This window comes from Amycolatopsis sp. NPDC050768, from assembly GCF_040654155.1.
Lineage (GTDB): Bacteria > Actinomycetota > Actinomycetes > Mycobacteriales > Pseudonocardiaceae > Amycolatopsis.
The window spans coordinates 115,344-173,014 of the sequence record NZ_JBFAHL010000006.1 but is presented as its reverse complement, the minus strand read 5'-3'; the positions used below and the strand labels follow the sequence as shown (position 1 = coordinate 173,014).

46 protein-coding genes, 1 tRNA gene and 1 pseudogene (2 of these 48 cut by a window edge) are annotated in these 57,671 nt (G+C 70.7%); 24 read left to right on the top strand and 24 right to left on the bottom strand.

Features of this window, described 5'->3' with window-relative positions; translation table 11 throughout:
* Positions 1-729 carry the 3' portion of an SDR family oxidoreductase gene (locus AB0H62_RS19350; protein WP_360587235.1) on the top strand. The gene continues 36 nt to the left of window position 1, outside the view, so the window shows 729 of its 765 coding nt (coding positions 37-765); the start codon falls outside the window, past its left edge; the stop codon is at positions 727-729.
* 68 nt (positions 730-797) lie between these two features.
* On the opposite strand, the gene AB0H62_RS19345 is transcribed toward AB0H62_RS19350, so the two are convergent.
* Genes AB0H62_RS19345 through AB0H62_RS19320 form a run of 6 tightly spaced genes read right to left on the bottom strand, consistent with a single transcriptional unit; the run spans position 798 to position 8,719 of the window.
* Positions 798-1,958, bottom strand: coding sequence for a serine hydrolase domain-containing protein (locus tag AB0H62_RS19345; protein WP_220241041.1), 1,161 nt, complete (start codon positions 1,956-1,958; stop codon positions 798-800).
* Positions 1,955-3,172 (bottom strand): 2Fe-2S iron-sulfur cluster-binding protein, encoded by a 1,218-nt coding sequence (locus AB0H62_RS19340; protein ID WP_360587233.1) that lies wholly within the window; start codon positions 3,170-3,172, stop codon positions 1,955-1,957. Before AB0H62_RS19340 ends, AB0H62_RS19345 begins: the two co-directional genes overlap by 4 nt.
* Positions 3,169-4,002: an FAD binding domain-containing protein gene (locus AB0H62_RS19335; protein WP_360587231.1), complete on the bottom strand. Its 834-nt coding sequence runs from the start codon at positions 4,000-4,002 to the stop codon at positions 3,169-3,171. Before AB0H62_RS19335 ends, AB0H62_RS19340 begins: the two co-directional genes overlap by 4 nt.
* A 3-nt stretch (positions 4,003-4,005) precedes the next feature.
* Positions 4,006-4,785 carry an enoyl-CoA hydratase/isomerase family protein gene (locus AB0H62_RS19330; RefSeq protein ID WP_360587229.1) on the bottom strand — a complete coding sequence of 260 codons (780 nt, stop codon included), beginning with the start codon at positions 4,783-4,785 and terminating at the stop codon, positions 4,006-4,008.
* Complete coding sequence (locus AB0H62_RS19325; RefSeq protein WP_360587227.1) at positions 4,785-7,169, bottom strand: xanthine dehydrogenase family protein molybdopterin-binding subunit; 2,385 nt, start codon at positions 7,167-7,169, stop codon at positions 4,785-4,787. Before AB0H62_RS19325 ends, AB0H62_RS19330 begins: the two co-directional genes overlap by 1 nt.
* On the bottom strand, positions 7,166-8,719 hold the full coding sequence (locus AB0H62_RS19320) for an AMP-binding protein (RefSeq protein WP_220241034.1): 1,554 nt from the start codon (positions 8,717-8,719) through the stop codon (positions 7,166-7,168). The genes AB0H62_RS19325 and AB0H62_RS19320 overlap by 4 nt, the downstream gene beginning before the upstream one ends.
* 94 nt (positions 8,720-8,813) lie before the next feature.
* Here AB0H62_RS19320 and AB0H62_RS19315 point away from each other — a divergent pair, with 94 nt between their 5' ends.
* The 5 genes from AB0H62_RS19315 to AB0H62_RS19295 all read left to right on the top strand — a co-directional run bounded on the left by AB0H62_RS19315 (position 8,814) and on the right by AB0H62_RS19295 (position 14,425).
* Positions 8,814-9,344: a PadR family transcriptional regulator gene (locus AB0H62_RS19315; protein ID WP_220241033.1), complete on the top strand. Its 531-nt coding sequence runs from the start codon at positions 8,814-8,816 to the stop codon at positions 9,342-9,344.
* Between the two features lie 54 nt (positions 9,345-9,398).
* Positions 9,399-10,148, top strand: a complete 750-nt coding sequence (locus AB0H62_RS19310; RefSeq protein WP_360587224.1) for a flavin reductase family protein — start codon at positions 9,399-9,401, stop codon at positions 10,146-10,148.
* Between the two features lie 739 nt (positions 10,149-10,887).
* Entirely contained in the window at positions 10,888-12,582 is a 1,695-nt protein-coding gene (locus AB0H62_RS19305; protein WP_360587222.1) for an AMP-binding protein, read from the top strand.
* An 83-nt stretch (positions 12,583-12,665) separates the two neighbouring features.
* Positions 12,666-13,670: an FUSC family membrane protein gene (locus AB0H62_RS19300; protein ID WP_360587220.1), complete on the top strand. Its 1,005-nt coding sequence runs from the start codon at positions 12,666-12,668 to the stop codon at positions 13,668-13,670.
* The gene (locus AB0H62_RS19295; protein WP_360587218.1) at positions 13,604-14,425 is read left to right on the top strand and encodes an FUSC family protein; all 822 of its coding nucleotides are present in this window, start codon (positions 13,604-13,606) and stop codon (positions 14,423-14,425) included. The genes AB0H62_RS19300 and AB0H62_RS19295 overlap by 67 nt, the downstream gene beginning before the upstream one ends.
* A gap of 25 nt (positions 14,426-14,450) precedes the next feature.
* On the opposite strand, the gene AB0H62_RS19290 is transcribed toward AB0H62_RS19295, so the two are convergent.
* Together AB0H62_RS19290 and AB0H62_RS19285 are read right to left on the bottom strand one after the other, a co-directional pair.
* Complete coding sequence (locus AB0H62_RS19290; protein ID WP_220241024.1) at positions 14,451-14,795, bottom strand: DUF2255 family protein; 345 nt, start codon at positions 14,793-14,795, stop codon at positions 14,451-14,453.
* Positions 14,792-15,652, bottom strand: a complete 861-nt coding sequence (locus AB0H62_RS19285) for a helix-turn-helix domain-containing protein (RefSeq protein ID WP_360587216.1) — start codon at positions 15,650-15,652, stop codon at positions 14,792-14,794. The genes AB0H62_RS19290 and AB0H62_RS19285 overlap by 4 nt, the downstream gene beginning before the upstream one ends.
* A 150-nt stretch (positions 15,653-15,802) precedes the next feature.
* Here AB0H62_RS19285 and AB0H62_RS19280 point away from each other — a divergent pair, with 150 nt between their 5' ends.
* The 3 genes from AB0H62_RS19280 (at position 15,803) to AB0H62_RS19270 (ending at position 18,934) form a co-directional block, all read left to right on the top strand.
* Positions 15,803-16,714 carry an alpha/beta hydrolase gene (locus AB0H62_RS19280; RefSeq protein WP_255638053.1) on the top strand — a complete coding sequence of 304 codons (912 nt, stop codon included), beginning with the start codon at positions 15,803-15,805 and terminating at the stop codon, positions 16,712-16,714.
* A gap of 157 nt (positions 16,715-16,871) precedes the next feature.
* Positions 16,872-17,807, top strand: coding sequence for a LysR family transcriptional regulator (locus tag AB0H62_RS19275; RefSeq protein WP_220241018.1), 936 nt, complete (start codon positions 16,872-16,874; stop codon positions 17,805-17,807).
* A gap of 194 nt (positions 17,808-18,001) precedes the next feature.
* Positions 18,002-18,934, top strand: a complete 933-nt coding sequence (locus AB0H62_RS19270) for a LysR substrate-binding domain-containing protein (protein ID WP_360587213.1) — start codon at positions 18,002-18,004, stop codon at positions 18,932-18,934.
* Between the two features lie 58 nt (positions 18,935-18,992).
* On the opposite strand, the gene AB0H62_RS19265 is transcribed toward AB0H62_RS19270, so the two are convergent.
* From AB0H62_RS19265 to AB0H62_RS19245, 5 genes are read right to left on the bottom strand one after another with little or no spacing between them, the layout of a single operon-like run.
* Positions 18,993-19,832: a carbohydrate ABC transporter permease gene (locus tag AB0H62_RS19265; RefSeq protein ID WP_220241015.1), complete on the bottom strand. Its 840-nt coding sequence runs from the start codon at positions 19,830-19,832 to the stop codon at positions 18,993-18,995.
* A 10-nt stretch (positions 19,833-19,842) separates the two neighbouring features.
* Complete coding sequence (locus AB0H62_RS19260; protein ID WP_360587211.1) at positions 19,843-20,781, bottom strand: sugar ABC transporter permease; 939 nt, start codon at positions 20,779-20,781, stop codon at positions 19,843-19,845.
* Positions 20,782-20,784: 3 nt separating this feature from the next.
* Complete coding sequence (locus tag AB0H62_RS19255; protein WP_220241011.1) at positions 20,785-21,645, bottom strand: metallophosphoesterase; 861 nt, start codon at positions 21,643-21,645, stop codon at positions 20,785-20,787.
* On the bottom strand, positions 21,642-23,024 hold the full coding sequence (locus AB0H62_RS19250; RefSeq protein WP_220241009.1) for an ABC transporter substrate-binding protein: 1,383 nt from the start codon (positions 23,022-23,024) through the stop codon (positions 21,642-21,644). The genes AB0H62_RS19255 and AB0H62_RS19250 overlap by 4 nt, the downstream gene beginning before the upstream one ends.
* A complete protein-coding gene (locus AB0H62_RS19245; protein ID WP_360587209.1) occupies positions 23,021-24,151 on the bottom strand; it encodes an ABC transporter ATP-binding protein in 1,131 nt (376 codons plus the stop codon). The genes AB0H62_RS19250 and AB0H62_RS19245 overlap by 4 nt, the downstream gene beginning before the upstream one ends.
* Before the next feature lie 345 nt (positions 24,152-24,496).
* Here AB0H62_RS19245 and AB0H62_RS19240 point away from each other — a divergent pair, with 345 nt between their 5' ends.
* The 6 genes from AB0H62_RS19240 to AB0H62_RS19215 all read left to right on the top strand — a co-directional run bounded on the left by AB0H62_RS19240 (position 24,497) and on the right by AB0H62_RS19215 (position 27,678).
* Entirely contained in the window at positions 24,497-24,736 is a 240-nt protein-coding gene (locus tag AB0H62_RS19240; RefSeq protein WP_360587207.1) for a hypothetical protein, read from the top strand.
* 122 nt (positions 24,737-24,858) lie between these two features.
* On the top strand, positions 24,859-25,668 hold the full coding sequence (locus AB0H62_RS19235) for an MBL fold metallo-hydrolase (protein ID WP_360587206.1): 810 nt from the start codon (positions 24,859-24,861) through the stop codon (positions 25,666-25,668).
* A 226-nt stretch (positions 25,669-25,894) separates the two neighbouring features.
* Complete coding sequence (locus AB0H62_RS19230; protein WP_220241002.1) at positions 25,895-26,272, top strand: hypothetical protein; 378 nt, start codon at positions 25,895-25,897, stop codon at positions 26,270-26,272.
* A gap of 121 nt (positions 26,273-26,393) precedes the next feature.
* Positions 26,394-26,579 carry a hypothetical protein gene (locus tag AB0H62_RS19225; RefSeq protein WP_255638051.1) on the top strand — a complete coding sequence of 62 codons (186 nt, stop codon included), beginning with the start codon at positions 26,394-26,396 and terminating at the stop codon, positions 26,577-26,579.
* Between the two features lie 512 nt (positions 26,580-27,091).
* A complete protein-coding gene (locus tag AB0H62_RS19220) occupies positions 27,092-27,466 on the top strand; it encodes a hypothetical protein (RefSeq protein WP_220241000.1) in 375 nt (124 codons plus the stop codon).
* Complete coding sequence (locus AB0H62_RS19215) at positions 27,463-27,678, top strand: hypothetical protein (protein ID WP_220240998.1); 216 nt, start codon at positions 27,463-27,465, stop codon at positions 27,676-27,678. The genes AB0H62_RS19220 and AB0H62_RS19215 overlap by 4 nt, the downstream gene beginning before the upstream one ends.
* 673 nt (positions 27,679-28,351) lie before the next feature.
* On the opposite strand, the gene AB0H62_RS19210 is transcribed toward AB0H62_RS19215, so the two are convergent.
* Positions 28,352-33,340 carry an AAA family ATPase gene (locus tag AB0H62_RS19210; protein ID WP_360587203.1) on the bottom strand — a complete coding sequence of 1,663 codons (4,989 nt, stop codon included), beginning with the start codon at positions 33,338-33,340 and terminating at the stop codon, positions 28,352-28,354.
* A gap of 1,142 nt (positions 33,341-34,482) precedes the next feature.
* Here AB0H62_RS19210 and AB0H62_RS19205 point away from each other — a divergent pair.
* Complete coding sequence (locus AB0H62_RS19205) at positions 34,483-34,995, top strand: bifunctional DNA primase/polymerase (protein ID WP_220240994.1); 513 nt, start codon at positions 34,483-34,485, stop codon at positions 34,993-34,995.
* A gap of 231 nt (positions 34,996-35,226) precedes the next feature.
* Here AB0H62_RS19205 and AB0H62_RS19200 read toward each other — a convergent pair whose 3' ends face one another.
* Positions 35,227-35,652 (bottom strand): hypothetical protein, encoded by a 426-nt coding sequence (locus AB0H62_RS19200; RefSeq protein WP_220240992.1) that lies wholly within the window; start codon positions 35,650-35,652, stop codon positions 35,227-35,229.
* 131 nt (positions 35,653-35,783) lie between these two features.
* Between AB0H62_RS19200 and AB0H62_RS19195 the strand changes: the two are divergent.
* Positions 35,784-36,296, top strand: a pseudogene (locus tag AB0H62_RS19195) (DUF5131 family protein); the annotation flags it as partial.
* Between the two features lie 30 nt (positions 36,297-36,326).
* On the opposite strand, the gene AB0H62_RS19190 reads toward AB0H62_RS19195, so the two are convergent.
* Both AB0H62_RS19190 and AB0H62_RS19185 read right to left on the bottom strand, forming a co-directional pair.
* On the bottom strand, positions 36,327-37,073 hold the full coding sequence (locus AB0H62_RS19190) for a hypothetical protein (RefSeq protein ID WP_255638883.1): 747 nt from the start codon (positions 37,071-37,073) through the stop codon (positions 36,327-36,329).
* A gap of 1,188 nt (positions 37,074-38,261) precedes the next feature.
* The gene (locus AB0H62_RS19185; protein ID WP_220240988.1) at positions 38,262-38,855 is read right to left on the bottom strand and encodes a pyridoxamine 5'-phosphate oxidase family protein; all 594 of its coding nucleotides are present in this window, start codon (positions 38,853-38,855) and stop codon (positions 38,262-38,264) included.
* A 728-nt stretch (positions 38,856-39,583) separates the two neighbouring features.
* On the opposite strand from AB0H62_RS19185, the gene AB0H62_RS19180 reads away from it, so the two are divergent.
* Both AB0H62_RS19180 and AB0H62_RS19175 read left to right on the top strand, forming a co-directional pair.
* Positions 39,584-40,612, top strand: coding sequence for a site-specific integrase (locus tag AB0H62_RS19180; protein WP_255638050.1), 1,029 nt, complete (start codon positions 39,584-39,586; stop codon positions 40,610-40,612).
* Positions 40,613-40,919: 307 nt separating this feature from the next.
* The gene (locus AB0H62_RS19175) at positions 40,920-41,459 is read left to right on the top strand and encodes a hypothetical protein (protein WP_220240984.1); all 540 of its coding nucleotides are present in this window, start codon (positions 40,920-40,922) and stop codon (positions 41,457-41,459) included.
* Between the two features lie 222 nt (positions 41,460-41,681).
* Here AB0H62_RS19175 and AB0H62_RS19170 read toward each other — a convergent pair whose 3' ends face one another.
* The 3 genes from AB0H62_RS19170 to AB0H62_RS19160 all read right to left on the bottom strand — a co-directional run bounded on the left by AB0H62_RS19170 (position 41,682) and on the right by AB0H62_RS19160 (position 44,453).
* A complete protein-coding gene (locus AB0H62_RS19170; protein WP_220240982.1) occupies positions 41,682-42,269 on the bottom strand; it encodes a DUF6461 domain-containing protein in 588 nt (195 codons plus the stop codon).
* Between the two features lie 788 nt (positions 42,270-43,057).
* A tRNA-Pro gene (locus tag AB0H62_RS19165) sits at positions 43,058-43,131 on the bottom strand.
* Positions 43,132-43,277: 146 nt separating this feature from the next.
* Positions 43,278-44,453 (bottom strand): alginate lyase family protein, encoded by a 1,176-nt coding sequence (locus tag AB0H62_RS19160; protein WP_220240980.1) that lies wholly within the window; start codon positions 44,451-44,453, stop codon positions 43,278-43,280.
* Between the two features lie 208 nt (positions 44,454-44,661).
* Between AB0H62_RS19160 and AB0H62_RS19155 the strand changes: the two genes are divergently transcribed.
* Positions 44,662-45,234: an RNA polymerase sigma factor gene (locus AB0H62_RS19155; protein WP_360587198.1), complete on the top strand. Its 573-nt coding sequence runs from the start codon at positions 44,662-44,664 to the stop codon at positions 45,232-45,234.
* A complete protein-coding gene (locus AB0H62_RS19150; RefSeq protein WP_220240976.1) occupies positions 45,227-46,096 on the top strand; it encodes a CU044_5270 family protein in 870 nt (289 codons plus the stop codon). Before AB0H62_RS19155 ends, AB0H62_RS19150 begins: the two co-directional genes overlap by 8 nt.
* 4 nt (positions 46,097-46,100) lie before the next feature.
* Here AB0H62_RS19150 and AB0H62_RS19145 read toward each other — a convergent pair whose 3' ends face one another.
* Together AB0H62_RS19145 and AB0H62_RS19140 are read right to left on the bottom strand one after the other, a co-directional pair.
* Positions 46,101-46,871: an enoyl-CoA hydratase/isomerase family protein gene (locus AB0H62_RS19145; RefSeq protein WP_255638049.1), complete on the bottom strand. Its 771-nt coding sequence runs from the start codon at positions 46,869-46,871 to the stop codon at positions 46,101-46,103.
* Positions 46,868-47,779 carry a PaaX family transcriptional regulator C-terminal domain-containing protein gene (locus AB0H62_RS19140; protein WP_220240972.1) on the bottom strand — a complete coding sequence of 304 codons (912 nt, stop codon included), beginning with the start codon at positions 47,777-47,779 and terminating at the stop codon, positions 46,868-46,870. The genes AB0H62_RS19145 and AB0H62_RS19140 overlap by 4 nt, the downstream gene beginning before the upstream one ends.
* A 132-nt stretch (positions 47,780-47,911) precedes the next feature.
* Between AB0H62_RS19140 and AB0H62_RS19135 the strand changes: the two genes are divergently transcribed.
* Entirely contained in the window at positions 47,912-49,549 is a 1,638-nt protein-coding gene (locus tag AB0H62_RS19135) for an ABC-F family ATP-binding cassette domain-containing protein (protein ID WP_360587196.1), read from the top strand.
* Positions 49,550-49,553: 4 nt separating this feature from the next.
* On the opposite strand, the gene AB0H62_RS19130 is transcribed toward AB0H62_RS19135, so the two are convergent.
* Positions 49,554-49,982 carry a PPOX class F420-dependent oxidoreductase gene (locus tag AB0H62_RS19130; RefSeq protein WP_360587194.1) on the bottom strand — a complete coding sequence of 143 codons (429 nt, stop codon included), beginning with the start codon at positions 49,980-49,982 and terminating at the stop codon, positions 49,554-49,556.
* Between the two features lie 122 nt (positions 49,983-50,104).
* The gene (locus AB0H62_RS19125) at positions 50,105-51,052 is read right to left on the bottom strand and encodes a methionyl-tRNA formyltransferase (protein ID WP_360587192.1); all 948 of its coding nucleotides are present in this window, start codon (positions 51,050-51,052) and stop codon (positions 50,105-50,107) included.
* Positions 51,053-51,199: 147 nt separating this feature from the next.
* On the opposite strand from AB0H62_RS19125, the gene AB0H62_RS19120 reads away from it, so the two are divergent.
* Positions 51,200-52,540, top strand: a complete 1,341-nt coding sequence (locus tag AB0H62_RS19120; protein ID WP_360587190.1) for a lysine N(6)-hydroxylase/L-ornithine N(5)-oxygenase family protein — start codon at positions 51,200-51,202, stop codon at positions 52,538-52,540.
* 51 nt (positions 52,541-52,591) lie between these two features.
* Positions 52,592-57,671: the 5' end (the start) of a non-ribosomal peptide synthase/polyketide synthase gene (locus tag AB0H62_RS19115; protein WP_360587188.1), read on the top strand. The gene runs 18,473 nt beyond the window's last position; the window shows 5,080 of its 23,553 coding nt (coding positions 1-5,080); the start codon lies at positions 52,592-52,594; the stop codon falls past the right edge of the window.

Here is a 57,671-nt window from a genome sequence, read left to right as displayed (position 1 = left end):
GTGATCGTCACCGGTGCCGGATCGGGCATCGGCCGCGCGAGCGCGGAGGCGTTCGCGCACGCGGGGGCGAAAGTCCTCGTCGTCGGCCGGCGGGTCGAAGCCCTCGTCGAGACCGCCGCCCGGCATCCGGCGATCGAGGTCCACGCGGCCGACCTGGCGCGAACCGGGGCCGCGCAGTCCGTTGTGGACGCCGCACTGCACCGCTGGGGCCGGCTCGACGTGCTGGTCAACAACGCCGGCATCTTCACCGGGATGCCGCTCGCCGACACCACCGCCGAGGGTGTCGAGCGCCTGTTCGCCGTCAACGTCGTCGCGCCCAGCCTGCTCGCGCGCGCCGCGCTGAAGCCATTGCGCGAAAGCCGGGGCGCGATCGTCAACGTCTCCAGCACCTTCGGCCACCGCCCGCTGGCTGGCGCGTCCCACTACGGCGCCTCGAAGGCGGCCATCGAATCCCTCACGCGCAGCTGGGCACTCGAGCTGGCGCCCGACGGAGTGCGCGTCAACGCGGTCGCCCCCGGGCCGACGGAGAGCGAAGCGCTGGTGTCGGCAGGCCTGTCACCAGAGGAGGTCGACCGCGTCAAGGCAGCCGAGGTTGAGCGCATCCCGCTGGGCCGCCGTGGTCAGCCGGCCGACGTCGCCGCCTGGATCGTGCGGCTGGCCGACCCGCACGCGGCCTGGCTCACCGGCCAGGTCCTCGCCGTGGACGGCGGGCTGGCGCTGGCCGCCTGACCCGTAGAGTCCGACGACTCCGGCCGGATGGTCGCGGCACCCGGCCGGGGACGTCGCCGCCTCAGGAACTAGCGCGTCGCGTACAGCGCCCGCTCGAAGTCCTCGTACAGCTTGACGAACGGCGGCGGCACGAACGGTAGCGACTGGCTGTAGATCGCGCCCGTCACGCGGTTCACCGGGTCGACCCAGAAGAACGAGTTGCACAGCCCGGCCCACGTCCCGCTGCCCGCGGCGCGCATCCCCGGTCGCTGCTCGCTGTTGAGCACGAGCCCCAGGCCCCACTTGTGGCCCGGACCCGCGGCGAAGTCGAACGACGACGTCGGGTCCGCGGTCGGGATACGCGCCGGGAAGTCCAGGTCGCCGATCTGGTTGGTGAACGCGGCGTCCACAGTGGAGCGTTCGAGCACCTTGGTGCCGTCGAGCGTGCCGCCGCCCAGCAGCATCCGCTGGAACTTGAGGTAGTCGCGCGGCGTGGAGTACAGACCGTGGCCGCCCGCCCAGTACTCGGGCTGCTCGGGGATGTTGATGTCGGTGGCCAGCCACTTGCCGTCCTCGCCCAGGACGTGCACCGGCGCCAGGTTGCTGCGCTGCGGGCCGGTCGGGGCGAACGACGTCTCGGTCATCCCCAGCGGCCCGGTGATGTGCTCCTTGAAGAACACGTCGAGCGTCACCCCGGCGACGGCCTCGACCACCTGGCCCAGCCAGTCGGTGTTGGTGCCGTACTCGACCTTCGTGCCGGGATCGGCGATCATCGGGGCGGTCAGCACGATCTTCTGGCCCGACAGCACGTTGGGGATGCCGGTGGCCTTCTCCCACTTCACGATGTCGTCGTTCCAGAACCAGTAGCTCAGGCCCGAGGTGTGCGTCATCAGCTGCCGCACGGTCGCCCGCGAGGCCGGCGCCCGCAGCCTCGGCTGGTCACCGTCGAAGCCTTCGAGCACCTTCATCTCGGCGAACTCGGGCCGGTACCGCTCGACCGGCGCGTCGAGGTCGAGCTGCCCTTGGTCGGCCAGCTTCAACGCCGCGGTGGTCGTGACCATCTTGGTCATCGACATGATGCGGAAGTGTGTGTCCGCGGACGCCGGGTCGGCGCTGCCGGCGGCGCGCGGGCCGGCGGCGCCTTCGTAGATGATGCCGTTGTCGTCGGCGGCGATGGCCACGACGTTGGGCACGTCGCCGGCGTCGACGGCGTCGCTCAGGATCTTGTCGATCGGGGCGGTCGAACTCATCGTTGAGTCCCTTTCGGATGTGTGGGTGGGTTGTGCTCGGCCCGGCGCAGGCGCCGGCCCCATTCCCGGGCTTTCGCCGCGAGAGTGGCTGCGAGGAGGGCCAGTGCGCCCGGCGGCTTCCTTGCCGTCGTGCGCACCCCGGACACCGCGGTCTCCTCCACGGCCGCGGCGAACTGCTCGAACATACGCCGGCTGACGTCGCCGGCCAGCGCGCGGCCGAACTGCGCGATCCGGCCGGTCAGGTACACCTGCGCGGTCGCCCGCAGCCGCGTCCCCACGCCGGTTTCCTCCGCGACGAGCAGGATGACGGCCTGGGTGCGCCCGCCCCCGACGTCCTCGCCCTGGCCGATCACCCGCAGGCGGTGCGCCTCCGCGTCACGTTCGGTGACCTGCGCCAGCCCCGCGAACGAAAGCCGGATCGGCCCGACGGAGACCCGCGCCCGGCCGCGGTAACGATCGTCGCCGAGGTGCTCGGTGATCTCCGCCCCGGGCAGGCACGCGGCGACGAGGTCGATGTCGTCGAGCACGGCCCACGTCTTCTCTGGCGACGCGGTGAGCTCCTGGGTGACCTCGACGGTGAAGGTCGGATCCCCTTGCGGCAGTTCGATCTCCTTGACGCCCACCGGTTCGGGCGCGGACTTGGCGCCGGGCTTGGCCGCGGTATGGCCCATCAGCACGTGGTGCCCGCAGTTGCGTGGCTCGGGGATCCCGTCGCGGTGCGCACCGGCCACTTCGGACACCGCGGAGAGGATGTTGCGGTAGCCGGTGCACCGGCACAGCACGCCGGACAGCTCCACGGGGAGGTCCTCTTCGGCGACGTCCGGCTTGTGCGCCAGCAGGTCGTAGGAGCTGAGCAGGAACCCCGGCGTGCAGAACCCGCACTGCAGCGCGTGGTGCGAGCCGAACGCCTCCTGCAACGGGTGCAGGTCGTCCGGGCGCCCGAGGCCCTCGACCGTCACGATGTCCGCGCCGTCGAGCTGGCAGGCGAACAACAGGCACGCGCGGGCGGCGGAGCCGTCGACCAGCACGGTGCACATCCCGCACACGCCGTGCTCGCAGCCCAGATGCGTGCCGGTGAGGCCGAGGTGGTCGCGCAGCGCGTCGGCGAGCGTCACGCGCGCGGGCAGCGACAGCGACACCTCCGTGCCGTTCACGGTCATCGTCACGTCGACGGGCTCGCCGGCTTCCGCGCGGACCGGCCGCGGCAGCGTCATGCCGTTCCTCCTTCCGCCGCTCGCCGCGCCCGGGCCAGCTCGCGCACGGCCAGGGCCGCCACGAGCCGCTGCCGGTACTCGCGTGAGCCGTGGGTGTCGCCCGCGGTGTCCACGAGGTCGCGGGCCAGGTCGGCCACTTCGTCGTCGCCGAGACCGGTGACGTCGCGCGTGACCGGACGATCGGACACCCCGAACGCGGTGAACGCGGCTTCCCCGTCGTCGGCACGGAACCGCGTGGCCACCCCGGCCAGCGCGAAATCGCCGTGGCGGCGCGCGATCTCGGCGAACCCGAAGCCCTCACCAGGGCGGGCCACGGGGAAGCGCACCGCGGCCAGCACGTCCTCGGCGCCGACCGAGGTGGCCATGGCGCCGTGGAAGAACTCGGCCGCCGCCACGGTGCGCCGGCCGTGCGGACCGGCGATCTCGAGCGACGCGCCCAGGCAGCAGGCCACCGCGGGCAGCTCGGCGGCGGGGTCGGCGTGCGCGATGCTGCCGCACACCGTGCCCCGGCTGCGCAGCTCGCGGTGCCCGATCCACGGCAGCGCCAGGCGCAGCAGGGGCACGGCCGCGGCGAGCGGGTGCCCCTCCAGCGTCCGCTGGCGCACCAGGGCCCCGATCACGAGCTCGTCGCCGTCGCGGCACACGAAGTCCAGTTCGGACAGTGCCCCGATGTCGACCACGGTGGACGGACGGGCCAGCCGCATCGCCAGGATCGGCACCAGCGACTGGCCTCCCGCGAGCACCTTGCCCTCACCGGCGCTGCGTACGAGCTCGGCGACGGCGTCGTCGAGCGTCGCGGGCCGGACGTAGGCGAACGGTGCGGCTTTCACGGCTCAGCGCCCCTGGAACTTCGCGGGCCGCTTCTCGGTGAACGCCGCCACGCCCTCGGCGAAGTCTTGGCTCGCGCGCAGCATCGCGTACGCCTTGCGCTCCAGCTCGATGCCCGTGTAGAGCGGCCCGTCGACGCCCTTGTCGAGCACCTCCTTGGCGGTGCGCGCCGCCATGGGGGAGTAGCCCAGCAGCGTCTCGACGACCTTGTCCGTCTCCGCGTAGAGCTCGTCGCGGTCGGCCGCGAGCTTGGCCACCAGGCCCCAGTCCAGCGCCTGTTCGCCGGTGATCCGCTCGGCGGTGAGGATGTGGAACTTGGCGCGCGACAGGCCGATCAGCCGCGCGAGCCGCTGCGTGCCGCCGCTGCCGGGGATCATGCCGAGCTTCATCTCGGGCAGCGCGAACCGGCTGCGCGGCGTGGCCAGCCGGATGTCCGTCGACAGCACGAGCTCCAGGCCCACGCCGAAGCAGTAGCCGTCGACGGCCGCGACCACGATCTTCCTGCTGCGCGCGGGCGCGGTGACGTTGTGGCCGAGGTCGGTGAAGCCGACCGGCTCGACCTCCATGAAGCCGGGGATGTCGCCGCCCGAGGAGAAGTGCTCGCCGTCGGACTTCAGCACCACCACGCGCACGTCGTCGTCGGCGTCGATCTCGGCGAACAGCTCCGCCATCCGCTGCCGCATCTCCCACGTGATGATCGTGAAGCGGCCGTGGGAGAGCGTCAGCTCGGCGACCTGCCCGTCGTGGGTGCGGCCGAGCCGGATCTCGCCTCCGGTGAGCGCCATCAGGCCTTCCTTTCCAGTAGTTCGTGCACGACGTTGCCGTGCAGGGGCAGGGTCGTGACCTCGACGCCGAGCGCGTCGGTGACCGCGTTGGCGATCGCCACCGGCAGGCTCATGCTCGAGCCCTCGCCGCAGCCCTTCGCGCCGAGCGTGGTGAACGGAGAGGGCGTCTCGAGGTGGTCGCTGATCAGCGGGTAGCTGGCTTCCGCGCTGGTGGGGCAGAGGTAGTCCATGAAGGTCGCCGACGTGGGCTGGCCCGAATCGGCGTAGCGGAGCTCTTCGTAGAGCGCGCCGCCGAGGGCGTGCGCGAGCGCCCCGTGCACCTGGCCCTCCAGCAGCTTCGGGTTCAGGATCGTGCCGGCGTCGTGCACTGTGGACACCAGCTCGACCTCCACGGCGAGGCTCACCGGGTCGATCCGCACCGCGACCAGCTCGGCGACGAATCCGTAGCACAGGCTGGAGTTGATCTGGTCCCCTGTGGACGGTGCCTTGGCCTGGGGCGGGTTGAACGCCGCCTCCTCGTACAGCCGCGCCGGCACCCCTTCCGGCAGTGACCCGGGGTCCCAGTGCACCAACCCGGCGGCGTGCCGGAAGGCCACGCGCCGATCGGGTGCGTCGCGTTCGCGCACGAACCCGTCGGCCAGCTCCAGCCCGGCGGGATCCGTGTCGAGCAGCACGCCGGCCGCGGCCCGGATCGTCTCGGCGATCGTGTCGGCCGCGGCGACGAGCGCGCTGGTGAGCAGGGGAGCGAAGCGCGAGGAGTAGCTGCCGGAGGTGATCGTCCACGGTGTGGTGGCCGTGTCCATCTCGACCACCGGCCGCACGGACTCCTGCGGTAGCCCCAGCCGCTGGGCCACGAGCTGGCGCGCGACCGTGGCGTGTCCCTGGCCCTGCGGCACCGTGCCCAGCAGCACCGACACCACGCCCTGCGGGTCGACGCTGATCCGGACGTGCTCCGTGCTGCCCGACTTCCCGCGCCCGCTCGCGCGCTGCTCGGCCGGGGTGGCGAGACCGACGTAGCCGATGTTGGTCGCCGACGGGTCGACGATCGTCGCCATGCCGATGCCGAAGTACTCGCCGACTTCACGAGCCTGCCGCCGGCGCTCGCACAGCTTCTCGTAGTCGGCGTTGCGCAGGGCCAGCTCGAACGCCCGCGGGTAGTCGCCCGAGTCGTACACGCCGCCGCTGGGCGTGTGGTACGGGAACGAGCCGGCCTGGATCAGGTTGCGCCGCCGGATCTCCGCGGGGTCAAGGTCGAGCTCGCGGGCGACGCGGTCCATGATCCGCTCGAGCCCGAAGTAGAGCTGCTGGCCGCCGAAGCCGCGGTTGAGGCCGGTGGGCGTCTTGTTCGTGACCACCGCCCGGGCCCGGATCGCCACCGCGCCGATGCCGTACGCGCCGGTGATGTTGCCGAAGCAGCGATAGAGCGTGCTGGGCTCGGGCGGGCGCAGGTACGCGCCGACGTTGTCGACGAGGTCGGCGCGCAGGGCCTCGACTTTGCCGTCGGCGTCGACGGCCGCCTCGAACCGCATCCACCGGTCCGAACCCGCCGAGCTCGACAGCAGGTGCTCCACGCGGTCCTCGGTCCAGCGCACCGGCCGGCCGCAGTGCTTGCTGGCCAAGGCCATCAGCGCGACGTAGGGGTAGATGCCCGACTTGATGCCGAAGCTGCCGCCGATGTCCGCGGGCACGCGCAGCCGCACTCGCGACGTCGGCAGCCCGAGGCCCGCCGCCAGCACCGGGACCATGGAGAACGGCCCGTGGAAGTTGGCCCACGCGGTGACACCCGGTCCGTCGGCGTCCTCAAGCCACTCCGCGACGACCGAGTAACACTCCATGGGCGCCGAGGTGTAGCGCGGGAACCGGTATTCGCCGGTCACCACGTGCGCGGCGGCGGCGAAGATCTCGTCGACGGGACCGAAGCTGAACGTGCGGTCGGTGGCGACGTTGCTGCCCAGCTCCTCGTGCAGCAACGGTGCGTCCTCGGCGATCGCGCGCGTGGAGTCGACCACGGGCGGCAGCGGCTCGTAGTCCACTTCGACTAGTTCCGCCGCGTCCTCGGCCGTGTAGCGGTCGGTCGCGACGACGACGGCCACGGGCTCGCCGACAAATCGCACCTTGTCGGTCCCGGTGGGGTAGTAGCGGATCGGTGTCTTGAGCGAGAGGGGGAACGGCTTCAGCGCCGCGAGTACGTCGTCCGGGCCGAGGACCACCGCGACGCCCGGGTGCGCCCGGGCGCGCGACAGCTCGACGGACCGGATGCGCGCGTGCGGGTGCGGGCTGCGCACGACCGCCGCGACCAGCGAGCCGCGCATCGGGTCGAGGTCGTCGAGGAACTTCCCCTTGCCGCACAGCAAGGGAACGTCTTCGATGCGGGCCGCCGTCATGCGCGCTCCTTGCCCGGCACGAGCTGCGCCAGCCGGCGGTAGTGGCCCGCGGTCAGCTCGCGGCGCAGGATCTTGCCGACGGCCGACTTGGGGATGCCGGCCACGGCCAGGTAGCGCTTGGGCCGTTTCAGCGACGGCAGTCCCGAGTGTTCCCGCGCGTAGGACTCCAGCTGTGCCAGCGTTTCCTCGGGCCGGTACCCGGCCGAGGGCACGACGAACGCCGTGACCGCGCTGCCCCAACGGTCGTCGGGGAGCCCGGCGACCACGATCTCGGCGACGGCCGGGCAGCGCACGAGGGCGTCTTCGATGTCCTCGGGGTAGATGTTCTCGCCGCCGGAGTTGATCATGTCGTCCACACGGCCCGCGACCCACAGGTCGCCGTCCTCGTCCTCGGTCGCGAGGTCGCCGGTGAAGTACCAGCCGGCGCGCAGCGACTTCGCGTCGGCGTCGGGCCGGTGCCAGTACCCGCTGAACGCCTCCGGGCTCTCGAGCGACACCGCCACCTGGCCCGGTTCGCCCGGTGCCACGAGGTCGTCCGGTGACGCGCCCTCGGCCGGGCTGACCAGGCGGACGCGGGAGAAGACCCCGGCGCGGCCGGCGCAGCCCGGTTTGCGGCGCACGTCGGGCCCGATCGTGAAGGTGTAGATCTCCGTGCTGCCGAAGTGGTTGACGAACACCTCCGGGTGCAGCTCGGCGTCGAGCCGTTCGGCGAGCGCGGGCGTCATCGACGCGCCCGCGTAGGCCAGCCGCCGCACGGACTTCGCTTCGGCCAGCCGTCCTGTGTGGACCAGCGACCAGTACGCGGTGGGCACCAGGTAGAGCGCGCTCACGTCTTCCCCGGTGATGAGCTCCAGCGACTCCTCGGCGTCGAACTTCTCCTGCGGCACCCAGGTGCCCGCCGCGAGGATGCTGGCCAGCAGCGCGCGCATGCCCATGGTGTGGAACATCGGCATCACGCCGAGCGCGACCTCGCCAGGGCGGTGCTGGGTCTGGATCAGGTGCGCCACCGCGGCCGCGTGCTCGGCGGAGTGGCGGCGCGGCACACCTTTCGGCCGGCCCGTGGTGCCGGACGTGTAGAGCATGACGCTCGTGTCGCCATCGGCCGGCTGGTGCTTCGGCGCGGGGGAGTCGAGCAGCCGCGCCAGCGGCGTCACCCGGTCGGGTGCATCCAGCGCCGCTCCGGAGTATGCGCGGGCCGGCAGCTCGGCGATGCCGGCGACCGTGGTGTCGGTGGTGTTGTCGGTGATCAGCAGGGCGGGGGAGCAGTCGCGCAGGCAGTAGGCCACGTCGTCGGCGCTGAACCGCGTGGACAGCGGAACGGAGATCGCCCCGGTCTTCTGCACGGCGAGGTGCAGGCTCGCGAGCGGCTCCCCGCCGGCGAGGAGGAGCGCGACGTGGTCGCCCGGGCGCACGCCCAGCCGGGTCAGCGCACCGGCCAGGCGGTCAGTGCGGTCGTCCCATTGGGCGTAGGTCATCGGATGCCGGCCACCCACGGCCCGGCGATGCGGGTACCGCTCGGCTGTCCAGCGGAAGGATTTCACCAAGTCCATCGGCGCACTCTCACTCCCGGAGATCCGGAGATCAATGGTCCGAATCGAATCGTCTGTTTCGGACTATGGGCGAAATTACGGTAGGGTCGAGGGCATGTCAAGCGGACGGTTGAGCACGACTTCGTACGTCGTGCTGGGGACGATCGGGCTGCGTGGCCCGTCCACGCCGTACGACCTCAAGCGCGCCGTCGGGCACTCGGTGGGGTACTTCTGGTCCTTCCCCCACGCGCAGCTGTACTCGGAGCCGGAGCGGCTGGAGCGCATGGGGCTGTTGGAGGTCGAGACCGAGCAGACCGGGCGCCGGCGCAAGGTCTACAGCCTCACCGACGAAGGCCGCGAAGCCGTGCGGGCGTGGCTCGCCGCGCCCACGCACGAGCATTTCGAGATGCGCGACATCGCCGAGATGAAGCTCTTTTTCAACGAGCTCGGCGACTCCGGCAACATCGTGAACCTGGCGCGCGAGCAGATCAAACAGCACGAAGAACGCATCTCCGTGTACGAGGACATGCAGCGCCGCTTCGGTTCCGAGCCCCAGTACGCGCGCCGCATGATCCCGCTGCGGCTCGGGCTGGAGATGGAACGAGCGGCACTGCGCTTCTGGTCGTCGATCGCCGAGGAGTTCTGAGGCCGCCGATCGCTTCGGCCGGGGCCGAAGCGCCGCGCCCTAGCGTGGGCGCTCGTGAACGATCATGTCGCGATTGCCCCCAGCATCCTGTACTTCGGCACACCGGTCGCCTTGCTGACCACAGAAAACGCCGACGGCTCCCCGAACATCACGCCGATGTCGTCGGCCTGGGCGCTCGGTGAGGTCGTGGTGCTCGGGCTGGCCCGCAGCGGCCACGGCGCGCGCAACCTCACCTCGCGTCCCGACCTCGTGATCAACCTTCCCGGCCCCGGCCAGTGGGCCGCGGTGGAGCGGCTCGCCCCGCTGACGGGCGCGGACCCGGTACCCGAGCACAAACGCGACCGGTTCCGGCACGAGCCCGACAAGTTCGCCGCGGCCGGTCTGCGGCCACAACCGGCCGAGCTGGTCCGGCCGCCGCGCATCGCCGAATGCCCGCTGCAGCTGGAAGCCCGCGCGGCCGCCATCCGCGAGCGCGCCGGGTTCCTCGTCATCGAGGCCGACGTGCTGCGGGTGCACTGCGCGCCGGAGCTGGTCGTGCCCGGCACCCAGCACGTGGATCCCGCGAAGTGGAGCCCGCTGATCTACAACTTCCGCCACTACTTCGGCCTCGGCGAGCAGCTCGGGCACAGCTTCCGGTCCGAGACGCCCGCCATCGCTTCAGGCGGCCACGGTCAGGGCCCGGCGCCGGTGCCGGACCAGCCCTGCCGCCTGCGCGCCGACGGCGACCACTACGTACACGATCAGCCACGGGACGAACCCGGGCGGCTGGCGGTTGGTCGTCGCCAGGTCGGCGACCACCGGTAGCGCGTAGAACGCCGGCAGCGCGAAGTAGGGCTCGTTACGGCGGAGGATTCCGTCGACGGAGCGGGAGAGCTCGTCGTCGGCGAGCACCGGCCGCGTCAGCACGTCGATCAGCACTGCCGCCACCACGGCCGCGCCGAGCGTCAGCAGCCCGAGCCACAACAGCGCCCAGACGCTGCCGGACGACACGACCATCGCCACCGCCAGGCCGGCGCCGCCGCCGAATGTGACCACGGCGGCCGCGACGTACCACCCGTTCAGCACCTCGTGCCACGAAGGTCGCTGCGCGGGTGTCGGGGCGCCGAGCCAGGCCGCGGTTCGCCGGTCGGCCCACCGCACGGGCAGCCAGAGGGTGAGCTGCAGTCCGGCGAAGAGGCAGAAGTTGGCGCGGCCCTCAGGCAGGTCGTCGTGGTCGATTCCGGGCAGCAGTGACAAGAACTGCATCGCGAACGAGCCGAACGCGATCACCAGCAGGCCGGCGAGCATTCCGGACCACGTCGGCCCGGGTCGCGCACCTGCGCGCACGCCGAGCCGCCGCGCGAGTAACGGCGTGAGCCGGCTCGCCGGGACGTCGTGCTTCTCCAGCCATCGGCCGGCCGCCTTGATCTCGGCGTCGGTCGGATCGGGCATCCGTTCCCCCTCGATTCGAGACGTATACGTGCGAAGGGCGGATCGCGTTGCCCGGTCGGCCGGAAAACTTTGCCCGGCGGGGCCTCGGGCCGGGTGGGGCGGGGACCGTAGCGTGGTCGTACTGTTCACCGCCTGCGAGCCGAAGGGGCCGGCCATCACCGACGTGTTCACGCCAGGACCGGGGCGGACGGTGTTCAGCCTCCGGCCGCCACCGTCCGTTGTGGACCGGTTTCGCGCGGAAGGCGTGTGGCGGGACGGAAATCCGCTGCAGGACCTCGTGCGGTGGCGAGACGAGTCTCCGGACGCGCCCGCCCTCATCGCGCTGCAGACGGCGACGGGCGACACGACGCGGTTGACCTATCGCGAGTACGCGCGGTGCGTGGAGCGGTACGCCGGGGCGCTGACCGAGCTGGGTGTGGGGCCGGGGCAGGTCGTGGCCGTGCAGCTGCCGAACGTGTGGCAGGTCAATCCGTTGCTGCTGGCCTGTTTCCGGGTCGGCGCGCTGGTGGCGCCCGTGATGCCGACGATCCGGTCGCGCGAGCTGGAGCGCGTGCTCGCCCGGGTCGGCGCGGCGGTGTGCGTGACGGCCGGCGTCTTTGACGGCTACGATCACGCGGCGGCCCTGGCGGAGATGGTCCCGCGGCTGCCGAAGCTGCGGCACCGGGTCGTGCTGGGCTCGCGGGTCGCGGCGGACGAGGTCGACTTCACGAAGCACTTCGAACAACCGTGGGAAACGCGGCACGCCGTCGCCCTGGAGGACGCCCGGCCAGACCCCGACCAGGTTTGCCTGGTGCTGTTCACCTCCGGCACCGCCGGTCGGCCGAAGGGCGCGCTGCACACCCTCAACACCGAGTACGCCACCGCCGCCGCACACATCACGGCCGACGACCAGGGACCGGCCGAGCGGTTCTTCACCCCGCACTCCCTCACCCACACCGGCGGCATCTTCCACTGCCTCATGCGCCCGTTGCTCACCGGCGGCTGCGGGGTCGTCGCGGACCGCTGGGAACCCGAAGCCATCGGCGCCTACCTCGAACAGACGGCCGTGACGCAGCTGCTGATCGCGCCGGTGTTCCTGACCCAGCTGCTGCCGTACGCGCGGCCCGGCCGGCTGCGCACCGTGACGACGCTCGGCACCGCGACTCCCACCGCGCTCGTCGCCGACGTCGCCCGCGTCCTGGGCGTGCCGCTGCGCACGTGCTGGGGCATGACCGAGTCCGGCGGGACCCTCATGCGGGCCGACGACCCGCCGGACTGGGCGCTGCACAGCGTCGGCCGGATCTCCCGGGGCAGCGAACTCGACCTGCGGTCCGACCTGGGGGAAATCACCGCGGAACGGCCGGGCCGGCTCTACGTCCGGGGTGCCACCGTCTGCCTGGCCACCGTCGGGCGGGACACCGGTGAGCTCACCGTGGCGGCCGACCACGACGACGGCTGGTACGACACGGGTGACCTCGCGATCCCCGACGGCCGCGGCGGCATCCGCCTCCTGGGCCGCGACGCCGACCGCATCGGCGGCGTGCTCATGATCCCGGCGGCCGACGTGGAGTCCGTGCTGCTGGAGCACCCGGCCGTCCGCGACGTCGCGCTCGTCGGCTACCCGGACACCTCCGGCGGCGAGCTGCCCGCGGCGGTCGTCGTGGCCGCTGCCGAGCCGCCGACGCTCGCGGGCCTGCGTGATCACCTCGCCACACTCGGCATGACGGAGTGGTACTGGCCCACGCGCCTGGAGCTGGTGCCGGAGCTGCCGCGCAACGCGATGGGCAAGGTGCGCAAGGACGTCCTCGCGCGCAGCCTCACGTGCTGACCTGCCGGCCGCGTCCGTCCACAGTGGAGTAAACGCCGGGTCCCGCTTAGCATGTTCCTGCTGCGGATCGGGGAGGTGGGGACGTGAGTGGAGCCATCGGCGCGTCCTCCGTCCGGGACGCGGTGCGGCGCGCGGCGGCCTTCGGACCGGCCGTGGGCGGTGTGCCGGCGGTGCGGACGGTGGTGGCCGTCGGGGTGTGCGCGGCGCTCGGTGCCGCGACGGGGAACCTCGTCGCCCTCGGGTTGATGTACTTCGGCGCGGCCTGCGCGGTGGTGTTCGCGACGGCGGGGGAGTACCGCACCCGCGCCCTCGCCCTGACGAGCCAGGGCCTGGGTGCCGCGGTCGGGCTGGGACTCGGCGCCGTGGCGGGTGCCCTGGCGGGTCAGGTCGCCGTCGCCGCCGGGGTGGCGCTGGTCTGCGGGATGGTCGGGGCGCTGGGCCCGATGTTCACGGCCGGTGCGGTGATGGCCGTGATCGGCACGGCGTTCGCGCAGTTCAGCGGGGTGACGATGCCGTGGTGGGAGCAGTCGGCGTGGTACCTGCTGGCGACCGCGATCGTGTCGGTGTCGGCGCTGCTGCCGTGGGCGGTGCGGCGGCGGAGTCACGAGCGGCAGGCGATCGCGGAGGTGTTCCGCGCTTGCGCGGACCTCCTGGACGCCGTCGGGACCGGGCCGGCGGCGCGGCTCCGGGTCGAGTTGGCGGCGTGCAGCGCGGGTGCCGACGCCGCCGTGCTCGACCACCGGTTGAGAGCTCCGCGACGGCACCGGGACCTGCTGATCGCGCTGGCCGCGGCGCAGGAGACGGCGGCACGCGCGGCTACGTACTACGTCGAAGGTCGGGCGTCACCCGAACTCTCGAGCGCGGCACGGGCGGCGCCGCCGAGGTGCGGTCCGGTCGGCTCCCCGGGTTCGGCAGTCACGACGTCGTGGTGGCATTCCCGTTGCGACAGCGCGCGGCCGCCGCAGTGCGGACCCTCGGCCGGCGATCGGTGGTGTTCGCGGGCGTGCGCCTGTCCTGGTGCATGGCCATCGCGACACTGCTCGCCGGGCTGGTGCACCACCGAGGGCACGGGTACTGGCTCCCGCTGACGGTCGCCGTCGTCGTTCGCACCGAGTACGGCACGGTGTTCGTGCGCACGGTCAACCGCGTGGCGGGGACGGTGGGCGGCGCGCTCGTGGCGATGGCGGCCTTGCTGGGATTTGGGTCCGGCTGGCCGATCGCGGCGGTCGCCGCGGTCTCGATCGGCTTCGCGGTGCTGGTGGCGCCCAGGCTGTACGCGCTGAGCGTCGTCGGGGTCACGTCCTCGGCGCTGCTGAGCGCGTGCATCGCGGCCGAGGACGCGCAGTTCCCGCTCGTGCGCGTCACCGACACGCTGCTCGGCTGCGCGATCGCGCTCGTGTTCGGCTACCGGCTTTGGCCCGGCCGGTACGCCTTGCCCGACAAGGCCGATCTCGCCGCGACCGCCCGCCAGGTGGTCGTGTACCTCCGCCGAACCGTTGCGCCGACCAGAAATCCGACCGGGTACCAGGCCGTCCGCGACGAGACTTACCGCACGGTGCACCAGACCCGCGCCACCGTCACGACCGCCCTCGCGGATCCGCCGCCGTTCGCCGGACTGGCCGCGGCCGCACTGCCCGCGGCCGTCGCCCTCGAAGACGCGACCGACGGCATCACCGCGCTACGCGAAACCCTCGACGCCGGCGCGACAACCCCGGCCACGGAACAGATCGAGGCCGTCGCCGGGGCCATCACGGCGTGGGGCCGGCCCGACCCCGCGCCTCCCGCACCGGCGAGTCTCATCCGGACGCTGCTCGTCGACCGCGTCGACAAGCAGGACTGCTGAGACCTGTCGTTGCCGGCCGATCGCGCTACGCCGGGGTGATCCGGAGCGTCGCGGCTCGAGCGTGGGCATTGGTAACGAGCGAAGCGGCTCCATACTTGGCGCGGTAAGCCTCGTCGATCTCGGCCGCACCCTCGCCGTCGGCAGCGAACGCGACGGCGCGGCTCAGCGAGGCGACCCGGAGTCGGCCGCGGCGGTGGTTCGAGGCGGCCTGGAACCACCGGGAGCCGGGACCGCGGAACGCGCGGACGAACAGCGTGCCGTCGACGAGGACGAAACCGACCTCCACCCAGGCGTCACCATCGGACCCCGCACTGAGCTCCAGCGACTCCGAAGCCGAAAGCGCAGCCAGTTCCGAAGCGGTCCAGGTCATCGCTCGGCCGCCGAATGTTCGGCGTTCCAGGACAGCAGGATGTCCAGCGCGTCGCGCGACGGGGTGCCGGGCTCGGCGGTGAGGACCATCAGTCGCTGGCCGGAGCCGTCGGGGCTGAGCCAGGTGTCGCAGTCGAGCGTGAGGTCGCCGACGAGCGGGTGCCGGTAGTTCTTGGTGCCGAAGCCCGCGCTGGTGACCCGGTGCTCGACCCACCACGTGCGGAAGTCGCCGTTCTGCACGGAAAGCTCGCCGACGAGGCGGGCCAGCTCCGGATCCTCGGGATCGGTGGCCGCCTCCATCCGCAGGGCCGACACGGCCACACGAGCGTCGTGCTGCCAGTGCGGGTGCAGGGCGCGGAACGCCGGCTCGGTGAACATGAGGTGCACATAGTTGCGCCGCGCGGGCGCCACCTGGGCGAAGTCGACGTACAGGGCGGTCGCCGCGGTGTTCCACCCCAGGATGTCGAGGCGTTTGCCGAGGACGATCGCGGGGGTTTCGGTGAGCTGGTCGAGCAGGCGCCGGATGGCGGGCCGCACCCGTTGCACCGTGCGACGGCGGCGCGGGCGGGCGTCGGCCTTGCCGGCGAGGTCGTAGAGGTAGGTCTGCTGGTCGTCGTCGAGCAGCAGGGCGCGTGCGAGCGTGGCGAGGACCGTCGCCGACGCCTGGACGCGGCCCTGTTCCAGCCGCGTGTAGTACTCGACGCTGATGGCCGCCAGCTGTGCGACCTCGGTGCGGCGCAGCCCCGCGACCTTGCGGCGGGTGCCGGTTTCGGGCAGCCCGACGTCGCGAGGGGTCAGCTGGGCGCGGCGCGCCTTGAGGAAGTCGCCGAGCCGCGCGGAGCCGGACGGAGTGGTCATGCGTTCATTCTGCGCCCGGCCTGCCGCGCGCAAGAGGGCCAGGATCTTGACCACCCGGAAACCCGTCTCTGGTGGACCCGCGGACACGGCCGGATCGTGGAGCCAGGCCCCGGCACCCCGCCGGGCACAGATTCCCCCAGGGAGCACCCCGTGCCGAAGATCGACGTCACCTTCGACAGCGCTAGCGTCCGGCTCGCCGGCCACCTCTACGTCCCGGCCGAGGCCGACGGCCCGAGCCCGGCCGTGATCGTCGGCCACCCAGGCAGCGGCGTGAAGGAACAGGCCGCCGGTCTCTACGCGGCCCGCCTGGCCGAACGCGGGTTCGTCACGCTGGCGTTCGACGCCGCTTTCCAGGGCGAGAGCGGCGGCGAGCCGCGCGGCCTCGAAGACCCCGCGCAGCGCGTGGAGGACTTCAAGGCCGCCGTGTCGTTCCTGACCACCCGTTCCGAAGTGGACGCCGGCCGCATCGGTGAGCTCGGCATCTGCGCGTCCGGCGGCTACGTGCTGTCGGCCACCGGCAGCGACCGCCGGGTGAAGGCCGTCGCGACCGTCAGCGGCGCCGACATCGCCCGCCAGTTCCGCCTGGGCGCCGACGGTGCGCAGGACCCGGCCGTGTTCGAAGGCATGCTGGGCGCCGCCGCCCACGCCCGCACCGTGGCGGCCGCCGGCGAGAAGCCCGCGCCGCTCACGCTGTTCCCCGAGACGGTCGAACAGGCCCGCGCCCTCGGCGGGGAGCACGGCGCGGAGGGCTTCGAGTACTACCGCACCGCGCGCGGACACCACCCGCGCTCGGCCGAGTTCTTCGACTGGACGAGCGTCGACAAGTTCGCCACGTTCGACGCCTTCGCCGCCGTGCCGCTGATCGGCCCTCGCCCGCTGCTGATGATCGTCGGCACGCGCGCGATCACCGCGTGGATGAGTGTCGAGGCGTTCCTGAAGGCCACGGGTCCCAAGGAACTGCACCATGTCGAAGGCGCGAGCCACGTCGACCTCTACGACAAGGAGCGCTACGTGGGCCCGGCGGTGGACAAACTGGCGGGCTTCTTCACCGAGAGCCTCTGAGCTCTGAGTCCACAGTGGACTTCAGTGTTTGCGTGCGGGGTGAGCCCGCTCGTGGCACCAGCATCTAATCCGGGTGCCTTGCGGCCAGCAACGGAGGTTCACCGCCCGTTCTCACGAGTGGACGACGCTGGCGACCACAACTGTGCGGAGGCAGGAAATGGAGTTCAGGCACTTGGAGGGCTTTCTCGCAGTCGCCGAGGAGTTGCACTTCGGGCGAGCTGCGGCGCGGTTGCACCGGACGCAACCGTCGTTGAGTCAGCAGCTGCAGCGGCTCGAGCGGACGCTGGAGGTCCAGCTCGTGGACCGGACGTCGCACGAGGTGCGGCTGACCTCGGCCGGGCGGGCGTTCGCGGTGGACGCCCGCGCGATCATGGCGCAGGCGCAGAAGGCAGCGGACTCGGCCCGCGAGGCCGCCGCGGGGCGGACGGGAACGGTCCGCGTCGGCTACAACTTCCCGGCCGGGCAGCACATCCTGCCGGCGACGATGGCGATGATGCACGTGCAGCACCCGCAGCTGTCGGTCAAGCTCGAGGAGAAGCGCACCGGGGCGCAGCTCGCCGCGCTGGCGGAGGGGGAGCTCGACGTCGCGCTCGTCTACGGGCACCCCGTCACCAGCGATTTCCGCCACCGGCGCCTGATGAGTCTGCCGATGATCGCCATCGTCGGTCAGGGGCACCGCTGGGCCGGCCGGCCGGGCGTGCCGTTCGCCGAGCTCGCCCGGCAGGGGTGCATCCTGTTCTCCCGCGAGAAGTGCCCGGCGATGTACGACGCGATCATGACCGCGGCCGAGCGTGCGAGCGTGCGGCTCAGGGTCGCGCACGTGGTCGACGACCCCGTGGCGACGGGCATCCTTGTCTCGGTCAAGCCGCTGGTGGGCTTCGCGTCGGTGTCACGCGGCATCTTCGGCATCGGGACCGCCGGCGGCGTGCGCCCGACGTGGGTCCAGCTCTACGACCCGGTCCCGATGATCGACCTCTACGCCGTCTGGCGCGAAGGCGACGGGCCGCACAGCCCACGCACGGCGTTCCTCGACTGCCTGGAGGCCGCCGGGCCGTTCCACGCGCCCGCGCGGGCGGAGGCGCGCATCGCGTGAGCCTCAGGCGAGGAACTTCTCCAGCAGGCCGGTGATCACGGCGGGCTGCTCCCGATGCGTGCGACCTGGCGGACCACTTGCCGCCGGCTCCGGCACCCTTGAGATCCGCTATGCCCCGCCCGGGTTCGAGGTCCGTTCACGGCGTGTTCGCCTTGGCGGGTGAAGATGACGGACCACGGGTCGCGGAGGTGGTGATGGAGTACCGGCACGTGCTGGCCTTCCTGGCGCTTGCGGACGAGCTGCACTTCGGCCGCGCCGCCCTGAAGCTGCACCTCACCCAGCCATCGCTGAGCCAGCAGCTGCAACGTCTCGAGCGCACCCTCAGCGTGGAACTGGTGGCGCGGACGACCCACGCGGTGCACCTGACTCGGGCGGGGCAGGCGTTCGAAGCCGAGGCGCGTGAGCTCGTGCGCCTGGTCGAGCAGGCCGGGCGGTCCGTCCGCGAGGCTGCCGCCGGTCGCTCCGGCACGATCCGCGTCGGCTACAACTTCCCCGCGGCGCAACACGTCCTGCCCTCGGTCATGGAGAAGATGCAGGCCGACCACCCGGAGGTGGCCGTGGTGCTGGAGGAGAAGCGGACCGGGCCGCAGCTTCAGGCGCTCGAGCGCGGCGCGCTCGACGTGGCGCTCGTCTACGGCCGTCCGGCCACGGCGAAGTTCCGCTACCGGCGTTTGATGCGGCTTTCGCTCGTCGCCGTCGTGCGGCAGCGGCACAAGTGGGCCGGGCGCCCCGGGGTGCCCTTCGCCGAGCTGGCCGGCCAACCGTGCGTGCTGTTCGAACGGGATCTGTGCCCGGCCATGTACGACGCCATCGTCCGGGCCGCCGACGAGGCAGGCATCGGGCTCGACGTCGTGCACGAGATCGATCACCCGGCTACGACCGAGATCCTGGTGACGGCACGATCCCTCGTGGGTTTCGCGTCGATCTCGCGGGCGATGCTCGCCGGGGCCGTCGCGGGTGGCGCGCGCACGGTCGCGGTTCCGCTCTACGATCCCGTGCCCGCCGTCGACCTTTACGTGGTGTGGCGTGACGATCAGGACGATCGGCTGCGGGATTCGTTTCTGGAATGTCTCGACGCCGTCGGCCCGTTCTCCAGCCCGCCATCACACAAGTCGATCAGATCATGACGACCAGGCCGACGACACCGATGCCGCGGGTGCGCCCATCCAGTGGGTTCGCCGCGTCTCATTTCAGACCGGAGCGCACGAACGCGTTCACGATGTGGCGGCGCAGCACCAGGTACAGCGCGAAGATCGGCAGGCACGCCAGGCCGGCCACCGCCATCAGCGGTCCCCAGTAGGTGCCCTGGCCGCCCTCACTGATCATGAAGCTGCGCAGCCCGAGCTGCAGCACGTCGTTGCTGCGCTGCAGCACCATCGCGGGCCAGAAGTACTCGTTCCAGGCCGTGACGAACAGCAGGATCGCCAGCGCGGCGAGCGGGGCCCGCAGGTTCGGCACCACGACCGTCCACAAGGTCCGCCAGGAGGAGCGGCCGTCCATCTTGGCCGCCTCCAGGAGCTCCTTGGGGAAGCCGTCGAGGTGCTGGCGCAGCAGGATCACGCCGAGTGCCGAGCACAGGTTCGGCACGACCACGCCGCCGAGGGTGTTGAGCAGGCCCAGCTGCAGCAGCAGCACGTAGTTGGGCAGCATCGTCACCTGGAACGGCACGAGCCAGGTGCCCACGAACAGCAGGTAGCACAGCCGCTTGAGCGGGAAGGTCCAGCCGGCGAACGCGTACGCCGCCAGCAGGCCGGTGAGCAGCTGTCCGAGCGCCGTCAGCAGCGCCACCAGCGTCGTGTTGATCAGCAGCTGCGGGATGTCGACCAGCTGGATCGCCTCGGCGTAGTTGCCGAGCGAGAGCGGCCACGGGATGGGCGAGAGCGACAGCACCTGGTCGGGCCGGCGCAGCGAAGTCGCGTAGAGCCAGTAGATGGGGAAGACGCACAGCACGCCCAGCGCACCGAGCGCCAGGTGCCCGGGCAGGGCCCGCAGGCGCGAGCTCGCTCCCGGAACGAAATCCACCATGGACGCCTCCTCAGTCGTCGTGGACGGACAGTTTCTCGCTGAGCAAAACGAGCCCCGCGGCGATGATGCCGAACACCACGAACAGCACCATCCCCGCCGCCGTGCCGAGCCCGGCGTCGAAGCTGTGGAAGCTGTAGTCCCACAGCAGGTAGTAGACGTTCGTGGTGGCGCCCGACGGGCCGCCCTGCGTGATCGTGTCGATCAGCGGGAAGGTCCACTGCGCCGACAGCAGCACCGTCATCAGCGCCAGGAACACCAGCGTCGGCGACAGCAGCGGCAGCGTGATCCAGCGGGTGATCTGGCCGCGGGAGGCGCCGTCGATCATGGCCGCCTCGCTGTAGTCGCTGTTGATGTTGGACAGCCCCGCGGACACCACGAGCACCGCGAACCCGATCAGGTGCCACCCGGTCACCAGGATGATCGCGGGCTGCGCCCACGTGGTGTCGTGCAGCCAGTTCACGTGGGTGCCCAGCACGCGGTTCACCGCGCCGCCCGACGGTTCGAGCAGCCACTCCCACACGGTTGCGCTGGCTACGGGCGCGACCAGCAGCGGGGCGAACACGAGCGCCTGGTACACCGCGCGTGCCCGGCCCCGCACGCGCTGGCCGAGCAGGCCGACCAGCACCGGGACCAGGAGTGTGAACGGGATCAGGCCCCCGATCACCTCCAGGGTTCGCAGCGCGGCTTGGCCCACGGCGGGCAGCTGGAACAACCGCACGTAGTTGCCCAGCCCCACCGGTGTCGCCGGCTGGGTGGGCAACAGGTTCCAGGAGAAGAACGACAGCTGCGCGGTTTGCACGAGCGGGCGGTAGGTCCAGATCACCAGCAGGGCCAACGCCGGCAGGAGGTAAAGGTACGGTGGCGCCCCGCGCAGGAGCCGCCGCACCAGCGCCGGCCGAGCCACGCGCGCCGGGACCACCACCACGGGTGCCGGGATTTCGACGAACATCGTTCACCCGTCCTTGAAGAACTTGTCCAGGGCGTAGCGCACGCGTTCCTCCTTGTCCTCGTCGTACACCACCGGCGCGTCGCCGATCTCGACCGCGGTGGCGACGAACGTCCCGTCGATCAGGTCGATGCGGCTGATCCCCGCGCCCACCCGCCCGCGCATCCGGCCCGGCGGCGGGAGCGGATCCGACCGGTAGGCGAGCGCCGGCCCGACCCACACCGGGATCCCCGCCAGCGACCCGCAGCCGGTGTGGTGGGCGTGGCCGGTGACGATCATCCGCACGTCCGTGCCCGCCAGCGCCGCCGCCAGGTCGTCCGCGTTGTGCAGCCGGAGCAGGTGCGCCGACGGCACAGGCGAGGGGAGTGGCGGGTGGTGCACCACCAGGATCGTGCCGCGTGGGGCCGGGCTCGCCAGCTCGTCGCGCAGCCACTCCAGCTGGGCGGGCTCGAGCCGCCCGTCGGGCCGGGCCGGCGTGCTGCTGTCGAGCACGACGACCCGGACGCCTTCGATGCGGTGAACCGAGTCCACCGCGGCGATCGGGTCCGGCGACTCGGGCAGCAGCTCCCGGCGGAACGCGGCGCGCTCGTCGTGGTTGCCCATGGCGTACACGACTTCCGCGCCGAGCTCGGCCGCCGCCGGCGCCAGTGCCGAGGCGAGCCTCCGATACGCCTCGGGCTTGCCCTCGTTGGCGAGGTCGCCGGTGAGCAGCAGGCCGTGGACCCGCGCTCGGGACGACAGGATCGTCCCGAGCGCGGTGTCCAGCGTGGCGAAGGTGTCGACGGCCCCATGCAGGAGCTCGCCTTCGGCGCAGATGTGCGGGTCGCTCAGCTGGATCAGGGTCAGCTCGGGAGCCGTGAGCCTCACTTGCCGCCGCCGGGCAGCAGCGACGCGGTCTGCTTCGCCGCGGCGGTGAGCGACGTCTGCGGGTCGGCGCCCTGGAACACGGACTTCTCGACGGCGTCCATCATCGTGTCGCGGATCTGCTGGAAGCCGGTGCCCGGGAAGGCGACCCACGGCTCGATGTGCTGCAGCTGGGCCACGTTCGGCTTGATCATCGGGTTCTTGTCCGCCCACGGCTTGAGGTGGGCCGGGTCGTCGAGCAGGCCCAGGCGCAGCGGCAGGTAGCCGATCTTGCTGGTGATCACGTCGTAGGCCCCCGCGCTGGTCAGGAACTTGATGAGCTCCCACGCGGCGCGCTGCTTGGCGGGGTCCTTGGAGAAGACGTACAGCGCGGCGCCGGAGTTGGTGGGCACGGTCGGCTTGTCCCCGAAACTCGGCATCGGCGCGGCGCGCAGCTCCCAGCCTGCGCCCTGGGCGCCCTTGAGGTACCCGCCCTGCGCGGCGCTGCTCTCCAGCATCATGCCGAGGTCACCACGCGGGAACGCGGCGGTGGCCTGCACCTGGCTGAGCTTCGGCATGGCACCCGCGGTGACCATGTCCTGCATCTGCTTCACGGCCTGCACGGTCGGCGCCTGGTCGTAGGTCAGCTGCTTGCGGTCCTGCGACAGCACGCGGCCGCCGGCCGAGCGCACGAGGCTCTGGAAGCACCAGTCGCTCGCGGAGCGCACGAGGCAGTCGGCGTACGCGCCGTCCTTGCCGGTGGCCTGCTTGATCTTGGCGCCGTCCTGCTGGACCTCGGCCCACGTCTTCGGCGGGTTGTCGGGGTTTAGTCCGGCCTGCTTGAAGAGCGTGGCGTTGTAGTAGAGCACCGGCGTGGAGAGCACGAACGGCACGCCGTAGGTCTTGCCGTCGACGTTGCCGATGGTGCGGATGGCGTTCGCGTAGGGGAACTGCCCGCCGAACTCGGAGTCGATTTCGCTCTTGCCGAACAGGTCGTCGAGCGGCTGCGCGCCGAGCTGGCCCGCGGCGAAGGCGAGGGTGTCGAAGCCGAGCTGCGCGACGTCCGGCGGGTTGCCGGCGGCGATCTCGGTCTGCACGCTGGAGGTGGAGTTGTGGGCGGGGTTCGGGTCGCTTCCGTTGGGCTTCTGCGGCGTGACCTTGATGTTCGGGAACTTCTTCTCGAACTGGCCGATGAGCTCGTTGAACGTGTCGGTCCAGGTGCCGGCGAGGCCGAAGTTGTAGCTCTCGAACACGATCGAGACCTGCTGGCCGGGGGCCAGCTGCGGGGCCTGGGCCACAGTGGACGGTTGGGAGGCGGTCGGCGTGCCGACGCCGCAGGCCGACACGCCCAGCAGCGCGGCGAGCGCGAGCAGGCCGCCGGCGCGGGAACGGGGGATTCTCATGCGGGAACTCCTTGTTCTGTTTCTTCGGAGGGGAGGGCGGCGTCGGCGTGGTTGTCCTGCCAGCGCAGGCGACGGCCGGTGGTGTGGTGGAACACGTGGACGTGGGCGGGTTCGGTGGCGAGCCCCACCTCGTCGCCGGGCTCCAGGCCGAGCGGGCGGGGGCCGCGCACGCACACGCGCGCGGAACCGACGGTGAGGTGGGCGATCTCCTCGCCGCCGAGGTTCTCCAGCAGCCGCACGACACCGTGCAGAGCCGGGCGCGGGCCGTGCGGGCGCAGGTGCTCGGGACGGATGCCGAGGACGACCTCGGTGTCGGGGATTTCACCGCGGCGGCCCAGCGGGACTTCGAGGCCGGGCGCGACAGCGACGAGCTCGCCGCTGCGCGAGACGACGGTGGCGGGGAAGAGGTTCATCGGCGGGGAGCCGAGGAAGCCGGCGACGAACTCCGACGCCGGCTCGTCGTAGACCTCGGCCGGGGTGCCGATCTGTTCGAGCCGGCCCTGGTTGAGGATCGCGATGCGGGTGGCCATCGTCATCGCCTCCACCTGGTCGTGGGTGACGTAGACGAACGTGGTGCCCAGCCGGCGGTGCAGCTCCACGAGCTCGTAGCGGGTGGAGGCCCGCAGCTTCGCGTCCAGGTTGGACAGTGGCTCGTCGAGCAGGAACGCGCCGGGGTCGCGCACGAGCGCCCGCCCGAGGGCGACGCGCTGGCGCTGCCCGCCCGAGAGCTCGCGCGGACGGCGGTGCAGCAGCTCGGACAGCTCCAGCGTCGCGGCGACCTCGCCGACCTTGCGCCGCACGTCCTTGCGGGACTCGCGCCGGGCGCGCAGCGGGAAGCCGATGTTGCGCTCCACCGACAGGTGCGGGTAGAGCGCGTAACTCTGGAACACCATCGCCAGGTCGCGCTCGCGCGGCGGGGTGTGGGTGATGTCGCGGCCGTCGAGCTCGAGTTGCCCGGCCGTGAGCGGGGCCAGCCCCGCGAGGGCGCGCAGCAGCGTGGACTTGCCGCACCCGCTCGGCCCGAGCAGCACGAGGAACTCGCCGTCGGCGATGTCCAGCGTCACCCCGTCGACCGCGGTCACGGCACCGAAACGCTTGGTTGCTCCTCGAACCCGGATGTGGCCCACCGAATGTCCCTTCGATCTCCTCGCTGATGCCGGCGAATTGGAGCACGCCGGAATGTCCGGAGGATGAACGGCAGGCCAGGCTGCGTCGCGCTTTTGTACTTGCTCTGACCTGGGGAAATGGTCTGTTGTGAGCGGTTGTCGATCGCTTTCGACGACGGTGTTATCAGGGTTTTTTATCGTGCCATTGCGAAACGGAATCGGTGCACCGATTCGTGCTGAGGCGAGTCTATTGCAATTTCCGATCAGGCGAGTCGAAATCGTCGAAGGAGGCCCTCTCGCCCGCGCGCGGTGCCCACTCTGGACGCATCACGACGCGGAGGAGGACACGTGCGGCAGGTACGGGTGATGGCCAGGACGACGGAGGCCGGGGACGTGGTGTCGTTCGCGCTGAGCGGCGACGGACTGCCGGCGTGGACGCCGGGCGCGCACATCGACGTCGAGGTGCGGCCGGGCGACACGCGGCAGTACTCGCTGGATCGCGGTGCTGCGCGAGGACCCGGGCCGGGTCTGTTCCGCGCGCCGGGCAAGTCGATGATGATCTGCGTCTCCCGGTCCCGTTCGGCGCAGTTGGTCCTCGACGTGTGAGCGGTGCTCGATAGGCAGTGCCAATCGTGCGGTAGCTCTTTCCCTCGCCGGGCTGTTCCGGTGGTCCGGACCGGTCATGCTGCGCGGAAGCCCTGCGAACACCAGCAGATCGGAAAGCGAACATGCACCTCACCGTCCTCGGTTGCCGGTCCGGAATGCCGGCCGACGGCCAAGCCAGTTCGGGCTACCTCGTCGAAACCGCATCGGCGCGGCTTCTCCTGGACTGCGGCCCCGGCGTCGCGACTGCCCTCTCCGCGGTCTGCGACCCGACGGACCTGGACGGCGTCGTCATCAGCCACCTGCACGCCGACCACTGCTACGACCTGCTGCCCATCGGCAAGTCCCTGCTGTCGGCCACCCTGACGTTCCCCGGCGGCCCCGCCGCCCGCTGCGCCTCCCTGCGCCGCGTGCCCCTGTTCGTCCCCGCCGACGCCACCGAGGTCTTCACCCGCTGGGCCGCCCTCTTCCCCGTCACCACGATGCCCTTGCTGGACAAGGCTTTCGAGCGGGCCTTCGACGTCCGCGAATACCAGCCGGGCGACCGCTTCGAGGTCGGCGACGCCACCATCGGCCTCCACGAACTCCGCCACGTCCTCCCCAACTGCGGCATCCGCGTCGAGTCGGGCGGGGCTGTTCTGGCTTACACGGGGGACACCGGCATGACCGACGCCGCGGTGAAGCTGGCGGCGGATGCGGATTTGTTGCTGGCGGAGGCCACGTTGAACGCGCCGGATGTCACGGATCATGGTCACCTGAGCGCTCTTGATGCCGGGGCGATCGCGACTCGATCGGGGGCTCGTTCGCTGGCCTTGACCCACTTCGCTTCCGGCGAGGCTTCTTGGCTTGAGCAGCTGCGCACTTCCGCCGCCTCGGCTTTCGACGGCCCGATCCGCTTGGTGCGTGGCGGCGATCGGATCAGCGTCGCGGGCTGAGCCGGCTTCAAGACATTCGTGAACACGATGTGCTCGCTGTCTCGGAGACCCGCCCGTCCGGCGAGGCTTCTTGTGGTCGGCCGTCGGCCGGTCGCATGGTTACCGGAGGCGGCCCCGCGCGATCCGGCCGATGGTGGCGCGGCCCCGGAATGGCCGGCTTGCGCTTGACGTGCGGTTCGAGGCGTTTGGTTGAAGGCGAACGGTCGGACAGGGCAGGCTTGACCGGGTGAAGATCGATCCGCCGAGGCCGCTCACCGCGCAGGAACGGGTGATGCTCGACCTCGTGCTCTCGCCCGACTTCGTCGGTGCGGCGCAGCTGCGAGAACAATCGACGTCTGCCGTCGTCGTCGGGCGCTGTGATTGCGGTTGTCCCTCGGTCGATCTGCGGGCGGGAGACGCCGCGCCGATTGCACGGGTGAGTTCGAGACTTGTGCCGTCTGAGCTCGAGGTTCTGCCGGTCGGCGATGAGCTCCCAGGGCAAGTGATCCTGTTTGCCGACGACGGCAGGCTGAGCTGTCTCGAGTACGTGTACTTCGACCAGACACCTGCCGAGTGGCCCGATCCGAGCCGAGTGCGGGTGATCGGTCCGGAAGCGCCTGGCTGATCTGTACGACAACAGGTCCAGCGGGAGTGCCATCGAGGGTGATCATGGCATCACGCGTGCCGACGAATTTGTCGTCTCTCGTCTCCGCGACTGGCAGCTGGGCCACGATGTCGCGCGGGTCGTGGAGCAGATGCTCGGGCACGCCGAGGCGGCGATGACGCTCAACGTCTACGGGCAACTGTTCCCGGACCCCCTCGACGAGCTGGCCGACGTCCTGGACCTCCACCGGAAGGCGACGCCACGAGCATGGCGGCGTGATGATCAGCCCCGGGGCATGTGGGCAAAATGTGGTCAGCCCCCGGGCTGAGTCATACCCGGGGCATGAAAAAGCCACGTTTACCTGCGTGAACGTGGCCGATCCGGTCGGGCTGACAGGATTCGAACCTGCGACCCTTTGACCCCGAGGACGTGGGAGTTGGGTCTTCCCAGCTCAGAGCCCGTGTGCGTGATCATCTGCCGAGTCCGAATCGCCTGGTCGTTCGCTGCCGTGCGTGACGTGTGGTCCCCACCGTCGGGTCTGTTGTTGGTCAGCCGGCGGTTGTCTGCGTTCCTCGATGGTGCCTCCATCTGGTGGCCGACATGCGGAGGCAGCCTGGCCCCACCTGGTTGTGCTCGGCATGTCCACCCCGTCCGGCACCGGCGCGGTGGTGCTGCGCCGCGACAACCCCACCCCTACCTGTGGCCGCGCCGGACCCGGTTCCGAGCGAGCCCGCGTGGGCGCTTCATGCCGCGCTCAACCAATTCCGCTGCCGAGGCCCAGCACCCCATTCGCCTCGCGGCTCCGAAGACCACTTAGACCTCCCGGAAGGGAAACAAGCGATGACCTACCTCAACCTCGTGTCCTTTCACCTCTCTGGCCAGGGCGTCGTTGGGATGACGAACGAGCAGGAGATCGGCGACGTGACAGTGGCCTTGCCCCGGCCGTATCTGCCGATCGGCGGCGCCCCGGGCGTGGCGCCGGCGCTCGAACCCACCGCGAACGGGGTCCTCGTCGGGTTCGACCGCTGGACCGGCATGTGCGTACTGCCCGGGTGGGGCGGAGTCCTGCCCCCGTCGATCGGGCGCCATGAGCAGGCCGTGCAGGCGCGCGAGTTCGACCGCGACCTGGCCATCGACAGGACCTCGCCAGCTGCCGAAGTCAAGGCGTGGTGCGTGCGCCGGGCCGGGCAGCAGCGGGCCGGTGGTCGGTCGTGACCACCACCGAGACCGCGCGGCGGGCGCGGGTGTGGCTGGCGGCCGGGCTCGGTGGGAGGCCGGCGCCGGGCGACCGGCCCACCGTCCGCGACGACCTGATGCGCCAGTGGTGCCCCGGCCCGGACGGCCGCTGGCACACCCCTGATGGCCGGCACCACGCCGACTGGACCGAGCTGCACACCCGATACGACCTGGTGGAGGTGACCCGATGAGCACCGGCAATGCCAGTGCCGGCCGGCCCTTACGCCGCATCGCCCGCAATACCGCCGGACCTCCTCCATCAACGCCCGCGCCCGCGCAGCTGCCCGGTCGGTCGCGGCCGGACCCCGGGCGATGTCGAACGTGACGCCCTGGGTGGGGCGGTCGAAGTCGCGCTTCACGCCGCGCGCGTCGGTCCATTGCGGACACGACGGGCTGGACCAGAACAGGTCCGCGCGAGGGAAACCCGCGATGTCGACCTTCGCGATGTAGCCGGTGGGAGGCTGCTCCTGTCCCAAGTTGTCCCCGGGGTGGCGAGCTCAAGATCAAATAGGCTCTGAGGTGTTATCAACGAAAAGGGCCCTTGAGTAGCAATTTCGCCGCTCAAGGGCCCTGCGTTTGTCCGGTCGGGCTGACAGGATTCGAACCTGCGGCCCCTTGACCCCCAGCATTTCGCGGCGTGCGTGACCTGCGAAAACAGCGACCGCCGTAGGCCTCGGGTTCGTTGAGTGGCTGCCGCGGCCGAAGGTGGGAACCCTTCTTTGTACTGCAGGCACATGACCGAGGCGGTCGCGCGGCTCACGTCGCAGAAGAGCGACCGGCCACCGCACCGAGGGGGAGTGCGGCGGCCGGTCGCGGAGGGACCCTGACCGAGCAGTGAGACGCCTGGCGTTCGGTCCTACCCGGCTAGCGAAACGCCGCACCGCTCGGCGTCGCGGTACCTGGCGGATCCAGGTCTGGCCGGCCGGTCGGTCGGGGTGATCTCTGGTCCGGTCCCGCGAGGGGAAGCTCCAGGTGCAGGCTCGTGCCCGCGTCGGGTGGACTTTGGAGGTGGAGTCGGCCGCCGATGGCTTCGGCGCGGTCTTTGAGGCCGAGCAGCCCGGTGCCCCGGGTGAGGTCGGCGCCACCGACGCCGTCGTCGCGGACCGTGATGCGCAGGACGCCGGTGGGGGGGTCGGGATCGATGGTGACGGTGACCGAGGACGCGCGTGCGTGTTTGGCCGCGTTGGTCAGGGCTTCGGCGATGATGAAGTAGGCGCTGACTTCAATGGGTTCGGGTAGGGGTGGTAGCGGGTGCAGGTCGAGCTCGACCGGGATCGGTGAGCGGCGGGCCAGTGCGCGGACGGCCGGTGTGAGTCCGCCGGTGGCCCGGATGCCGGGGTGGAGGCCGTGGGCGATTTCGCGTAGCTCGTCGAGCACGCCGGTGGTTTCGGTGGCGAGGTTGTCGAGTTCGGTGGTGAGGTGGCCGGTGTCCGGTGGCATGTCGGCTTGGATCGCGCGCAGGCGCAGGGTGAGAGCGACCAAGCGTTGCTGGGCGCCGTCGTGCAGGTCGCGTTCGATGCGTTGGCGTGCTTGGTCGGCGGCGGTGACGATGCGGGCTCGGGAGGCGGTGAGCTGGGTGTAGAGCTGGGCGTTGTCGAGGGAGACGGCGAGTTGGCCGGCGATGAGTTTGACGGCGTCGAGCCGGTCGGTGGTGAACCCGCCGCGGATCAGGCGATTTTCCAGCAGCAGCGCGGCTCGTAGGGTTGCGCGGCTGAGGATGGGTACGGCGAGAAGCGAACAGCCGGCGAGGTCGGTGAAGCACGGGTCGTCGGCGAAGCGTTCATCGTGGGTGACGTCGTCGACCACCAGTGGTGTCTCGGTTCGGCGGAGGTAGCGCAGCACCGACATCGGCACCGCGCGGTCGTGACCGGGGGCGCCCGTGGGGTCGGGCAGCAGCCAGTCCTGCCGGTCGTCGCTCCACAGCAGCAGGCGGACGCCGGTGGCCCCGGTCATCGCGCTGAGCACCTCGACGACGCGCGTGTGCAGGCGCTCGATGCTGGTCTCGGAACTCAGTGCCTGGGATGCGGAAAGAATGCCGAGCAGGTCGAGGGTGCCCGTGGTGACTGCGCCGGGTTGATTCAGCAGCTCGCCGGGCTGGTTCACGGCCAGCCCGAGGCTCGCCTCGAAGTGTCGTCGCAGGGTGGGGTAGGCCCAGTCGAGTTGGGTGACCTTGGCGCTCGCGCCCCAGGCGGCGTAGTGCCCACGGGCCTGGGCGAGCAGTTCGCGACCGGCGTGGTCCAGGCCGCGGGCCAGGTGGAAGCGCGCGGCGCGCTCGGTGATCAACGCACGGTGCCAGGGCCGGGCGCGGCGGGAGACCTCGCTGCGGGCCGCGTCGAACGCCAGCTCGGCGGCCTGCACAGCACCCGCCGCCCAGGCCCGCTCGGCCTCCGCCCACCGCAGCAGGTGCAGGAAGTTGTCCGGGGCGTCCGCGGCCCGGCCGGCCAGCCAGCCCGTCACCTCGTCCAGTTCGGACAGCAGCGCGGCGCGTTCGTCGCCGTCGGCCGCGCGGGCCTGCTCGGCGAGGGCCAGCCCGTGGAGCGAGCGGACCACGGCGGTGGGGTAGAAGCCGGCGGCAACCGGGAGCAGCCGCATTCCCGCCGCACTCTCTCGGACAAGACCGGCCAGATCCCCCGAGACGGCGGCGGCGATCGCGCGGGCGAGATACGCGTGGAGAAGCGCGAGAGGGTTATCGGTGAACCGGTCGAGGGTGATCGGGTCGGCAGGGCTGCCGCCGCGGAGCACGTCGGCCAGCCACCGGTAGGTCTCGAGCACCTGTCCGGTCTGCTCGTTGCCGGTCCGGTGCACGAAGTTGAGTCCACCGTCGACCTCGGTGAGGAGGCTTTCCAGCGAGGGGGCGCAGTCCGCCAGGGACCGCACTGTCAAGAGGTAGGTGTAGCCGGCGTTCGCCAGGTCGCCCTCGGCGATCAGCCCCTCCCGGGCCCGCTGAGCTTCGTGGACTCCGTTCTCGATCGGCTCCAGCCAGCAACTGAAGAGGGCGGACCTGTGGCGCGCCCGCGACATGCCGGGCTCGGCGCCGCGGGCCTCGGCCCACGCCAGGAGCCGCCATGACGCCCGGTATCCGCCGACGTAGTCGCCGCGCTGCGACACGGCGCAGTAGGCGGCGGCGCCGGCGGGCCCGAGCATGGTGGGGCCGGGGCCGTGCTCGATCCAGATCCGCAAGCCTTCCAGCCCGAGCCACGCGACCCAGGCGAAATCGGCGGCGAAGTAGGCCGCCAGGAACGCCGCGTCGAGCACGTGGGTCGCAGCCAGGAGCACGGAGTCGGTGAGGTCCGGCCGGGCCAGGTCGTCGGCGGGATCGCTGTGCTCCAGCCAGTGGTGCAGGAGGGCGAACCTCCGGTCGAGTTCGGCGGGGAGCCGCTCCGCCGACGGGACGTCGAGCCCGCACTCTCGCAGCGACTGCAGGCTCAGGCTGATCGCCTCCCCGAACCGGGCCTGGAAGCTAAGGCTGCGCACGTGAATCGCGGTCGCGCCCGCGCGGTCCGGTGTGCTCGGGCAGAGCCGCTCGATCTCCCGGTACTCCTCGTCGGCCTCCACCAGGCGGCCCAAGCTGAACAGCGCCGCCTGCCGGGCCGTGCGCAGCTCGAGCGCCACGGCGGTCTCCGCGGGATCGACCACCCGCAACGCGGCCACCAGGAGCGCGTTCACCAGCGTGTGATCGCCGATCAGCGCGGCCTGGCCGGCCGCGCGCTGGAGCAGCTCGGTCATCTCTCGCCGCTCCGCGAGGTCCTCGACCGCGTCGAGCACCGGCAGGTACTGCTCGGCGGCGACCGCGAACAGGCCATGTGCTCCGGCGAGCCGTCGTGCCATGGCCAGTTGCAAGGCGCTTCGCCGCTCGGGACTGAGCCCGCCCAGGATGGCCTCGCGGATGCGGTCGTGGCGGAACCGCACGGCGCCGTGCTCCAGCACGAGGAGACCCTCATCGGCCGGCGGGGTCAGGCGCTGTGCCACCACGTCCGCCGGCTCGCCGGTGGCGGTCTGCAGCACATCTGTCTCGACTCGCCCACCCACGCAGGCCATCGCCTCCACCAGCTGCCGCGACGGTGGCGGCAGGGCTTGGATCCGCGACGTCAGCAGGTCGCCGCCCTCCGCCGGGCCGAGGTGGGCGCGCACCGCTGCGGGGTCCCACTGCCATCCCGCGGAGGTCGCGGTGAGGACGCCGTGGTGAGCCAGCGCGGTGAGCAGCTGCACGGTTTCGTAGGGGTTGCCGTGGGTGCGTGGCGCGATCACCTCGACCAGGCCCGCCGCCGCGGCCGCGTCGGCGTGCAGCATGTCGGCGACCAGGGCGATCAGGCTTGGGGTGGGCAGGTTCTCCAGCTGCAGGTACCGCACGCCGACCCGGTCGCGTGATCGCGACAGCGTCGGTGGCTGTGCCGAGTTCCCGTCGTCCCGATGCACGCCCACCAGCAACAGGCCGGGGATCGGGTCGGTATCGAGCAGGAGGTCGACGAAGCCGAGTGGGCCGGGGCCGGCCCATTGCAGGTCGTCGAGGAACAGCACCACCGGCCGGTCCGGTGAGGTGACCGCGCGCAGGATGCGAACGCCGTTGTGCTGCGCGCGCACTTGCGCGGTGAGCAGATCGCCGGGGTCGGGCGGCACGGCCAGCAGGGCGGCGAACTCCGGCACGACCGCGGTCAGCAGGCCCGCGTTCGGGCCGACCGCGTCGGTGATCCGTTGCCGGAGCTGGGCCAGCTCGCTCTCCGGCTGGGCCAGCAGCAGCCGGCCCAGCGAGCGGGACGCCTGGAACACCCCGTCGAATTCAAGGTCGCGCCGGTACTGGTCGAACTTGCCGGCCAGGAACCAGCCGCCCCGGCTGGTGACCGCCGGCCGTAGCTCGTGGACCAGCGCCGTTTTGCCGACTCCGGCCGCGCCGCCGATCAGCACTCCCCGGCACCGGCCCGCCAGCGCGTCCTCGAACGCCGCCTGCAACGCGGCTACCTCGGTATCGCGCCCCACCAGCCGTGCCGGGGCGACGGGCCGGCGCGGGAAGTCGTGGTGCCCGATCCGGATCGGTTCCGTGGCGCGCCCGGCCCGGGCGTCGCGCAACCGTTCCAGGTCGTGGATGACACCCTCCGCGGTCTGGTAGCGGTTGTCCGGCTCCTTTTCCAGCAGGTGCAGGATGATCTCGGACAGTGGGGCCGGCAGGGCCGGGTTCACCTCGACCGGGGGTGCCGGCACCCGGGCCAGGTGGCCGTGGACCAGGCGCAGCGGGTCCCCGGAGCCGAACGGCGGCGCGCCCGTCGCCAGCTCGTAGAGCGTGGCCCCCACGGCGTAGAGGTCGCTGCGTTGATCCACCGGACGGCCGGTCCGCCCGGTTTGCTCGGGCGCGAGGTAGGCCAGTGTCCCGGCGATGTCGCTTCGGCCGGGGGAGGGGGGAGCGGGGTCAGTGAGGGAGGTCGCCAGCTCGAAGTCGAGCAGGCACGGGGTGCCGTCGGGGGAGAGCACGATGTTCGCGGGGGTGATGTCGCGGTGCAACACCCCGCGCCGGTGCATCGCCGCCACGGCTCGGGCCACCCCGAGCCCGACACCGAGAAGGACGTCGACGGGAAGTGGCTCCGCCCGTCCGGCCAGGCTTCTTCCGCCGGCGTCCGCCAGCACGATCGACCCCGCATAGCGTGGCGCGTCCAGCAGCTGCGCGACATTCGAAACCCCGCGAAGCCGTTCCAGCATCGCGCGCTCGTGCCGCAGCCGCTCGGGTGCGTCCGGGCCCAGCGGCTGCTTGCACACCACGGTCTGATTCCCGAGGGACACCCGGCAGACGCGCGTGCGCCCGGTCTCGCTCAGCACGGCAACCTGCGCGGACGAACCCCGCCCCGGCAGCCCACCAGTGTCCATCCGACACCTCCACGACCCACCGCGACTCCTGCCTACACCTGTTCCGGCCCGATTTCGACCCCTCGCACGAAGGTGAATCGATTTCTCGTTCGTCGCTCTTTCGGAGTTCCCCGATTCCGCCGTATCCCGAATACCGGACGGAACCAAATTTCGGTAACGAGCTCACCCAGCGTGAAAGTCCGAGGGTTTCCGAAATCAAGCGCGTCTTGACAGCAAGGGTCCGGCCGCGGTGCTGGCGTGCGCGTTCCAGGGCGCTGGGCTGCAGCGTTCGGGGCTGGCGGAGGCGACGGAGGCCGCCGCCGACAACGAGGCGATCCGCACGCCGGGAACTGCTCGCCGACGCCACCGAGCTGGCGACCGCGGGCCGCGCTGCGCGGTGGCTGGGCGACCTGGTGGGATCCGGGACGCTGACGGAGAACCAGCGCGCCCGGATCGCCGCCGAGGACGGGGCGCCCACGTTGGCGCGTTTGCTGCGCCGGGCGGAGCTGGCGGGGCACGACCCGCGCCAGGTCTTCGCCGCAGCGATCGCGACGGAGTCACTGTCTGGGGTGCGGCAGATGTCGAACGTGCTCCACCACCGCATCACCGGAAACGCGAGCCTGGAACCGGTCGGCGATTCCTACGCCGACCGGCTGCTGACGGTCGACGACGCGCAGTGGACGACCTACCTGCGCCGCTGGCCGACACCGCCGACCAGCGCCGCCGGGAACTCGGCGAGTGCGTGGCCGAGGAACCGCAGCAGTGGGCCATGGACGCGTTCGGACCGGTGCCGGACGACCCGGACGCCCGCAACGAGGATCGAGCTACCCCGTTCCGGGCGCGCGTTAGCTGGACAGACCGGCCACGAAGAAGCGCCGATCGCTGTCGCGCTCGGAAGCCTCCCGAGAGGAGGCGGAAGACTGGTGCGACGAGATGCGAAAGCTCGACGCCGGCGGGGTCGACCCGGACGCCGCCGCGTTGCCGCTCGGTTCATACGGCGACCTCAACCTTTCGCCTGCGCTGCGTGGATTAGCCGCGAAGACGACCGACCCGTATCCGGCGGGCTGGCGCGAGCGAGTGAAACCCACGCTCGGCCACATTCCCGTTCGGATGGTGACGTTCGGCGCGGTTGATCGTGCTGCGATGAGCTGGATCGCGGACGGGTGCACCAAGTCAGTGATCCAGAACAGCCTGGCGATGTTGGTCCGCGTGACGGAGCAGGCGTATCGCGACAGGCTCGTAGACCGGAACCCGGCCAGGATCACCCCCCAGACACCCGCGCGGGTGGCGGCTACGTCGCCGCCCCCGGCTCGGCCACCGACCACGGCGTCTACCGGGTCACCGACGACACCGACCCGGTCGAGCTGCCCGCCTGGCTGGTCCAGGTCTGCACCGAACGCGCCACCGTCGCCCCGGCCCGCGCCACCCCGCCCACCTCCACAGTAGGCGGGGTCGGCGGGCGGACGTCGGCCTACGTCGCAGCCGCCATCGCAGCCGAGACCGGCGCCCCCGGCGCCCCCGGCGCGACACCCTGTCCCGCTCGGCCTATGCCCTCGGCCAACTCGTCGGCGCCCACGCCCCGCCCGAACCCGACGCGCTCGCCGCACTCGAGAACGCCTGGGCCGCCTGGGGTGACGACAAGTCGGCCGCCAAAGACCTCGGCCCCCACGGCGTGATCACGACCGCGCTGGCAGCCGGAAAAGCCAACCCTCGCCGCAATCTCGGAAGGAGCGCCGCCTGATGGCCCTCATCGTGCACCGCTGCCACTGCGGACACATCGACCTGTTTCACCACGGCCGCAACGACGAGCTCACCGCCGAGGACTCCACCCAGACAGCCTGCCGAGTACGGCCGAGCCGCCCCCGCAGCGACAACTCACGAGACACCGAGTTCTGGGGCCCGGCAAGTCAACCGGTCCGGCGGGCACGAGCGGGCATGATCGACTGACTGGTGGCCGGCCAGTAGCGGAGTTTGCCGTGGGTTGGAATGAGGTAGCCAATGCCGCGTTGCTCGGGTGGTTCCTCGGCAAGATCGGCAGCATAAACCTGGCCGGACACCGCATGGACGATCAGCCCGAGCGAGTAGCCAACACGGGAGTACAACTGCCTGCCGATTTCGGCAAGCCAGTCGTCAATGGGCCGCCGCCAGGCCAAGTGCGCCAGCGCACCCTCGCCTTCGGACGGGTATGGGAATGCACCCACTCGTGGATCAGCGCGTCCCAACGCGCCCAGCGGCAGATAGAAGTCCAGCCAGTCGATCCCGCTGTCTTCGCGGATGGCAACAACACCACACACAATCGGCGTCCCATCGGGCAGCAGGACGACCCCACGCAAGTGCTGATTCCGCCGCAAAGACTCGGACGTGCAGCCTACGGGTGCCTGCTCATGCGGCTCGCGGTCAACACTCCCATACCAACCAGGAACCGCAACGACTTCCCCCAGCTGTGTCATCCACCGCGATTCAGATGTCTCATGAGACACCAGGTTCTGGGGAACGGCGCATTCAGCCAGCTGAGGACACCACGCTCGCGGGAGAGATCCTGCGCGCCGTGCGGCGCCACGGCGTCCAACGGATCCACGGGTTCGGATTCAAAACACTCGGTCCGCTCAAGCATCACGCCTACATCGACTCGGCCGACTCGCTCGCCTGGTCCCCACCACCGCACCCGCGCAGAGCAACTGCCGCTGTAGAACCACACCGCGGACGGAAGGAGCGCCGCCTGATGAGCGCCACCACCACGATCGAGTGGACCGACGCGACCTGGGATCCCGTCACCGGGTGCACCGAGGTCTCCGAGGGCTGCGACCACTGCTACGCCAAGCCGTTCGCCGAACGCCGGCGCGGCACCCTCGGGCACTACTGGGTCGTGGCCGGTGGCGAGTCGGGCCCCGGAACCCAGCCACTGCACCCGGAATGGGCACGGTCCCTGCGCAACCAGTGCGACTGGGCGACTGTGCGGTTCCTGTTCAAGCTTCTCTGCGCTAACTGGGGATCGTCCGCAAGGATGTCAGATTCCGATGGGGATCGCGTTGATGGTGCAGGTGAAGTTGGCGTGGCGACCGGCCAGTTGCTGCAGTCGCCGTTCAGCTTCGTCGTGAGTGAGGAACGCCCCAATGGCATTGGTGTCTCCGTCCCGCGTGCCCATAGTGAGGACGTAGATGTAGCGGTAGCGGGAGCGGTCCTCGGTGGGGAGGTCGCCGGTGGTGCGGATGGCGTCGACGAGTTCGTCGATCGTGGCCATGGGACTGCCGAGCCCGCCGGCTACGCCGTTGAGCGCGGTTTGCGCCCACCGGGGTTTGGCTGGAGGCGACCATGGGGCGCTGCCGCCGGAGGGGTCGGCGAAGTAGCTGGGCTCGCCGAGGTCGCGGTCCTCGTGCCAGCCGACGGCCCGGGCGACGATGTAGTCGACTCCGCCGCCTGCTGGCTGCAGGACGAAATAGTGGTGTCCCTGGCCGAATTTGTTGTCCGCAGGGTCTCGGTAGGTGACTTCGGGGGTCTCAGCCTGGATCTGGGTCTGCTCGGCTGGGGTGGCGCAGCGGATCTGAAGCCTCTGGTAGTGGCTGCGGACCTTGATCACGTCGACGGGCTTGAAGAGCACGTCGACGCGCGTCCGGTCAGTGCCGCCCTCGCTGCGCAGCAGCAGCTGGCCATGGCTGGGGGTGTAGTCCCACCACTTGAACGTCCGGTCGGAGCTGTAGAGCTCCTTGCCGGGGGTGAGCTGGTCGCTGCTGTTGAGCCAGGCATGTGCGGTCACAGGGCAGATCATCCAGGGCACCGACGAGACCAATGGGGGTGGGCTGCCCCCGAGTTAGTGACCGAGCGCGTCTACCGGCACCAGATTCGGCCGGTGATGGTCGAGGCCGAAACGGCGATGGACGGCATCGTGGGCCGAAGGGTCCGGGAACCGTAGTCAGGCAGTTAGTCAGGCATGTCTCCAAAGGGTCCCCAGCGGGGATCATGACCGTGATGACCCCTGAACGCGAAAGGGACGCTTGAGCTGCGATGTTGCCGCTCAAGCGTCCCTTTTGTTCCGGTCGGGCTGACAGGATTCGAACCTGCGACCCCTTGACCCCCAGGATTTCGCATCACGCGTGACCTGCGAAAACAGCGACGCAGGCGCTCAGGTGAGTCTCCTCGACTTGGGTGTTTCGCACCTGTCGCGGGTGTGGTGGTCCACGTCTGGTCCACGCCCGTAACGCTTCAGCGATGGGCGAGAGTTCGCGGTGGAGAAGAGGCTGCTCCCAGAGGCCGTTGCGTGGACCGGAAATAGATCGTGACCCGTTCGGAGAAAGGCGTGGCGTCCACGAGCTGAGTGGCACACTAGAGCTCGCGCCGCTGGGACGCCGAGCGTGACCTGAGGGGTACGGGCCTTGCCGTGGTGCATCGTACGGTCGGTGCGCCGACCGAACACCCGCCACCGCGTATGCGGCCACCACGAGCGGATGAACAGCAAGTAAGCCACAGACGAAGACGTTGTAGGAGGTCCCATGGAGTCACCGGCACGCCGTCGATACGACATCGTCCGCTGTTCGATTATCGGTCACGCACACTACGGTCTCCTGGTCGAGTCCCACGACGGTGAAAGCGGTTATGTGGACAGCTCACACATCACGGACAAGCCTGGCGAACCGTGGCCGGCGACCGGTCAGCAGCTGTGGTGTGTGGTCCTGGGATACACCAAGGAGAACAGGCTCCGAGCGGCGGCGACTCCCTCGTACGTCGAAACGATAGCTGCAGCAGACGACCCTGCGGCAGCGGCGAACGCTTGGAGTCGGCGAACGTACGGCCCCGCTGGCGTGCGGTGAACGCACCCCGTCTCGTGGCGCTCCTCCGCGCCGGCGCCCGCTTCGAGCGCGGCCACCTGGTCGAACGGGAGGAGACTCTGGAGGCATGACTTCCGTCCGGACAGACTCGCTGTGGTGTCCGCCCAGCGGCCGGGGTCCTATTCAGCGCGCGGAAGCGGTGGCAGCCGCAGCGGCAACCCCGGCAGGCCGTCGATGCTGGTCGCGATGTACTCCTTCTTCTGGAAGTACACGTCGAGGGACTCATCGGACTCGCGCGCGAAGCGCGACGCGTGCAGCGGCCGGTCCTCGTCATAGGTCATGAACGGGACCGCGTACCCGCAGGTGTCGCGGATCTTCTCGGCGGTCACGACAATGATCGCGCGCAGGCCGTGCAGGATCGGGTCGATGTCTGGGAAGTGCCCCATCAGCTCCGCCCAACGCGCATCGTCGCGAAAGACCGGCTCTCCGCGGCCGTGCACGCGCACGATGTTGGGCGGACCGTCGAAGGCGCACCACATCAGGGTGATGCGGCCGTTCTCGCGCAGATGGGCGATCGTCTCAGCGTTGCTGCCAGCAAAATCGAGGTAGGCCACGGTGAGTTCGTCGAGCACGGCGAACGAGCCGTTCAAGCCCTTGGGTGAAAGGTTGACGGTGCCGCCGCCGTTCAGCGGCGCCGTCCCGGTGAAGAAGATGTGCTGCGCCTCGATGAAGGCACGCAGTCTGCCGTCTATCCGCTCGTAGCTCTTTCCCATATGCCGATGATGGCAGGACGATGGTCCCTTCCACGCGGCAGAGAGCGGGGAGCACACGCCAAGGGTTCCACTAGCGCCAACTCAGAACACGATCAACCAGACCGCGCGAGCGGCGCCTCGTACTCGATCCACAGGTCTTGACAATTGCTCGGATCTAGCCGGACGTAGCCGGACAGCACCAGGTTGGCTGTGCGGCGGGACTGGCGTGTGCAGGTCAGAAGATGTGCCCCGGTGAGATTCGAACTCTCACTGGACGGGTTTTGAATCCAGCCGGAAGTGGTCTCTGACCTGCACGGCAGCGGATTTCCTGACTGTGGGGACCGGGCATAGACCGTGCCAGGCCGTGAGCATGTCCGCGGTCCAGTCCAGTCATGGCTGTGCGAAGCAGCCGGCTAGTCTGCGGTGCATGCGGGGCCTCCCGTCGCGCAACACCTGCGGCTGCGTCGGCTCGCCGTGTCATCACGCGGCAGGAAGACGTGGTTCGACGCCGCTGGAATTAGAACGCGGCGATTGCAAGCTGAACCTGACTTGACGGGACAGCGATCGTGCGTTTTGTTTCTTCATCAAATATGAACGTAGTACCATTACCTACGCCGACGAGAAGGCCAGAGGGGCGGGCTACCCCGTTCCGAGCGCGCGTTCGCTGGACGGACCCGGTCACCAAAAAGCGCCGATCGGTGTCGCGCTCGAAAGATTCCCGAGAGGCGGCGGAGACTTGGTGCGACGAGATGCGCAAGCTCGCGGCCGGCGGGGTTAACCCGAACGCCGCCACGATGCCGCTCGGTACATACGGTGACCTCAACCTTCCCCTTGCCCTCCGGGGATTGGCCGCGAAGACGACCGACCCGTATCTGGCGGGCTGGCGCAAGCGAGTGAAACCGACGCTCGGCCACATTCCCGTTCGGATGGTGACGTACGGCGCGGTTGATCGTGCGGCCATGAGCTGGATTGCGGACGGGTGCACCAAGTCGGTGATCAAGAACAGCCTGGCGATGCTGGTCCGGGTGATGGAGCAGGCATATCGCGACGGGCTCGTGGACCGGAACCCCGCTAGGATCACCGGTTGGCAGCGCGAGTTCCAGCTCGCCGAGGACGAGCTCGACGATCCGCGGTCATTGGCGCTGCCGGACTGGGAGACGCTGGAGCGGCTGGCGGGCGCACTCGTTGCGCGCGCTGCTGACAACTACGTGGGCTGGGGTCACGTCGTGAAGTTCAAGGCGTGCACGGCGGCCCGGATCGGCGAGGTTTCTGGCGTCCGGGTGTGCGACGTCGATCGCGAGAGCTGGATATGGACGGTGCGCCGGCAGACGACGCCGGGTCCCGGAGGGTTGATCAACAAGGCCACAAAAGGGCGGCGTGCGCGCAAAGTGCCGTTGATCGAGGAGATCCGCCCGTTGGTGGCGAGCCGCCTCGACGCGATCGGTGCCGACCCAATGGCCAGGTTGTTCACCGGCCCGCGTGGCGGATGCGTGACGACCGCGGTTCTCCGGGACGCGACACACTGGGACGAGGTGGTTACCAAGCTGGGGTACGAGCACCTCAGGCGGCACGACCTCCGGCACACGGGGTTGACCTGGCTCGCCGACTCAGGGGTACCGGTCCACGTACTCCGGATGATCGCGGGCCACGGCTCGCTCAGCACGACGCAGCGGTATCTCCACCCCGACCTCGCCTCGATCCGGGATGCCGGCGACCTGCTGAGTGCCCACCTATCGGCGCCCAGGTCTACCAGTGGTCGACGCCTGCGCGTCGTGTAGACAACATTCACCACGTGACTGCTCAACTAAAATGGCCTGTGAGCTGCGGTTTCGCTGCTCACAGGCCCCGTGTCTGTGTCTGCCGGGCTGACAGGGTCCGAAATTGGAACCGGGGTCTGCCCAGTGCCGCGAAAGACGCTTCGCTGGTGAGCCGGTGTGGGTTGTCGTCGGCGGCCAGGAACAGCGCTGCGGCGGTGTCAGGACCGACGCCGTATCGCTGCAGCAGCCCGGGTGTGTGGGCGTTGACGGCCGTCGGTGATTCGCTGGCCGAGTTACTGCACCGCACTTTGTGACATGATCGAGTGCTATGACGACCCGTATCGATGTGCGGCAGTTGCCTCAGGACGTCGCGGACCTCATCATCGGCGGCGAGGACCTCGTGATCACGAGGGACGGCGAACCGATCGCGACCGTAACAAGGACCGCGTTCGACGTCGATCCCGGCACGCGGGACGTCTACGACAACGTGACGGTCGTGGCCACCACGATGAAGCTGTCCCGTGCGGCCCGTGCGGCGCTATCCGAGCAGTTGGGGTCGGACTACCTTGTGCTGGACTTGCACTCCGCGCCGAAGACGGCGGATGTGGTGCTGGTGCCGCCGGCGAGCCCGCAGCTGATTAGCGCCTTGCACGAGACGTACCCGAAGGCGCGTGTCGTTGTCGCCGAGATCGAGGACCCGGAATTGGGCATCCGCTATGAGGGGCCGGTCCGCCGCATGATCGACGCGGGCGCCGAGACGTACCTGGCATCAACGACGATCCCGCGACTGGCGGCGCAGCTCGACCACGTCGTTGTCCAACAGAAGCTTCAAATCGCAGGCCCGACGCAGCTGACAATTGAGGGATAGCCCATCGAATGCTCGTGGGGACAGCGAACAGTCCGACGACTTGAACCATGCCCTATAGGCGAACCGTTGCGCCGATCGCATGCGGCGGCGACCCCACCCGCCACCGCATGCTCGGCCTGCTGCTCTGTGAGGCGGGAAGGGTGACCGGTCCAAATAGAGCGAACCGCCGACGGGTTGCTGGGGCCTTGTTGATGACCCCGGTAGCCCGTCGCTCCTGACGAGTTAGCTGACTCGACGACGTCTGCGAGCCACCAGACCTGACTCGAGCTCCGCCTCCAACACCAGACCAGTGTCAGCGATCACGCCGGTCACCTCGGCAGCCAGCGTGTACATCTCGTATCCTCGCAACATTTCGGCGGATGCAGGCTCAATCCCTGAAGCTCGCATCTCGCTCACGAGCACATCAGGGTCGCATCCTGTTCGCCTCGCAGGATTGGTCGGTTCAAACCGACACTGCAACTCGCCGTCGCGCCAGTAGCCGAAACTCTCCATCCCCGAGCCGGTCCTATAGACCTGAACGACACGTCTCCGACTTGCGGAGAGCCTCGCCAGGACCTCGTCACGGACAGCAACAAGCGACTCAAGCTCGATGGTGAGGGCCCAAGCTCCCATGTCTGCGACACGGATCCCCTTGCGGTCATTGCCGACCGCCATGGCCAACTGCGTAGACGACATCCGCGAGTCGAGCTGCTCCGCGTGGAGAATTTCAAAGATCTCCGTCGGTGGCAATTCTTCAACAAACGTCGTACAAACCATGACGACGGACGGGTCCTGTGTCCACCCGAAGGGGTCGTTTCCGCTATCCAGCACTCCGGGACCGAGCGCGTCGCGCGCAGCGAAGTCTGCGGGTTGCCCATCCCCTGCGCACGGCCGGCCTGCCAGACCTGGAGCTCCGGCAGCGGCATGGCCGCGAGCTTCGGGTACCGGGCCGCCATCCGGTACCCAAGCCGGGCGTCGGCGAGGCAGTCGGCGTTGCTGGATTGCGCGTCCTCGTCCGAGAGCTCGACGCCGTAGCGCGCACACCGACGCCAACTGCCATTTCCCGGACCGGCGCGGGTCGATCAGCAGGTCCAACACCAGGGGGTCGATCAAGTGCGGCGTCAGTTTGTCGCGAGCGCAGCTCGAGGACGACCCAGGGCCGTTCGATTCCCTCGATGCGCGCCACGATCACGGGCTTTGCCGCCAGCATCTGTGGCCCTTGCCGCGTGTTGACGACCACGCGCGGACGGGTCGCCCGGACCCGCTTCGGCGCTGTCCACTTCACCTCGGACCACCGCCGGGGATCAGCTACCGCGCAGGTCAGGGGCCGTTTCCGGGCTGGACTCAAAACGGGGCCGCCACTGCGCGACAAGGGGCCGGCCGCGGACCCTGCCTGTACCGGGCCAGTCGAGTGGATGCGCAAGGCGGGCCACCGCGCGATCCGTCCAATAGCGGCGCGAAGCACGACACGAACACAGGTCGAGACAGTGTGCCTACTTGGCTGGTCCACAACTGGTCCACGCTGACGCGGACGCGTAGATCAACGGCACAAGTCAGCGCAGACAGCAAAAGACCCGTGAGCAGCGAGTTTGCTGCCCACGGGCCCTTCAAATCTCCGGTCGGGCTGACAGGATTCGAACCTGCGACCCCTTGACCCCCAGTCAAGTGCGCTACCAAACTGCGCCACAGCCCGGACCCGTGCTCCGCGGAGGTGCTCCGTGAAGCGCGATGTAAGTACTGTAGCGGGTCGCGATCGGGGGGTTGCAGGGAGGCCCACATTTATGCCCTGACCTGCGGGAACCCCGACAACAGAGGGTGATCCCCAGGGCCGACAGGGCGTCAGTTCGGGTTGTCGGCGTGCGTCAACGTCTGCCAGGCGACGAAGAGATTGTTCGTCCCAGCTGGGCGTTGGCGTTCGGTCAGAGCTTGGGTGTTGGTCATGGCGATGCCGAGGCGGCCGTGCAGCGCGTTGTAGCCCACTTCGGTCACGGGGCCCAGGCCGAGGTTCAACGAGCCGCCGCAGAGATTGCTGGGGACCGCGGCGCCGAGTTCGTACTTGGATTGGAAGCCGAGGGCCTGGCGGAGGCGCTCGCCGATGTCGGTGCCGTAGAGGTCTTGGCCCTGGATGCGCGAGGTTTCGGCGACGTCGGCGATGGAGGCGATGCCGTAGCCCGTGTGGACGAAGTCGCGGCAGGTTTCCTGGGTGAGGCCGGTGGTGAAGGTGCTTTGTTTCTGCCAGTAGTTGACGATTTGGTCGCGGGTGGACAGTCCGCTGCCGGGCACCGTCTTGGGGAGGGCGCCGTCCGTGGACAGATACACGTAGGCCGCGACGCGGTTGCGGTAGCGGGTCATGGCGGAGTCGTAGCTGGACTTGTCGTCGAGGAAGACGGAGATGCCCACGGCGGCCTCCGTCATGACGAGTTCCCAGTTGCCGTTGCTGTTGGAGCCGGCCAGGAGCTTGGGCAGGTAGACGTTGCGCAGCATCGTCGCGAAGCGGCCGGCGTTGGGCCAGCTCGTGTAGGTCGACTTGATGAGCTCCGCGGCGCGCGACCACGACGCGCCGGCCCAGCCCGTCTGCAGGGGTGCGTTGCTGTTGGTGTGGCTGGTGATCGTCGCGGACCACGCGTCCATCAACGCAATGGCCTTCTGCGCGTAGCGCGCGTCCTGTGTGATGTACCAGGCCAAGGCGTCGGTGTAGGCGGCGATGGCGTCTTCGCGTTCGTCGGTGCAGCCGTTGTTCGGGTTGGAGTACGAGCCGCACTCCACGACGGCGCGGGGTTTCGCCGTGCGCGTGAGCGAGGCGTACTTGCTGCCCATCATCTGGTCGTACGCGCTCTTCCACGGTTGCGCGCCGGCGTTCACCTTGGCGCGCACGAAGTCCAGCTGCGGACGGCTCACGAGCACGCCCGGGTGGGTGAACGTGGCCGGAGCGGCGGAGACCGGTGCCGCCAGCAGTCCCAGCGCGACAGGGATCGTCGCGACCAGCGACGCGAGTTTTCGGGCCCGAAAGGACATGGCTCTCCTCGGTGAGGGGGAAGGGAGGTCGTCGTCGATCTCGATCACCGGTGAGCGCTGCGCACCAGTGTCATGGTCCAGACCACCTCACGTCAAGCACGCACGTGGACATCATTCGCATTCGAAAAATACGTTCAGCCCGCTGAATGAACTCGAATGGCGGCTTCTGCGGATAACCCGTGACACTGCATCCGAGAAGGGGTGATCGATGGACGACGCGGGGGTGATCGGCCGGTCCGTGGCCGAGCCCGACCTGTTCGCCGCCATCTTCGACCGGCACGCACCGCACATCCACCGCTACCTCGCGCGGCGGCTGGGCCGGGACGTGGCCGACGACGCGCTGGCGGACACGTTCCTGGTCGCGTTCGGCAAACGGGCTCACTACGACGGCACCCGGCCCGACGCGCGGCCGTGGCTCTACGGCATCGCGACCAACATCCTGAGCCGCCACCGCCGCGACGAGGTGCGCCAGTACCGCCTGCTGCGCGCCGTCGGCCCGCAGGCCGCGGTCGACGGGCACGCCGACCGCGTGGCCGCCCAGGTCAGCGCCCAGGCGCGCGGGCCGGAGCTCGGCGCGGCGCTCGCGGCGCTCAGCGCCAAAGACCGCGACGTCGTGCTGCTCGTCGCTGCCGAGCAGCTCGCCTACGAGGAGGTGGCCCAGGCGCTGGGAATCCCCGTCGGGACCGTGCGGTCCCGGCTCAACCGCGCCCGCCGCCAGTTGCGCGCCGCCCTCGGCGGTGCCGAACACCCCGACGTGAAGGAGGTTCCGTCCCATGGATGAGCTGCAGCTGGTCCGCGACCGCGCGGCCGACGTCCCGCTGCCCGACCTGGCCGACCTGGGTGCCGCCCGCGCCCGGCTGCTCGCGGCCGCCGCGAGCGAGCCTCGCCGCAAGACCGGGAAACGCCTTCGGCAGGCCGGCGCAGCGACACTGGGGCTTGCGGCGGCCATCACCGCCGTCGTCTCGTTCGCGCCCACCGGAGACGGACCGCTGACGCCGCCGCAAGCGGCCGCCGACCCCGTGCGCGTGCTGCACGGCGCCGCGGCCGAGGCCCTTAAGCTGCCCGACACCCCGCCGCGGCCCGACCAGTTCGTCTACGTCAAGACGCAGTACGCGAACAGCGACCGCGAGGCCTGGATCTCCGCCGACGGCAAGCACGACGGCTACGTCGAGCAAGACGGCCAGACGCTCACCCTTCAGGCGTGCGTCGACGGCAAGTACCGCGTCGAGGGCGCCAACAACCCGGCTGCGAACGGAAGGGAAGAGCCGTGCGTCGTGACGCCGGCGTACCGCACCGACCTGCCGACCACCGCCGACGCGATGTTCAGCTACCTGAACAAGAACCACAGCGGAGACGCCGGCGACGCGAACGCGATGGGCAAGGACGTCCAGCTGCTCGTCGGCGAGACGTACCTGCGGCCGCAGACCAAGGCCGCGCTGTTCGACGCAGCCGCGAAGGTGCCCGGGTTGCAGGCCGTGGACCACGTGACCGACGCGGCGGGCCGCCCGGGCGTCGGCATCACCTGGCCCGGCCACGGGGTGACCCTGGTCTTCGACGCGAAGACCTACACCTACCTCGGCACCACGCAGGGCGCCGTGGTCGGTTACGGGATCGTCGACCACGTGGGGCAGCTGCCGCGCTGAGGCCTCAGCGGCCGGTGAAGCTCGCTTTGCCGGGCCCCTCGGCGAGGAACGACTTCACCGCGCCGCGCAGGTCCTCGGTGTCGAACAGCTCCGCGGCGATCGACGTGACGTGGGCGTTGGCCTCCGGCACACCGCCGTGCTCGAAATGCGCCAGTACGCGTTTGGTGGCCGCGTGCGCCTGCGTGGGGCCGGCGGCGAGGCGCGCGCTGAACTCGCGCGCCGCGGCGTCGAAGCCCTCGTCGGGCAGCACGCGGTTCACCACGTTCCAGCGTTCGAGCGTCTCGGCGGAGTACGTGTCGCCGGTGAACACGAACTCCTTGGCGCGGGCCACTCCCGCACGCGCGGCGAGGCGCTGGGTGCCGCCCATCGTCGGCGTCAGGCCCACCACCTTCTCCACGAGCCCGAACTTGGCCCGCGAAGCGGCCAGCAGCAGGTCGCACGCCACGGCGACCTCGAACGCCCACGTGAGGCACAGGCCGTGGGCGGCGAACACCGTGGGGAACGGCAGCGCGGCGATGCGGTCGGGCACCGTGAGCAGCTCGTCGAAGAACACCTTCGCCTCGGCCGGCGAGCCCTGTGCGTCGAACAGCGCGACGTCCACGCCGCCGCTGACGACACGGCCCTCGGCCCGGATGAGCAACGCCCGCGCCGGCTGGGCTTCCAGGGCGGCGACGGCTTCGAGCAAGTCGCGTTGCAACGAAGCGGTGTAGAGGTTGAGCGGCGGCGCGTCGATCGTCAGCACCGCCAGGCCGTCTTCGCGGTCGAGCCGGGTCACGCGTTCTCCTCGTTGTCCAGCAGCTTGTCCCAGTACGCCTGGGCCGCGGGCCGCCATTCCACGTGCTTGCGGTGGAACAGCTCGCTCGCCTTGCGCCCGCTCCACTCGGCGGGCAGCAGCTCGGCCGGCAGCCGCGGGTCGAGGAACGGGAAACGCCGCCATTCGTGCACCAGCTCGGTCTGCGCGCGCAGCACGGCCGGGTCGCCAGTGGGGCGCAGGCCGGTGAAGCGGTCGATGAAGTCCTCGTAGCTGTCGGTCAGCTCCGAGAGGTCCCACGACCGCTCGACCATGCTCTCCTGCTCACCGACCTCGCCGTACGCGGCCGTGAAGGACATCGCCTGGGCGTCGAGCTGCAGCTCCGCCACGATCTGCTGCGCTTCGTGCTGCCGGCCGGGGTCGGGGCTCACCCACACGCCCGCGACGGGCGAGCCGAACCCGGCCCACGTCAGGCGTGTGCGCAGCCGGTGGCGCAGGTCGCGCTTGGCCTCGGGCACCGACACGATCAGCATCAGCCAGCGGCCCTCCCACGCGACGGCCTCGCGCCCGAACGCGTAGATCCGCTCGGCGCCTTCGGTGAGCAGGCGACGGCCCGGCGGCGTGAGCGACCAGCGCACGCGCCGGCCGACGCGTTCGGACACCAGCCAGCCCTCGGCGGCCGAGCGCGCGAGTGCCTGGCGCGCCGACTTCTCCTCGATGTCCAGCATGCCCAGCGCTTCGACGAGCATGGACGTCCACACGGGACGGTCGCGGGGCAGCACGTACTCGCCCAGCACAGTCATCAACAGGGACCGGGCACTCGCGTGGCTGACCTCGCGGCGCCTGCTGACCGTCGGCCGCGGCGCCGCCGAGCGGGGTTCCCGCTGCTTCGCGCGCTGGCCGAGCGTGACCGACGTGGCGGGTTCCGCCATCGCTTTCACCGACCTCACTGCTCCGTGGTTCGTAACCCGCCCAGGCTACCCACGTTCAGTGACCGAGACGACACTCGACACACTGGGAGCGCGTCGGCGGCGCGGAGCGGCACCCGTAGAATCAGCCGGGAAATGAGCGCAACACTCGTCGCGAAGGGCCTGGCCTCCGGCCACGGCGACCGCATCCTGTTCTCCGGCCTCGACCTGGTCGTCGCTCCTGGCGACGTCGTCGGGCTGGTCGGCGTCAACGGCGCCGGCAAGTCCACGCTGCTGCGCACCCTCGCGGGGCTGCAGCCGCCCGAGTCGGGGGAGATCCGGCTGAACCCGCCGACGGCCACCGTCGGTCAGCTCCCGCAGGAGCCCGAGCGGCGGCCGGGGGAGTCGGTGCGGCAGTTCCTCGCACGGCGCACCGGCGTCGCCGAAGCGCAGCGTGAGCTCGACGCCGCCACCGAAGCGTTGACCGAGGGCGTCGCCGGCGCGGACGAAACGTACGGGACGGCCCTCGACCGTTGGCTCGCCCTCGGCGGCGCTGACCTCGACGACCGCGCCGGCGAGGTCGCCGCGGAGCTGGGGCTGGCCGTGGACCTCGACCAGCCGATGGTCTCGCTGTCGGGCGGACAGGCCGCGCGCGCCGGGCTCGCGTCGCTGCTGTTGAGCCGGTACGACATCTTCCTGCTCGACGAGCCCACCAACGACCTCGACCTCGACGGCCTCACCCGCCTCGAGCGGTTCGTCACCGGCCTGCGTGCCGGCACGGTGCTCGTGAGCCACGACCGTGAGTTCCTCGCCCGCACCGTGGACCGCGTCGTGGAGCTGGATCTCGCGCAGCAGCAGGTGAACACGTTCGGCGGCGGCTACGAGTCCTATTTGGAGGAACGCGCCGTCGCGCGGCGTCACGCGCGCGAGGACTACGAGGAGTACGCCACCACCCGCTCCGCGCTGGAGGCGCGCGGGCAGATGCAGCGCGGCTGGATGGAGAAGGGCGTCAAGAACGCGCGGCGCAAGCAGACCGACAACGACAAGGTCGGCCGCAAGTTCCGCAGCGAGGCCACGGAGAAGCAGGCGTCGAAGGCGCGCCAGACCGAGCGCATGATCGAGCGCCTGGAGGTCGTGGACGAGCCGCGTAAAGAGTGGGAGCTGCGCATGGAGATCGCGGCGGCCCCGCGTGCCGGCGCGGTCGTCGCCACGCTGCGCGGCGCTGTCGTGCGCCGCGGCCCCTTCACGCTCGGTCCCGTCGACCTCCAGGTGGACTGGGCGGACAAGGTCGCCATCACCGGCGCCAACGGCGCGGGCAAGTCCACGCTGCTGGCCGCCCTGCTCGGCCGGCTGCCGCTCGACGAGGGCAGCGCGGCGCTCGGCCCCGGCGTCGTCGTCGGCGAGGTCGATCAGGCGCGTCAGCTGTTCCTCGACGACGTCCCGCTGGCCGACGCGTTCGCGCGCGAGGTCCCGGAGCTGCCCGACGCCGAGGTCCGCACGCTGCTCGCGAAGTTCGGCCTCAAGGCCGCGCACGTGCTGCGCCCCGCGGCCACGCTCTCGCCGGGCGAGCGCACGCGCGCCGCTCTCGCGTTGCTGCAGGCGCGCGGGGTGAACCTGCTTGTGCTCGACGAGCCCACCAACCACCTCGATCTGCCCGCGATCGAACAGCTCGAGTCCGCTTTGGACCGTTACCCCGGCACGCTGCTGCTCGTGACCCACGACCGCCGCATGCTCGACGCCGTCTCGGTCACGCGGCGCTTCGAAGTGGCGGACGGGAAAGTCACCGAGTCCTGACGCGTCAGCCGGCCACGGCGTCGACCCCCGTGGTGTGCGACGGGTGGACCACCACGAGGACCTTGCCCGGCGAGGTGGCGTAGCCGACGAACTGGTCCACTCCTTCGGCGGGCAGGTAGCGGCGCGCGATGAGCTCCGAACCGCTGCGCACGCGTGCGGGGTCGGTCACGATCTCGGCCGTCCCGTTCACCGAGACGAAGCTGTAGGGCGGCACGTCGTCGTGCACCGTGAGCGCGACCTCGCCCGACGCGACGATCGCGCGGCCTTTCACGCTGTCTTGCGTGATGTTGACCAGCAGGTCGTCACCGTCGGCGGCGAACCACACGGGGACGGCGTGCGGGCGGCCGTCGGCACGGACGGTGACGAAGATGGCGCTGCGGCTGCCTTCGGTGAGGAAAGTGCGCGCGCGTTCAGCGGACATCGGGGTGGCCATCTCGGGTTCCTCCAGTGGTCGGGCCCGGCGCGCTCACGCCGGGTTACGGTTGCGGCCACCGTAACCCGGCACACCGACAAACTCGGCTCACCCGGCAGTTTCAGCCGATCGGCAAAACGCGCTCACGGCCGGTCGGTGAGGTACCCGCCCATCATCGTGAAGTAGTCGGCCGCAGCCAGCTCCGTGCCGTCCTCCGTGCGCACGCGTTCCACCAGCAGGCCGGGGGAGTGACCGCGCCGCGCCTCGGGACCGGCGACGATCACCACGCCGTCGCCCTCCTTGATGAAGATGCGGCCCGGCGTGCCGCCATAGTGCCCGGCCGACACCGACGCGCGCACGATCCGCAGCCGCGCACCGCGGTGGTAGGCGAACGCGTTGGGGTACGGGTCGGACTGCGCCCGCACCAGCCGTTCGATGTCCGAAGCGGGCCACGTCCAGTCGATGAGACTGTCGCGCGGCGCGCGTTTGTGGAAGAAGCTCGCCTTCGACCGGTCCTGGGCGATCGGCACCACGGTGCCCGTCTCGATGAGCGAGAGCGCCTCCGCGACGATCGGCTCGATGAGATCCACCGTGCGGTGGAACAGATCCGTGGTCGTGTCCTTCGGGCCGACCGGCACAGCGCGCTGCAGCACGATGTCGCCGGCGTCGAGTTCCGCGTTCATCATGTGGGCGGTCACGCCGACCTCGGGTTCGCCGTTGACCAGCGCCCAGATCAGCGGTGAGAACCCGGCGTACGCGGGCAGCAGCGAGTCGTGGACGTTGAGCGTGCCGTGGGGCGGCAGGTCGAAGATCTCCGGCGGCAGCCAGGTCCGCCAGTTGTTCGCGACGATCAGCTCCGGCTCCGCGGCCTTGAGCTCCGCCAGCAGCTCGGGGTCGTCGGGGCGGTTGCGCAGCAGGGCGCGGATTCCGTTGGCCTCGGCGAGCTCGGCCACCGAATCGTCCCAGATCTTCTCGTACGCGTGGTCGCTCTTGGGGTGCGTGACCACGAGGACGACCTCGTGACCAGCGTCGATGAGGGCCCGCAAGGTGCGGTGCCCCCAGGTCTGGTAGCCGAACATGGCCACGCGCATCGGCGAATCCCTTTCGCGGTCGAGGGGACGAACATCACCCACAAGGTACTAGCTGAGCCTCTCCTAAGTTAGGTTAGGGTTTCCTGAGCTTTTTCGAGTGGAGCTGAGCCGAACCGAGATGCGGCAGTGCCGCGCTAGGGGACTTTCATGTCACGAGCAGTGGTCGATGGCCAGGTGCCGGTGTACGACGTGGTCGGGGTGGGGTTCGGACCATCGAACCTCGCCCTCGCGATCGCGCTGACAGAACACAACGCCGCGCCCGGGTCCGGTGACACGGTCACCGCCCACTTCCTCGAGCGCCAGCCGCGTTTCGGCTGGCACCGCGGGATGTTGATCGACACCGCCACGATGCAGGTCTCGTTCCTCAAGGACCTCGCGACCATGCGCAACCCGACGAGTGAGTTCAGCTTCCTGAACTACCTGCACGCCAAGGGCCGGCTGATCGACTTCATCAACCACAAGAACCTGTTCCCGCTTCGGATCGAGTTCCACGACTACTTCGAGTGGGCGGCGGCCAAGGTCGACGACGTCGTGTCCTACGGCACCGAGGTGGTCTCGGTCGAGCCGGTCCGCGACGGCGACGAGGTGGTCTTCTTCGACGTTCGCGCGAAGTCCGGCGACGAGATCGTGGAGCTGCGTGCCCGCAACCTCGTGCTGGGCACGGGATTGCGGCCCAACCTGCCCGAGGGCGTCACCGGCGGTGAGCGGATCTGGCACAACAGCCAGCTGCTGCCGCGCGTCGAACGGTTGCGCGACAGCGAACCGAAGCGGTTCGTGGTGGTCGGCGCGGGCCAGAGCGCGGCCGAGGTCGCGGCCCTGCTGCACGACGAGTTCCCGCGTGCCGAGGTGTGCGCGGTCTTCGCCCGCTACGGCTACAGCCCGGCCGACGACAGCTCGTTCGCCAACCGGATCTTCGACCCCGAGGCGGTCGACCACTTCTACGGCGCCAGCGAACCCGTGAAGGACCGGCTCATGCGCTATCACGGTGCCACCAACTACTCCGCGGTCGACCTCGACTTGATCGACGAGCTCTACCGCCGCGTGTACCAGGAGAAGGTGCTCGGTGTGGAGCGGCTGCGGCTGTTCAACGTGTCCCGGCCCGTGGACGTGACCGACCACGGCACCCACGTGCGCGCGACGGTTGAATCGCTGACCACCGGCGAACGCGCGGTGCTCGACGCCGACGAGGTCGTCTACGCCACCGGGTACCTGCCGGCGGACCCGACGCCGCTGCTCGGGGAGCTTGCCACGGGTTGCCGGCGGGACGCGGAAGGCCGGCTGCGCGTGGAGCGCGACTACCGCATCACCACCGACGCCGCCGTGCGCGGTGGGCTCTACCTGCAGGGCGGTACCGAGCACACGCATGGCATCACGTCGTCGCTGCTGTCCAACACCGCGGTGCGCGTCGGCGAGATCCTGCAGTCCATTGTGGATCGCCGGGCCGCTGTGGCGCACCTGCCCGAGTACGCGGTGAGCGGCACGCGCTGACGGCGCGGCGCCCAGTCAGTCCAGCTTCAGTCCAACGGTGGAGGCTCCCAGATGACCGGCGTCGTGCCCGGTTCCCCCTTGACCGCGGCGCAGGCCGGGGTCTTCTTCGCGCAGTCGCTCGCCCCGGCGGACCCGGCGTACCTCATCGGCTGGTACGCCGACGTGCGCGGCCGCGTCGATCCGGCGCGGCTCGCGGACGCGGTGCGCCGGGCGGTCGGCGAAGCCGAGGGGCTGCATGTGAGGGCCGAGGCCGACGAGACCGGCGTGCCGCGGCAGTACCCGGCGACGTGGGTGGCCGAGGTGCCCGTGGTGGACCTGTCCGGCGAACCTGACTCCGAAGCGGCGGCGCACGCGTGGGTGCGGGCGGCACTGGCGGAGCCGGTCGACCTCGGGTGCGGGCCGTTGACCGCGCACGCGGTGCTGGCGCTGGGACCGGACCGCGTGTGGTGGGCGCAGACGTTCCACCACCTGGTGACCGACGCGTACGGCCAGGCGGTGCTCACCCGCCGGGCCGCGGAGCTTTACGACGGCGCCACGTCCACTATGGACTGGTCGGTGGCGCCGCTCCTCGCCGCCGACGGCGAGTACCGGGAATCGGCCGCGCACGAAGCGGACCGCGCGTACTGGCGCGAAAAGCTCGCCGGCCGGCCCGATCCGGTGCGGCTGGCCGGCGGCGACGGCGAGGTGGTCCGGCGGTCGGTCACGCTGCCGGCCGCCCGCGCCGACGCGCTGCGGAAGTTCGCCGGCAACCACGGCACCCGCCTGTCGCGCGTGGTGCTCGCGGCGCTCGCCGCCTACGCGCACCGGATGACGGGCGCCGAGGACCTCGTGCTCGGCCTGCCCGTCGCGGCGCGTCCCGACGCCGAGCTGCGCGGCCGGCCCGGAATGCTGTCGAACCTCTTGCCACTGCGGGTTTCCGCGCGGCCCTCGGCGACACCGGCCGAGCTGGTCTCGGCGGTCACCCGCGAGGTCGCCGACCTGCTCGACCACGGCCGCTACCGCGGTGAGGACCTCGCGCGCGAGGAGAACCTGACCGGCGGGATGCACGAGCTCACCGGGCTGAGCCTCAACTTCCTGCCGGAGGTCTCGGTCGCATTCGGCGAAGCTGTGGCGACAGTGCACAGCGTCGCGCTCGGCCCCGTCACCGACCTTGCCGTGACCGCGCACGACGCCGGCGCGGGCGGCGGGCTGCGGCTCGAGTTCGCGGCCGCCGGCACCCCCGGGACGCTCGCCGAGCACGAGCGCCGTTTCCTCGCCGTGCTCGACGCCATGGCGGCGCACGCCGACCGCCCGATCGCAGCGATCGACCTGCTCACCGAACGCGAACGGCAGCTCGTGCTGACCGAGTTCGCGACGTCGCCCGCCGAATCCCCGGAGCTGAACTGGCCCGAGGCCTTCGCCCGCGTCGTCGCGCGGCAGCCGGAGGCCGTCGCCGTGGTGTGCGAGGGCGAGCAGCTCACCTACGCCGAGCTCGACGCCGCCGCGAACCGCCTGGCGCGCCTGCTCGCCGCCCGCGGGGTGGGGGCCGAGGACGTGGTCGCCGTGGCGCTGCCGCGCTCGATCGACCTGGTCGTGGGCCTGCTCGGCGTGCTCAAGGCCGGCGCCGCGTACCTGCCGCTGGACCTGGACCTGCCCGAGGACCGCCTGGAGTACCTGCTGACGGACTCGGGCGCGCGCGTCGTCCTGTCGGTCGCCGAGTCCGCGGACCAGCTGCCCGTGGTCGACGACGTCGTCCTGCTGGACGACCCCGCTGTGCGCGCGGAGCTCACCGCTCTGGACGGCGCGCCCGTCGACCGCGGCGGGCTGCGGCTCGACCGCGCCGCGTACGTCATCTACACCTCCGGTTCCACCGGCAAGCCCAAGGGCGTGGTGCTCTCGCACGACGGCATCGGCAGCCTGATCGTCACGGCCACCGAGCGCATCGGGATCACGCCCGAGAGCCGGGTCGTGCAGTTCGCGTCGGCGGGGTTCGACGTGACGGTGTGGGACCTCGTGATGTCGCTGTGCGTGGGCGGGCGCGTGATCGTGGTGCCGTCGCACCGCCGCGTCGCGGGCGTCGAGCTCACCGGCTACATCGCCGACAACGCCGCCACGCACATGATCCTGCCGCCCTCGCTGGTCGCCGCGCTGCCGGCCGACTGCGAGCTGCCGAAAGGCGCGGTGCTCATCGTCGGCACGGAAACCGTGCCGCCCGAGCTGATCGCGCGCTGGGCGAAGGACCTGCGCGTGGTCGCCGCGTACGGGCTCACCGAAGCGACGGTGAACTCCACGCTGTGGCTCGCGGAAACGGACTGGACCGGGCCGATCCCGATCGGGCGCCCCGACCCCAACACCCGCTGCTACGTGCTGGACACCGCGCTCAACCCCGTGCCACCGGGCGTCGAGGGCGAGCTCTACGTGGGCGGCCGCGGCCTCGCGCGCGGGTATGTCGGGCGTGCCGGGCTCACCGCCGAGCGGTTCGTGGCCGACCCGTTCGCCGGCCCGGGGGAGCGCATGTACCGCACGGGCGACCGCGTGCGCTGGCGCGCAGACGGGAACCTCGACTTCCTGGGCCGCGCCGACCACCAGGTCAAGATCCGCGGTTTCCGGGTGGAGCCGGGTGAGATCGAGTCGGTGATCGCGGCGCACGACGGCGTCGCACGCGTGGCCGTGGTGCCGCGCGAGGTCAAGCCGGGTGACCGGCGGCTGGTCGCGTACGTGGTGCCGGAGCAGGCGCCGGGCGCCGACCGGGACGCGGCGCGGGAGGCCGCGCAGGTCGACCGCTGGAAGGACGTGCACGAGCTGCTCTACTCGGTCGCCGGTCGCGACCCGTTCGACGAGGGGTTCACCGGCTGGAACTCCAGCTACGACGGGGAATCGCTGCCGCTGGGCGACATGCGTGCGTGGCGGGAATCCACCGTGGACTCGATTCGGGCGTTGCGGCCCCGTCGCGTTCTGGAGCTCGGCGTGGGCAGCGGGCTGCTGCTGTCGAAGCTCGCGCCGGACACCGATGAATACTGGGCGCTGGACCTGTCCGAAGAAGTGGTGCGGCTGCTGGAAACCCGTGTCGCGGACCGGCCGGAGCTGGCGGGCAAGGTGCACCTGCGGGCGCGCCCGGCGCACGAGCTGGGCGACCTGCCTGCCGGACACTTCGACACCGTGGTGATCAACTCGGTCGTGCAGTACTTCCCGAGCGCGGATTACCTCGTCGACGTGTTGCGGCAGGTCACGGGCTTGCTCGCCCCTAGTGGCTCAGTGTTCGTGGGTGACGTGCGGAACCTGAGCCTGCAGCGCGTGCTGCGCGCGGGCATCGCGGCCGCGCAGGGGGACGCGACGCCGGCCGCGGTCGACGCGGCTGTGGCTCGCGAGGACGAGCTGGTGCTCGACCCGGGCTTCTTCGCCGCGCTGCCTCGGCGGATCAGTGCGTTCACCGCGGCCGACCTGCGGCTGAAGCGCGCGACGTACGAGAACGAGCTCAGCCGGTACCGCTACGACGTCGTGCTGCGGACGGAACCCGTTGCCCCGCGCGAGGTTCCGGCGGTGCCGTGGGCCGAGCTGGGCTCGTCCGACGCGTTCTCGGCTCACCTCGGCGAGCACCAGCCGGCCGCGCTGCGCGTGACGGGGATCCCGAACGAGCGGCTCATCCCGGATCTCACGGCGCTGCAGGCGCTCGGCGGGGAGCCGGCGCCGGCTCGCGGTGCGGCCACGGACCCGGACGTGCTGGTCGAGCTGGCCGGCGCGGCCGGATACCGCGCGGCGGCCACGTGGTCGGGGGACACGGCGACGGCGTTCGACCTCGTGCTGTCGCGCGAGGAGCCGGTCGCGACGTACCTCGGTGCGACCGACGGTCCGCTCGCCAACGTGCCGGTGGTCTACCGCGATCCCGCGTCGCTGATGAAGGATCTGCGCACCCACGTCGAAGGGGCGTTGCCGCACTACCTGGTGCCCTCGGCGTTCGTGCCGCTGGATCGCCTGCCGATCATGACCAACGGCAAGCTCGACCGCGCCGCGCTGCCCCTGCCCGACTTCGGGGCGCTGGCGCGGGGCCGCTCGCCTCGGACGCCGCGCGAGGTCGCGTTGTGCACGGTGATGGCCGACGTCCTCGGCGTGCCCTCGGTCGGCGCGGACGACGACTTCTTCGCGCTCGGCGGCGACAGCATCTCGTCGATCCGGCTCGTGCTCGGCGCCGCTCGCCACGGCCTCGCCATCACGCCACGGCAGGTGTTCCAGCACCGCACCGCGGAGGCGCTCGCCGGGTGCGCCGGTGAAGTGACCACAGCCGACGAATCGGCCGAGCCGCTGCTGGAACTGTCGGAAACGGACTCGGCCGCCCTCGGCTCGCACGCCGAGGTGCTGCCGGTGACCCCGTTGCAGCAAGGGTTCTTCTTCCACGCCGCGTTCGAGGACGACGACGTCTACACCGTCCAGGAGATCTTCGACCTGGCCGGGCCGGTGGACCCGCCGACGCTGCGCCGCGCCGTGCAGAACCTCCTCGACCGCCATTCGTCGCTGCGGTCGGGTTTCCGCCAGCTCGACGACGGCCGAGTGGTCCAGGTCGTGGCCGCGCACTCCGAGCTGCCGTGGCGGGAGGTCTCGCCCGAAGGCGCCGCCGACGCGCTCGCCGCCGACCGCGACCGCCGCTTCGCCCTCGACCGGCCGCCGCTGCTGCGCGCCACGCTCGTCGGGCGCGAGCGGCTCGCCCTGACGTTCCACCACATCGTGGCCGACGGCTGGTCGGTCGCCGTGATGGTGCGCGAGATCCTCGCGCGCTACGGCACCACCGAACCGCTTCGGCCCGAACCCGCCTCGCGGACGGCGCACCTGCGCCTGCTGGCCGCGCGCGACCACGACGCGGCACGGCAGGCGTGGGGCGCAGCGCTCGCGGGCGTCGAGGAACCGACCCGCCTGGTGACCACGCCCGCCGGAGTGGCGCCACGGCGTCCTTCGCGCGTGCACTTCGCCGTCGACTCGGCGACCACCGCCCGCGTGGGCACGTTCGCGCGCGAGCACGGGCTCACGCTCGGCACCGTGCTGCACGGCGCGTGGGCTCTGCTGCTCGGCCGCCTGATCGGCCGTGGGGACCTGGTCTTCGGCAGCACGGTGTCGGGCCGCGACCCCGGTGTCGCGGGGATCGAGGATGCCGTCGGCGTGT

Coding starts and splice junctions, on each gene's coding strand:
- AB0H62_RS19175 (WP_220240984.1), top strand. CDS start 40,920: ATGACGACCCGTATCGATGTGCGGCAGTTGCCTCAGGACGTCGCGGAC.
- AB0H62_RS19340 (WP_360587233.1), bottom strand. CDS start 3,172: ATGACGCTGCCGCGGCCGGTCCGCGCGGAAGCCGGCGAGCCCGTCGAC.
- AB0H62_RS19155 (WP_360587198.1), top strand. CDS start 44,662: ATGGACGACGCGGGGGTGATCGGCCGGTCCGTGGCCGAGCCCGACCTG.
- AB0H62_RS19220 (WP_220241000.1), top strand. CDS start 27,092: ATGACCTACCTCAACCTCGTGTCCTTTCACCTCTCTGGCCAGGGCGTC.
- AB0H62_RS19270 (WP_360587213.1), top strand. CDS start 18,002: ATGGAGTACCGGCACGTGCTGGCCTTCCTGGCGCTTGCGGACGAGCTG.
- AB0H62_RS19210 (WP_360587203.1), bottom strand. CDS start 33,340: ATGGACACTGGTGGGCTGCCGGGGCGGGGTTCGTCCGCGCAGGTTGCC.
- AB0H62_RS19330 (WP_360587229.1), bottom strand. CDS start 4,785: ATGGCGCTCACCGGAGGCGAGATCCGGCTCGGCCGCACCCACGACGGG.
- AB0H62_RS19260 (WP_360587211.1), bottom strand. CDS start 20,781: ATGTTCGTCGAAATCCCGGCACCCGTGGTGGTGGTCCCGGCGCGCGTG.
- AB0H62_RS19185 (WP_220240988.1), bottom strand. CDS start 38,855: ATGGGAAAGAGCTACGAGCGGATAGACGGCAGACTGCGTGCCTTCATC.
- AB0H62_RS19140 (WP_220240972.1), bottom strand. CDS start 47,779: ATGGCGGAACCCGCCACGTCGGTCACGCTCGGCCAGCGCGCGAAGCAG.
- AB0H62_RS19150 (WP_220240976.1), top strand. CDS start 45,227: ATGGATGAGCTGCAGCTGGTCCGCGACCGCGCGGCCGACGTCCCGCTG.
- AB0H62_RS19320 (WP_220241034.1), bottom strand. CDS start 8,719: ATGGACTTGGTGAAATCCTTCCGCTGGACAGCCGAGCGGTACCCGCAT.
- AB0H62_RS19130 (WP_360587194.1), bottom strand. CDS start 49,982: ATGGCCACCCCGATGTCCGCTGAACGCGCGCGCACTTTCCTCACCGAA.
- AB0H62_RS19295 (WP_360587218.1), top strand. CDS start 13,604: ATGGCCATCGCGACACTGCTCGCCGGGCTGGTGCACCACCGAGGGCAC.
- AB0H62_RS19315 (WP_220241033.1), top strand. CDS start 8,814: ATGTCAAGCGGACGGTTGAGCACGACTTCGTACGTCGTGCTGGGGACG.
- AB0H62_RS19160 (WP_220240980.1), bottom strand. CDS start 44,453: ATGTCCTTTCGGGCCCGAAAACTCGCGTCGCTGGTCGCGACGATCCCT.
- AB0H62_RS19125 (WP_360587192.1), bottom strand. CDS start 51,052: ATGCGCGTGGCCATGTTCGGCTACCAGACCTGGGGGCACCGCACCTTG.
- AB0H62_RS19275 (WP_220241018.1), top strand. CDS start 16,872: ATGGAGTTCAGGCACTTGGAGGGCTTTCTCGCAGTCGCCGAGGAGTTG.
- AB0H62_RS19120 (WP_360587190.1), top strand. CDS start 51,200: ATGTCACGAGCAGTGGTCGATGGCCAGGTGCCGGTGTACGACGTGGTC.
- AB0H62_RS19240 (WP_360587207.1), top strand. CDS start 24,497: ATGGCCAGGACGACGGAGGCCGGGGACGTGGTGTCGTTCGCGCTGAGC.
- AB0H62_RS19135 (WP_360587196.1), top strand. CDS start 47,912: ATGAGCGCAACACTCGTCGCGAAGGGCCTGGCCTCCGGCCACGGCGAC.
- AB0H62_RS19325 (WP_360587227.1), bottom strand. CDS start 7,169: ATGACGGCGGCCCGCATCGAAGACGTTCCCTTGCTGTGCGGCAAGGGG.
- AB0H62_RS19345 (WP_220241041.1), bottom strand. CDS start 1,958: ATGAGTTCGACCGCCCCGATCGACAAGATCCTGAGCGACGCCGTCGAC.
- AB0H62_RS19235 (WP_360587206.1), top strand. CDS start 24,859: ATGCACCTCACCGTCCTCGGTTGCCGGTCCGGAATGCCGGCCGACGGC.
- AB0H62_RS19180 (WP_255638050.1), top strand. CDS start 39,584: ATGCGCAAGCTCGCGGCCGGCGGGGTTAACCCGAACGCCGCCACGATG.
- AB0H62_RS19265 (WP_220241015.1), bottom strand. CDS start 19,832: ATGGTGGATTTCGTTCCGGGAGCGAGCTCGCGCCTGCGGGCCCTGCCC.
- AB0H62_RS19250 (WP_220241009.1), bottom strand. CDS start 23,024: ATGAGAATCCCCCGTTCCCGCGCCGGCGGCCTGCTCGCGCTCGCCGCG.
- AB0H62_RS19290 (WP_220241024.1), bottom strand. CDS start 14,795: ATGACCTGGACCGCTTCGGAACTGGCTGCGCTTTCGGCTTCGGAGTCG.
- AB0H62_RS19285 (WP_360587216.1), bottom strand. CDS start 15,652: ATGACCACTCCGTCCGGCTCCGCGCGGCTCGGCGACTTCCTCAAGGCG.